Genomic DNA, 57139 nt, shown 5'->3' on the forward strand with positions numbered 1-57139 from the left:
GTATCACAAGCTGAAAAACAAGGACACCGGCTGCCCTTGTTTTTTTCAGTCAATATTGCAGATCTCCAGCGGACAATTTTCACACTCGATCTCGCATCGTAAATAGTCCCGCTTGTGCAAAATAATTTTTCCGGTTTCGTCTATCGAAATAACCCCTTGTTTGCGGAGGTCTCCCAGCATGCGGTTGACGCTCTCCCTTGCCGCCGCGCAAAACTTGGCCAAATCCTGATTTGTCAGCACAATGTTAATCAGAATCCCGTCACTTCGTTCCACCCCGTAGCTGTTTGATAAGCGGATAAGGGTGGAATAGAGCGCCCCCTTTTTGCCGTGAAGAAGCAGGTCCCTGATCTTGGACTGGATTTTTCGAAGATGGGTGCTCATCCATTTCATAAATTCAAACGTCAAAACACCGTTTTGGATCAATTCCTTCTCCAGCTTGTTTTTATTAATGACGAGCACCTCGCCATCCTCTAACACTTTCGCACTGAGCATATATCTCGGCTCATCTGTGAATAGCGTCAATTCCCCGACAATATCGTTTTTTTGGCAGATTCTAAGCGTCAGGTCTTTTCCGTCAGATGTCAGCTTGCCGATTTCAATGAGTCCTGACTGAATCAGATAAAGCTCTTTTGCATCCATTCCTTCTTGAAACAAATAAGTGTGTTTTTTCATTTTCCTTTTCGTACTGATCGATTCCAGCAATTCATGCAGTTCGCGGGAAAGAAGTTCTTTATCAGATTTTCGGACAGAGAGAATATTCATGAGCTCACCTCGAAGAAAGTCACGTTGCGTATGTATATTGTAACGTGACTTGATTTGCACTCACCCAGAAAAAACTAACAATCTTGTGAATGGATCATTATGAATTGAGGCTCTGACTGTTTCTCTCCGTATGTGTTTTCATTCTTTCCTGCCAATACATCCAGATCACAAGAACAAAGCTGGCTAACGCGACCTCTGAAAGCGCCATAAACCCGATCGCGTATTGGCCTGTTGCCTGAAATACACTTGCCAGAATCAGCGGAGGGAAAAAACCGCCCAGTCCGCCCATAGCAGACACAATACCGTTGGCAATCCCCGCTTGCTTCGAAAAATAGAAAGGCACCAGTTTAAATACCGTCCCGTTTCCAATCCCTGAGCAGACTGCCACCGTCAGCGATCCAAACGCATAAAGGCCGATCGTCGGGGAGAATGACAGCATGACCCCTGACAGCGTAAGCCCTGCGAAAACGAACATCAGAATGCGGAGCGGGCTCAGTTTATCTGCAAGAAACCCTCCCACAGGCCTGAGCAGCGTAGAGACCGCAATAAAGCCGGCCGTCCGCAGACCGGCGTCCGCAGGGCTCAGCCCAAAATGCTCAACCAAAAAATTCGGAAGATAGATGGTAAAGGCGACAAAGGCGCCGAACGTAATAAAATAAAACAGGCTCAACATCCACAGCACATGATTTCGGTAAACGGCTTTCATTTGTGTCTTTATGGAAACTTTGACTTTCTTCTCATGCCGGTCGCCGAACAAAACGTGCAGTAATGCGAAAACAGCCAGCAAAACAAGATACATCTGCACGGTTGCTTTCCATCCCGCGGCTTGAGCGATAACCGGCGCCGCAAAGGTAGTAACGGCGGTCCCGATGTTTCCGGCACCGTAAATCCCATTGACGACTCCGTGCTTTTCTTTCGGATAATATTTCGGGAGGGACGTCACTCCGATGGAGAATACCGCTCCCCCGATCCCTAAGAAAAAGCCGCCCGCGATTAAATCAAATAAAGAATCCGCGATACTGATCCAAAATACAGGAAACAAAAGCAGGATGAAGCTGATCATAAACATCAGCCGCGCCCCGTACCTGTTCGTTAAATATCCTAAAGGAATACGGAGAAGCGATCCGAGAATAACGGGAATCGCCGTCACCAATGAAATTTCGCCTTTGCTTAAATGAATATCTGATGTCATTTGAGAAATGAGCGATGAAATCAGCACCCACACCATAAACCCTGCCACTAAGCTTAATGACTGCAACGATAATTGAATATGTTGACGATTGATCATTCGGCTTGCCCCTTTCACTGATTCAATATCAGTCTTATCATACAAAAACTCAGTGTGCGGGATTGTGAATTACATCACACGCTTTATATACAAAAAAAGAACAAAGCCCGAAGACTTTGTCCTTTGATCATCATTACATTTTTTCCGGAGCCGATACGCCGATCAGCTGAAGCGCATTGTTCAGCGTAATTTGCGTCGCCTTCATTAAAGCGAGACGCGCGCGGCTCTTCTCTTTATTTTCCGGATCGATGACTTTCTCCGCATTGTAGAAGCTGTGCAGAGCGGAAGCCAGATCATAAATATAGTTTGTGACACGGTGAGGAATGCGTTTTTCCGCCGCTTCTGCCACTGCCTCAGGGAAGCCGCCGATCGTTTTCAGCAGGTCATATTCTTTTTCTGATTGAATATGGCTGAAATCAAGATCTGCCGCCGGTTTAAGTCCCTGCTCCTCCCCTTGGCGAAGCATGCTGCAAATACGTGCATGTGCGTATTGTGCATAATACACAGGGTTTTCGTTAGATGTGGATACGGCAAGATCCAAGTCAAAATCCATGTGCGTATCAGCACTGCGCATCGCGAAGAAATAACGCACGGCATCCAAGCCGACTTCTTCAATCAAGTCGCGCATCGTTACGGCTTTCCCCGTACGTTTGCTCATCTTCATTTTTTCGCCGTTTTTGTATAAATGAACGAGCTGAATGATCTCAACTTCCAATGTGCCTTTCTTGTAACCGAGCGCTTCAATTGCCGCTTTCATACGCGGAATATACCCGTGGTGATCCGCGCCCCATACATTGATGAGCTTGTCGAATCCGCGGTCAAGTTTGTCTTTATGGTATGCGATATCCGGCAGCAAATAAGTGTATGAGCCGTCTTTTTTGATCAGCACACGGTCTTTATCGTCGCCGAACGTTGTGGAGCAGAACCATGTCGCGCCGTCCTCTTCGTATACATGGCCCTTTTCGCGAAGCGCCTCAAGCGCCTGATCAATTTTTCCGTTTTCGTACAGTGACGTTTCAGAATACCATACGTCAAACGGTACGCGGAAATTTTCCAGGTCGGAGCGAAGTTTATCAAGCTCGTACTTTAAGCCGTATTCACGGAAAAACGCCTGACGTTCGCTCTCCTCTTCATGTACGAAACGGTCGCCGAAATCTTCGGCAAGCTTTTTCCCGATGGCGATAATATCCTCGCCGCGGTAGCCGTCTTCCGGCATCGGTTTCTCGAGACCGAGCGCTTCAAAATAACGGACTTCAACGGAAAGCGCCAGGTTGTTAATCTGGTTGCCCGCATCATTAATATAGTACTCGCGGCTCACATCATAGCCCGCTTTAGAAAGAACGCTGCACAGCGCGTCACCTACCGCCGCGCCGCGCGCATGGCCTAAGTGAAGATCTCCCGTCGGGTTGGCTGATACGAATTCGACCTGAATCTTTTCGCCTTGTCCGATGTTTGTCTCTCCGTAATGTTCACCCGCTTCAAGCACGGACGGAATCAGTTTTGTTAAGTAGCTGTTGTTCATGTAAAAGTTGATAAAGCCAGGTCCCGCAATATCCATCTTTTCAATGGAAGCTTTGCCTTTATCAAATGACGCCACGATCTCCTCAGCGATTTGGCGCGGCGCTTTTTTTGCGATTCTCGCCAGCTGCATCGCCATGTTTGTGGAATAATCACCGTGTGTTTTTTCTTTCGGCGTTTCTAACAGTACGCTTGGAATCTGGCTTTCGTCCGCCAGGCCCGCTTTCAGAACGGCCGCTTTGATTTCTTCCTTCAGCACGTCCTTCATTTGTTCCGCAATGTTCATGCGTGAGTTCCTCCCTCATACGTGATCGTCATATTATGTAAATGCTGCTGCCCGTCTCCGACATGCATGTCATATGCGATGCTGATTCGGCCTTTTTCTTCACCGAGATCAGATTGAATCGATTTTGTGCTTGTTTCCAGCTCAAGCTCACCAAATGACATTTTATATTTCGCAATTGTGGAAGCTCCCGTTATGAAACGCTGATTCATTTTAACAGCGCCTGACCTCATGATCAGGACTTCGCCTTCGCTCACCTTCACAATCGTTTTTACTTTGCCTAGGTCGTGTTCTTCATAATAAGATAGATACACTTTTTGTTGTTTTACATAGTAAAATCCGGTAGTACGGAATTCGATGACTTCATCATTTCCGTCATCCTCGATCACAGACTTCACATGGAGTGTTATCGGTGTCTCTTGCTTCATTTTGACACGTCCTTTTCATCATTCCACTTTGACTTGAATAGTATAATCATTCAGCTTGTAAACTTCAACTGCTTCTATCTTACCATCATTGCTCATTAGATTTGAAGATAAACCTCATAAAAAGCAGTTCCTTATGAGAAGAGAAAATCATATCACTATGTCACCCAATCCGTAAAAAACATGACAGCAGCTTTTCAGAAACTCACACAGTCTCATCGAAGCTGCTGCGACTTCCGGCAACATAGATTGTGCAGCAGAAATGCCAACGATGTCAAAGCGCTGCGTGACAGCTATAAAAACGTCCGCCAAACACACGTGATTGCTGCTGTATTATGCCAAGTCATCATATTCGGCTGCGTGTTCGAAATCGTCAAAGCCGTCCCTTTCCGCTTTCACACGCCCCTTGCCGTATCAATGGGACTCGCGGTGTTACTGATTTTGTATTTATTGTATTTTATGCGGACGTACTTGCTGCAGCTTTTCCAGCATGTCAGCCTGTTCAAAAAAGGGCATGCGGGAGCGCTGACAGGAGCCGGGGTTTGGCGGATGCTCAGTTTCACCATAAGTGAACTGCTGTTTTTAATCATCCTGGCTGCCATCCAGCAGATCGGCTCATTTATTTATAAACGATTTTTTTATCGCAGCTCTGCTTCTCTCAACCTGTGAAATAAGCTACATCGCAATCGCTGACGGACCAGTCCCAACCGGAATCACCGTCATGGCTGTATAATCACTCGTGCGGTACACGGTTACGGTATTGTCGCCGGGCTGTGCTGCATAAATGTACTGATTATCAGGTGTTACGGCGAGGTCAAAGGCGCCGGGCAGAGACACGTTTGCAATGATCCTCTGTCCAGCCGTATTAACTACGTATAAGTTATTAATGAGAAACGGTTCACTATATGGCTCTAGAAAATAAGCCCTAGTGCTATCGCGAGAAAATACAATCGTCCTCAGCGTTTCAAATAAACGGTTGAAGTCGCCTCCCCTGCTTAATGGTGACAAACTGATCTCCGTTACACCTTTCGGCAGCAGCTCACCATTCAACACATACGCAAAATTTCCAGCGTAAGGAGTGGCAATTAAACTGGGAAATTCAAATGTATCTATGATACTTTCTACCAACTGCCCAGTATTTACATCATATTTATCAACCGACCAACTGCTTCCATTAGCGGTATAGACATACTGTCCATTCGGATCAAGAGCAAAGTCTAAAGCGCCGGGTATCGGAATGACATCAATGACCGATTGAGAGGCCATGTTGATCATATATATAGAGCCGGCGGCCATCACGTACGCGAACTCATCTGTTGAATCAAATTCAACCTTTCTCGGCCCTCCTCCAACAGTGATGGTATTTATGATGGTTAATGTTTTATTATCTAGCACTGAGACAAGGTTGGTATTCCCATGGAGGACATACGTGAAAGCTTTATCGAAAGTAACGCCTAGATTAGTTGGCACGTCAGAAAAAGGGATTGTTTTTACAACAGTGTTTAAATCTGAATCAATAACCGAAACCGTGCTGTCTCCTGAATTGGCTGTAAACACATACGATTGAGGGTCTGGCGGTGGCGGTAAAACAAGTGTCCCGGCCACCGTAAGCGGACTGCCGTAGAAAGGCGGTACAATGAGAAGATCTTCCACTGTTATTTGACTGAAATCAGGACAGCGGCCAGACTGCGCTGCATAATAAACAACTTGATCAATCTCTTCAGTATGAATCACAGAAACAGACCCGTCCCCTTGTCCATATTGATTTCGTACAGGCGACACACTGACAAGAAGCGTAACGGTCCCTTTTACTCTCACGGCATATCGAACACCGATATCTTCTGCTTCCGGCCCAGTCTGGATTAAGCAAGGCTCACTGATACATAATAAATGATCAGTACTCCATGTAACCGTCGCAGCTGCTTCGGCAGAATCAATGGTGAACCCCTCGGGAATGTCAATCGGCACTTGAAACGGCGCTTCTCTGCTAATTTCCTCATCACAAAAACAGAAACAATTTTCCTGTAAAGCAGACAGATCATTCTTTTTCATGAATTCACGTCCTTTTAGAAATGTACAGCATGCAGTTGGTTAAATCACAATATCTCCCGGTGAAACCCCAAGAGATATCACAGTTTCCACAGAATAATCATCCGTGTTGTAAACAGTGATGTTCTGCTCTAAAAAATGAGCAGCATACAGAAATTCGCCATTCGGAGTAAACGCAAAGTCTCTTGCCGATTGCGGAACATTTCCTATAACGCCTGCACCATTCGGACTGACAGCATATAAATTGCCAGTGAAGCTGTCATGTAAATACACCTCTGATCCACTCGTAAACATTACATATTGGCCATCAGGCTCCAGCTCTTGGGTAATGCTGATCGTAAACGTATTTAAGTCAATAACCGTCAAATAATTGAATAAGAATTCTTGTTCTAAGACATACGCATACCGCTCCGGCCAATTTGTTTCTATGGATGATACGATAAGCTCTCGTTCAATCGTTCCTGTGACTTCACCGGTGAATAGGTCCACTTTTTGCACTAAACCAAAATCAAGAACATAGGCGAATAACCCATTGGGATCAATTGCAAAATCAAATCCTTCCACAGGAATCGACCTATCCACAGTTAACGTATCAATTCCAATCACATAAATCGCAGTATCGCCGAGAACATAAGCAAACTCATGATTTGGGATACATTTTATCGATCCAGGCGGCTGATCCAGCAGTATGGATGCTGTCACTGTTAAAGTGTCATAATCGATGACAGAAATCACATTATTGTTGAAGTGCAAAACAAACACAGCGCTTTTATCCGGAGTTATTTCAATACCTGTCGGCCGGTACGGTAGAGCAATCGTTGTCACAACAGTATGAGTGTTTGTATCAATCACAGAAACTGATTGATCATTTGGATTCGCTGTAAACGCATAAACGGGTTCCGGCTCAGGAACAAACACAATCGTGCCCGTCACCGATAAAGGACTGCCATAGAATGGCGGAACGACAATAAGGTTCTCGATCGTAATGTCACTGACATCCGGGCAATCATCGGGTTCATCAGAATAATAGACGACTTGGTCAATCTCTGCATTGCGGATGACAGAAACAGACCCGTTCCCTTGTCCATATTGATTTCGCACTGGTGAGACACTGACGAGAAGCGTAACAGTTCCCTGCAGGCGCACTGCGAATTGAACACCGATTTCATCAGGCTCTGGCCCCGTCTCAATGAAACAGCGTTCAATGACACAAGAAAGGCTGTCTGCATTCCACGTCACGTTTGCAACAGCTTCAGCCGGATCAACAACAAACCCCTCAGGCAATTCAATCGGCGCTTGAAACATCGCTTCACGGCTTGCTTCTTCCTCGCAAAAACATAAACATTCTTCTTGTGCGGCTCCTGCTTTTTCTTTAAAGGAAAGCTTGTTATTTCTCATATCTTCACTTCCTTTTCAGACATACACTGCTCACGCAGATACAACAGAATATGGGAAGGTGGATTTGTTTGCTTGTACAAATTGTGGGGATAATAGTGGATTTTTGAAATGATATCCGCAGACATGCGGTTTTAACGAAAGAAAACATTGCGGTATTTTTGCGCTATCCTTCCGAATGAAAATGATAAAATATGTCATATACATAACGTGGAAGGGAGGGATTGGGAATAGTGGCGAGTGTTTTATCATCTTCAGCGGTTGGAGAAAAAATCAACGAATGGTATATGTACATTCGAAGGTTCAGCATCCCGGACGCCGAGTACTTGCGGAGAGAAATCAAAGAAGAACTTGCAGGTCTGGAAGATGATCAGGATCTTCATCTATACTATTCTCTCATGGAATTCCGCCATAATCTGATGCTCGAATACCTCGAACCGCTGGAATCGCAGCGGATAGAAGAACAGCCGAGACTATCGGATCTGCTCGCGGATATTGATAAAAAGCAGGCCCGGCTGACCGGACGTCTTGATTATTATTTTAATTTCTTCCGGGGGATGTATGAGCTGGAATGCCGTGAATATCTTTCAGCGATTCAGTTTTTTAAGAAAGCTGAATATAAGCTTGATTTTGTCAAAGATTGTATCGAGAAAGCTGAATTTTATTTTAAGATGTCAGAGTCCTACTATTATATGAAACAGACATATTTTTCTATGGATTATGCCCGGCAGGCTTATGAAATTTATCATAAGCAGGAGGCATATAATATAAGGGTGCTTCAGTGCCATTCATTGTTCGCTACCAACTTTCTTGACTTAAAGCAATATGATGAAGCAATTCAGCATTTTAAAAAGGCTTATGCCATGGCAGAGGCAGAACAGCAGCCACAATTAATGGGCCGGACTCTATATAATATCGGACTTTGTTTTAACAGCCAAGAAAATTACAAACCAGCCATTGATTACATAAAACGGGCAATAGCTGTTTTTGAAGATGGGAACATCATCACTTCTCTCCCGCAAGCCTATTTCTTAATCACACAAATACATTATAAAATCGGAAATATGGCCATAGCCAGACAATATCATGACAAAGGGGTATCTTATGCAGAGGAGGCAGAAGATTCCCTATATATAGTCGAGTATGAATTTTTGGAATCTTTGTATGTCGGTGAGCCTGATGAAGAAGCAATCATGGAATGTTTTGACTTTCTCAGAGATAAATCGATGTATGCTGATCTTGAAGATTTTGCCTTAGATGTGGCAAAATATTATCATGAAAGAGAAAATTTCGAGAAGGCTTCCGCATATTTTTTAAAGGTGGAAGAAACAAGACAGCAGATTCAAGGAGGTGTGAAGTTGTATGAAATTGAAGTATAAATTAGCACTTACTTGCTTGGCAATAAGCACTGTTTTTGTTTCAGCCGACATCGCAAGTGCACCGAAACATCAATTTGAAGTTGCTCAGCGCGGAATGATTTAAATGATGATTACTTTTAGGCTTGCAGGTTAAACTGCAAGCCGTTTTTTATATAAACAACTAATTTGCAAAAACAAAAAGTATACCTTAAAATTCAAATGTGTAAAAAGTATTTGACACATATACATATATTATTTAAAATAAATATATATAAATTTGAAAATTTAAAATAAAAACAAAAATATTTAAGGAGGGTTTTAGTGGATAACAATATTAAAAAACTTAGAACAGCAGCTGATATTTCACAAAATGATCTGGCTAAGCTCTGCAATGTGACCAGGCAAACCATCAATGCAATTGAAAATAATAAATATGACCCGACTTTAAGTCTGGCTTTTTCGATAGCTCACGCATTAAATACGGGAATAGATAAAGTATTCAACTATAACGCCAAAAAAAAGTAAGGGAGCGGTTCTTATGAAGAAAATGGATGAGATGCAAAAACACCAATCGGGTATAGCCGCCAGAATAGCATTTAGTTTTTATACTGTCGCTTTACTGATATGGTCATTAATAGATTATTTTAAAAACGGAAATACAGGATGGCAATTTCCAATACTTTTAATAGGCTGCGCGCTCTATTTATGGATTCAAGTTTATCATAATCGAAAAACAAGGTAACAATTCCAATACACTTCCGGAGGATTATACAGCAATGTACGAATATAAGTTTATAAAAGTAGAAGTAAACCGATGGAAAGGAAAGCCTAAAGAAGACTATAAAGAAATTATTGAAAAGTATTCGCAGCAAGGATGGAAGCTGGTTCAAATATTTGCTCCTCCTATTTCAGGTTATGGGGCAGCCGATTATTTTGATATTATTCTTGAAAAAAAAGTATAAATGTTTCAGTACAAAGAAAGCCGGATCATACATATGGTCCGGCTTTCTTTGTACTAAAATAAGCCAGCAGATACCTTAACGGATTTCACCTCTTAAATATTTTTTCGGAAATCCGCAATTCAAATAGCTTCCAATATATTTTATTATTTAACTTGCTGGGGATATTGAAAAAATTGGAGGAAAAAATGAGTCTACTTTTAAAAACACAAAATAGTAAAGCGATTTTTACATTAGTAGCATCAGGAATCATTGTTCTCGCTCTTTTCAGTATAAAACATAATCATTTAAGCATGGATGTCATCGATATTTTAAACAGAGCTGGAATAATAGCTCCTAGTTGGATTGTCAGTGCTATCACTGCAACGGGTTCAGTCCTGGCTATCATTACTGTTTTAGGATCTCTTGGTGCAGGCTTGCCATTAGCCGTTTTAGAACAATTGGCTGCAGCAAGTACAGCAGCAGCTTAATATAAAACATTAAATTCAATATCCCTGGCAGTCCCTTAAACGAATGGATGAAAATACTTTGTTTAAAAAGAACGTTTTAGTCAAATTGTACATACTCTGTCTTATCTTATTTTTAATTGCTTTATTTACAGCATATTTTTATACAGATCCCGCTTCAAATGTAAATAATCTAAATCGAAATATCCGTCCGGATTTTTTTCAGATTTTCTTTAATAATATTAAAGTAGCGAGTCTGCTTGTTTTTTTAGGCCCGTTGACGCTGTCACTTGGCACGATTGCAGTTTTAATTATTAATGGATTAATTTTAGGAAATGCCATAGGAAACATCAAAGACAATTTAAACCTTTTACTGCTTGTTATACCCCATGGAATAATTGAAGTCCCGGTATTGCTTCTTGCAGCTTCTGTAGGAATGAAATTAACTTTGGATTTATTACTCCTCAAAATAAATTTAAAATTCACTTTTAAATATATTGGTATTATATTTCTCGGTTTAATGATAGCAGCTATGTTAGAAACATTTATTACACCTATCTTTATAAAAGGAGTCTCTTAGGATTATGCAAATTGAATTATCTTCATTTAAGGACCGAAACATTAATTTTTTGTCCTCATTTTTGTTTTATATTATCGGGTTAGCTTTTTATTTAAGTTCCCTATTACCTTTTATGAAAAGTTTAATTCCCAAAAACATCCCTATACAAGTTGTTGAGCAAGTAAAACATTTAGATTATATCATTGCGATAGCCGCGCTGTTACTTTTAATGTTCGGGGTGATTTTTGAAGGATTTGTATTATTTCTCATTATAAATTTTCTTGGCGCTCAAATTAAGATTAAAACCTTTTATTCCCTATTTATGTTTTCTAACATCCCGGTCGCAATTAAGTTTTTTCTTATATCATTCAAAAACATTTTCGCAGAACATCCAAACACTAGTTTATTTTTCACAAGTAATCATTTGATTTTTTCTATCTTTGATTTGTTCAATATTGCATACTTATTTCTTTTGTTTATTCTTCTGAAATGGAGAACAAATTTGAACTACCTGACAATCTCAGTTTTTATTTTTACGGCATTCCTGTATAGAATGTTTTTTTAGCATATATAAATAAACCCCCTCAATAGGGGTTTTTCTTTCATTTCGTTCACTGTATACAATTCCTTTTATATGCTTCCGAAACAATACCGACTCTAGTACTCACATTCCACTTTTTACAGAGACCGGCTATGATATATTCGACATTACGCTGCGAGTAGTTTAATGACTTAGCGATCTCTTTATTAGGTTTTTCAGCAATTATCAGTTTAATTACTGAAATTTCAATCTTTTTTAATTCCAATTCATTTTCTACTGCTGTTTTCATTCTAACTTCCTTTCTAAAGATGCATTTACTAAATAATACCCTATTATATAATTTTTATCAATAACATCAATTGTTAATGGTAAAATAATATGTTGCTTTTACTAACTTCTAAGTAGTTTATATACAATATAAAAATCCCCCGCATGTTTCAAGCGGGGGATTTTCTTTTATTTCACAAACCCAAGCAGCATTTCACGAATCATCTTGCTTGCCGTGTTTGCGGTTTGTTCTGAGTGGTCATAGACCGGCGCGACTTCTACGAGGTCAGCACCTTTTACATTGACTTCTGAGCGCGCGATTTCATGGATGGACGCGAGCAATTCTTTAGACGTGATGCCTCCTGCGTCAACCGTGCCCGTTCCCGGCGCATGAGCGGGATCAAGAACGTCGATATCGATGGTGACATAAACAGGGCGTCCCGCAAGCTGCGGCAGCACTTTTTTCAGCGGCTCAAGCACTTCAAACTTAGAAATGTGCATGCCGTTTTCTTTCGCCCATTCAAATTCTTCCTTCATTCCGGAACGGATGCCGAATGAAAATACGTTTTGCGGCCCGATGAGCTCGGCCGCTTTGCGGATCGGAGTAGAGTGGGAAAGCGGTTCGCCTTCATAATCCGTGCGCAGGTCGGTGTGCGCGTCAAAATGAATGATGGCAAGGTCCGGAAACTTCTTATAAATGGCTTTTATGACAGGCCATGATACAAGGTGCTCCCCTCCCATGCCGAGCGGGAACTTTCCTTTTTCTAAAATGCTGTCCACGTATTCTTCAATCATATCAAGGCTTCTTTGCGGATTGCCGAACGGAAGCGGAATGTCGCCGGCGTCAAAGAAATTCAAATCAGCCAAGTCACGGTCGAGATACGGGCTGTATTCTTCAAGACCGATAGACACCTCGCGGATTCTCCCCGGGCCGAAACGCGAACCCGGACGGTAGCTGACCGTCCAATCCATCGGCATGCCGTAAAGGATGGCGTCCGCCTCTTTCCAGTCGGGGCGGCTTGCGATAAATACTTTTCCTGAATATGCTTCATCAAACCTCATGATAAAACCCTCGCTTTCCTGTAAAAAAGCGCAAGATTCGCTCCTGCGCCGTACGTTTTTATTTGATTAAGTCGCTCACAAATTTCGGAAGAACAAATGCCGCTTTGTGAAGCTCTTTCGTGTAATATTTCGTGTCGATGTCAAAGAAACGGCTGTCCTCCACTTCAAGCGGATCGTACTTTTTAGAACCGATCGTAAATGTCCACAAGCCGCTTGGGTACGTCGGGATATTAGCCGTATACAGGCGGGTGATCGGGAAGATTTCTTTCACGTCACGCTGTACGTTTGTAATCAGCTCCGGTGTAAACCACGGGTTGTCCGTCTGCGCGACGAAGATGCCGTCTTCTTTTAACGCCTTGGAAATTCCGGCATAGAAGCCTTTTGAGAACAGATTGACGGCCGGTCCGACCGGTTCTGTTGAATCAACCATGATGACGTCATACTCATTCTCTGATTTCGCGATGTGCATGAAACCGTCATCGACTCTCACGTCGACGCGCGGATCATCAAGCTTGCCCGCAATGGACGGAAGGAATTTTTTAGAGTATTCAATAACCTTGCCGTCAATGTCGACAAGCGTCGCTTTTTTTACGCTTGGGTGCTTCAGAATCTCTCTGATGACACCGCCGTCTCCGCCGCCGACAACGAGGACGTTTTCCGGATTCGGGTGCGTAAATAACGGGACGTGCGCAACCATTTCATGATAGACAAATTCGTCTTTTTCAGAAGTCATGACCATTCCGTCTAAGAACAGCATGTTGCCGAATTCTTCTGTCTCCACCATTTCCAGATGCTGAAATTCCGTCTGTTCCGTATGTAATGTTTGTTTCACCTTTAATGTAATGCCGAAATTCTTCGTCTGCTTCTCCGTATACCAAAGCTCGCTCAATTGTCATCTCCCTTTCAAGGCTTATTTCATTTATTGTAAGCGTCTGTATCGCTTTTATTCCGGTTAAAATCTCATTTTCACCTAAGGAAAAAGTATAGAGGATGGAGGGGAAAAAGTAAAGAAGTGTCCGGTTTGATATGTTTAAAAAACCCCCTTTTTTCACATAATAATAGAATCATGAAAAAGGGGGTCCCCAAAAGTGGATAAAGTATCTGGAAAACAGCTCAGAATCACATTCAAAATCATCCGTGCCTGCATCTTTCTGACACTGATCGGCGGAATGCTGGCCGGCGTCTGCTTCACATCCGTTCTTCTTGCAGCGAAATGGCAGGGGGCCCCCTCCGTCCGGGTTCCTCAGTCTACGATTCTTTATGCAAATGACGGCTCAAAGCTAGGTGAGACCGATTTCGGGGAAAAGCGCTACTGGGTCCGGTTAAAAGATATCAATCCGATAGCAGTGCAGGCCGCCATAGCGGTGGAGGATCAAAACTTTTACAATCACCACGGTTTTGATTACCTGCGGATGGCCGCCGCCGCGCTGGCTGACATAAAGGCAATGGCCAAGGTTCAGGGCGCAAGCACCATCACCCAGCAATACGCGAGAAATCTCTACCTTGAGCATGATAAGACATGGAAACGAAAATGGAATGAAGCATTTTACACGATCCGCCTTGAACAGAACTATTCTAAAAACGAGATTTTAGAAGGTTATGTAAATACGATATATTACGGCCACGGCGCATATGGAATTGAAGCCGCCTCCCGCCTGTATTTCGGCAAACACGCCAAAGATCTGAACGATGCGGAAGCCGTGCTTTTGGCGGGCATACCGAAAGGCCCGTCCGGCTATTCGCCATATGTCAGCGAAAAGAAGGCCAAACAGCGCCAGGAAACCATTCTCCGACTGATGATCGGCCAAAAAATGATCTCAAAAGAAAAGGCGGAAAGGCTTAAGAAAACGCCGCTTGCCTATCAGCCGCTGAAAAACAGAACCGCGGCGAAAACGGCGCCTTATTTTTACGATGATGCGATGAAAGAACTCGAGAAAAAGCTCGGCATGACGCGCGAACAGCTGGCAACGAGCGGATTGCGTGTTTATACGACGCTTGATAAGCGCATGCAGCGGATTGCGGAAAACACTGTGGCACATACGATCCGTACCGGCTCTGACATTCAGGTCGGCTTTTCCGCGATTGATCCGGCAACAGGGCGCGTGCTTGCGCTTCTCGGCGGACGTGACTACGAAAAAAGCCCGTTTGACCGGGCGACACAGGCGAAACGGCAGCCGGCTTCCACGATCAAGCCGCTTTTGTACTACAAAGCGATTCAAAGCGGCTTTACACCGGTCACGCTGATGAAAAGCGAAGCCACAGAGTTCCAGATTGACGACAACGGAGATACTTATTCTCCAAGCAATTACAACGGCTACTACGCCAATAAACCGATTACGCTGCTTCAGGCGCTTGCGTTATCAGACAACATTTATGCCGTGAAGACCCATCTCTTTCTCGGCATGAATAAGCTCGTGTCGGCGGCAAAGGAATTCGGCATCAGCGAACATTTAAAGCCTCTTCCGTCTCTGGCGCTCGGAACTGAACCCGTGCGCCCGATTGAGATGGTTAATGCCTACGCGATGCTCGCAAACGGGGGAAAACAAATCACCCCTTCCTTTATCACAAAAGTGACGGATACCGCCGGCAACGTCTTGTATGAACAGCCGCGCGGACATCAGCAGACGCTTGATAAAAAAGCCGCTTTTGTGACGGCGAGCATGATGACGGGCATGTTTGATCAGGATTTAAACGGCTATACTTCCGTCACTGGACGCACCATTTCTGACCGGCTGACCCGAACCTATAGCGGTAAATCAGGCACGACGAGCGCAGACAGCTGGATGATCGGCTTTAATCCCGCTCTTGCCGCCGGTGTATGGACAGGCTATGACAAAAGCAGCACGATTGATTCAGTAGAGGAAAAAAGCTATGCGAAGACGATTTGGGCGGACTTTATGGAGAAGGCGCTCGAAGGAGAACCGGAAATAGCGCTTAAACCGCCGAAGGGCGTCACGGGCGTCTATATCGATCCCGCTTCCGGCTACACTTCGGGACCCGGCTGCGCCGCAAAGCATTATACGTATTTCATCGCAGGCACTGAGCCCGCGGATGTGTGCTACGGACCGGAACCTTCTAAAAAAGAAAAGGAACACGCCCCCGCCCGCAAAGAAGCTCCGCGCAAAAAATGGTGGGATAAGTGGCTCGGCAAAAAAGACTGAGCCCGGTGCATTGCGCGCCGGGCTTTAATCCGCGTCTTCCTCAAGCACCCACGGGAGCAAGAGTGAAAAGTCGAGATGGATAATAGGGTCAGGAAAACCCTTCGGTATAAAAAATGTTGTACTCGGCAATGAAAACGAAAAGCGGATATCTCCCGCCCTCTCGATATGAAAATTCGGCCAGCCTTCCCTAAGCCTGCCGACAATCGGATAGCTGCCCGCATAATGATGCAGGCCGTTTTCCTTTCCATGCTCCCCCAAATCGTGACAGACAGCCGGACGAATCCCAAACTGCGTAAACAATCTTGTTTTCTCGGCGGGAAGGAGATTCACCGCCTCGGAAAAGTTCCGGCAGCTCCCGCAATCGCAGGGATCAGGCCATGATTTTTCATATTGTTTTCTCGTTTCCTCCGCATCTGCTTCAATGACCGATGGCCCGATTTCAAAGACGGTGAACATGATGAAACCTCCGCGTAAACATGAAAAACCCCGAGTCTTGGTTCGGCTCGGGGCTTTCCATGTCCTGATTCTGTATCAACAGTTTACTCAGTACAATTGCAAAATAGTGCAAATATTTATAAAGTTCACAAAAAGTTCACAAATTATTTTTCTTCCGGAAGCAGTCCTGTTTTCAATTCATCGGATGAACGTTCCCAGAGCCCTTGGTCATGCTTCTGCAGAAATTCAGCAAGCACCTGCTTTGAGCTGGCGTCCATTTTGTCCACGATAATGCAGCGCTTCATTGATTTATCCATTAAATTCACATGCTCCGGCAATGACTTATAGCCTCTGCGGATACTTCTGTCCACGGTCATTTCACAAGCCGTCACACCCGCGTAATAAGGGCCTTCTTCTTTTCTGTCGATGGTGACCCACACGAGCCAGTACGGTTTTCCGTTCGGCACTTCATCTTTGTTCGGCAGGAATTTGATGCCTTTTTCAACGACACTGCGGGCATGCATGGCGCCGATGTCAACGAAGGCTTCCTTCTCTTCCACATCGACAAATACCGGAGAAATATTGTCAAGGCTCAGCGCCCCGGCGCCAAAACCGCCATGTCCGTCGGTCGGATCACTTTTAATAATATTAAATCCGATTGTTTTCTTCTTTTTTTCTTCCATGAAAATACCCTCCTACAAAAGCGGTTGAAATATAATGGCAAATACCTTGAGAATCCAGTCTCTCCCCTCGCTTAACAGCGGCCACACGACATAGGAGCCGACCGGTGTCACAAACAGCACGAGAAACACGATAATCCCGTAGCTCTCAAACTGAGTCATTTTGGCGCGCACCCGCGGCGGCACGAGATCCTCAATAATCCGGTAGCCGTCAAGCGGAGGAAGCGGCAGCAGGTTGAATAAACACAGCGCGAGATTCAGCTGAATCCAAATAGAGAAAAAGCGGTCAAGCCCCATGCTGAATGCAGAAAGCAGCTCCATTCCGTAAGCATGCATCAACACTAGCAAAAAGAAACCGATAAAGGCAAGAAGCAGGTTGCTTACAGGCCCGGCGACGGAAACCAGCACTCCCGCCAGCCGCGGTCTTTTAAAGGCGCGGCGGTTCACCGGCACCGGACGGGCCCAGCCGAAACCCGCGACCAAAATTAGAATCGTTCCGAAAACATCAAGATGTTTAATCGGATTGAGCGTTAATCTGCCCTGCCTCGCCGCGGTATCGTCTCCGAACCGATACGCGACATACGCGTGCGCCAGTTCATGCATCGTAAATGCCACAATCAGCGTAATCACGACATAGGGCATAAGCTCCAGCGGATAATATAAAAATCTGTCCAAATGTAAAAATCCCCTTTTTTAAAAAATGCAAGATTGTCCTTCATTCAGTATACTATAAGTGACCTCTCTTCCAAAGTGAGGAAACGATAAAGGAGGATCAGCACCATGCCGCTCGTAACCGTTAAAATGCTTGAAGGCCGCACAGATGAACAAAAACGGAATCTGGTTGAAAAAGTGACAGAAGCCGTAAAAGAAACGACAGGCGCAGCCGAAGAAAAGATCATTGTCATGATTGAAGAAATGAGAAAGGATCATTACGCCGTCGCCGGCAAACGGATCAGCGATACGGAGTAATCCTTGATAATGGCCGGCGCTGCTATGTCAGGCCGGCTTATTTCATTACTTTTTCAACGAGGCTGAAAAAGGTATTCTTTTCTTCTTCTGTCAATGCTTCGAACAGCTCGTCAATGAGCATCTGCCGGTTTTCAATCATTTGCACGGCCGCCATTTTTCCCGATTCGGAAAGCGTCATCCATACCGTGCGTCGGTCTTCGTTATTTCTCGACCTTTCCACGAAACCCTCTTTTTCTAAATGATTCAGAGCGGTTGTCGTGGCCGAAGGCGATAATGTGACTTCCTGCAATATATCTTTAATCGTGCACGTGCCGTGCCGGTAAATAATCCTGAGAATAAATCCTCTGATATTGTTTATACTCTTCGGAATTGTCGCCTCATCAAGCTTTTTCGTGCTCTTTAAATATTTCGTGAGCGCGTAATCCAGTACATTTGCTTGTAATATATCGTGCTTCATGCAGAAACTCCCCATTTCAAGATGCATCCATCATCATTGTTTGTTTTTTATTACATTTTACTGATACCTTACGGAGAAAGTCAAAATTCCGGCCGGAAAGCCCACAACTTTTATCCTGCCCTATACAGACTATTATCTCCTGCTTTTTTACCCATCCCTTTTATGCAATGCTGGTTTTATAGACATGATTCAGGTAAAATCATTAAGGGTGACTGCGTTTGACGGAAAGGATAATCTGATCGGATGCGGCAGACAATATGACTGGAAAAGAAACGGAACAGACGGGGAAACAGAACACAGGATTGTCGATTACACAGAAGATGTGACACGGGTAAAAGCCAAAGAGGCCCTCTTGGCTTTTACTTTTGGATGGAGGGATGCGTGTTGCGGAATATCCTACAAAAAAAAGACATCACCCAGCTGCTTGAACAAAGCAGAAACAGGCAGACTGCCAAAACGATGGGTGGATTTGATTTAACATTACTGGGCATCGGCGCCGTCATCGGGACGGGCGTCATGGTTCTTACAGGCATTACGGCCGCGAAAAATGCCGGGCCTTCCGTAATCTTTTCTTTTATCATTGCAGCCGTTGTCTGCAGCCTTGCAGCATTATGTTACGCCGAAATCGCTTCTGTTCTCCCGGTTTACGGAAGTGCCTATATTTACTCTTACACTACCATGGGAGAAATTGTCGGCCATTTAATGGGCTGGACGCTCTTATCCGTTTATATGGTGACGGCGTCGGCGGTGGCAAGCGGCTGGTCAAGTTATTTTAATAATCTGTTAGCCGAAATCGGCATGCCTTTGCCGGACAGTCTGCTGCACGTGCCGAGCCAGGGGGGCATCGTCAACCTTCCTGCCATCATCATTACTCTATTAATTGCCGTCGTTCTGTCACGCGGCTCTAAAGAGAGCAAAACCTTTAATAATATAATGGTTCTCGTAAAAATCGGAATTGTTTTGCTGTTTATCATCACAGGAAGCTTTTTTGTAAAGCCGGGCAATTGGCATCCTTTTATGCCTTTTGGAATCAAAGGCGTCATTACGGGGGCTTCTGCCGTCTTTTTTGCGTTTCTCGGATTTGACGCGATTTCCGCTTCGGCTGAAGAAGTCAAAAAACCGCAGCGCAACCTGCCGATCGGTATTATCGGTTCACTGGTGATCTGTACATTGGTATACGTCATCGTCTGTCTCGTCATGACGGGGATGGTTCCGTATTCACAGCTTAATGTGCCGGAAGCCATGTCTTATGTGCTGCAGTCTGTCGGACAAAACGCGGTGGCGGGCGTTATCGCTGCCGGTGCGGTGATCGGACTGATGGCCGTCGTTCTCGCCCATACCTATGCGGCGACCCGTATATCTTTTGCGATGGCACGAGACGGAATGCTGCCGAAAGTCTTTACCATTGTCGGAAAGAAATCGGGAGCGCCGATCTTTAATACGTGGCTGATCGGACTGATCAGCGCATGCATCGCGGGTTTTGTTGATCTGAAAGAGCTGTCAGATCTCTCAAACATCGGCGCGCTATTGACATTTGCCATGGTCAGTCTGTCCGTGCTGATTCTGCGCCGCACCCATAAGGATCTGCCACGGGGATTTAAAGTGCCTTTTGTACCCGTTCTGCCGATTTTGGCCATTATCTGCTGTTTGTTTTTAATGGTCAATCTGCCGCTGAAAACGTGGCTTTATTTTGCCGTCTGGCTGATCATCGGCGTGATCGTTTACTTTTTATATTCGTACAAGCACAGCAAATTGAGACAATAAACAAAACCAGGCCCGCTTTATCGCGGCCTGGTTTTTTCATCAAAAAAGACGAAAGCCATCGCCTTTAACAAATGTGTTTCAGCTCTTCTATGTAGTGAAGCGCCTCATCATATTCTTCATCCGTATATTTCTGTTTGCTTTTTATCGTAAACACTTTCTCTTTCTTTTCCTCAGCTTCAAGGCCGTCAAAATACAAAATCGTAGACACCAGCTCCAAAAACCGGGATGAGCGGCTGTTGACGCTGTCGATGTACTTCTTCATATCCGGCATCGTAAGCTCCGCATGATGTAAAAACTCGGCTCCCGTCTCCGTCAGCGAGTACCGGTATTGAAAGTAGCCGCCCTTTTTTTCCTTCACCTCATCCAGAAACCCAAGATTGCACAGCTCTTCAATTCGAAGCGTCAGTTCTTCGGAATACGGGCCGTAAAAATGAAAATCATATTTTTCGTAGAAAGGATACTGCATTTTCTTCGCGATATAAATGATTTTCTGCAGCTTTTTCCGCCCGATGATTTCTCCAGAATCCGAGAACACCTTCATCAGTTTTGCATGTTCTTTCAACAAATTCCCGACATCTCCTTTTCCTTCTTTACCAAAATCCTTCTATGTCAGTCCCAGCAGCTGCCGGATTTTTAATTTTGCTTCAGGGTTTTCTGAATCGTCACAAATGAGGTCCATCGGATAGTAGAGCTTATGGTCCGTCCGGCGTTTGCCCGAAATGGATTCGACAATGGCGGACTGCCTGGACAGCTCTTTGATCTGGCCCTTCTGCGTTAACAGGTGAATCGGCAGACGCTCCTCCTCTTCACCCGGCCGGTAAAAATCATACGGCAGATCCGATGAAGAATCGACCACTAAATAGTAATTGGGATCAATTCCCGCCTCTTTAAACAGAGCGGTCAGTTCAAAATAAGCCGACATTTCCTCATTGGGGTTAAATTCGGCATATTGAAACAGCTGGCGGTTAATGAAGCGGCGGCACAAGTCGGACAGAATCGGGTCCTCTTCTTCTTCCCAAGCCTGGAAATAATATAAAATGATGGCTTCATCAAGCTTCAGATAATCCGCAAGCGTCAGCTTCCCTTCAAAAATGGAATAAAAATGAACGGGAGCATGAGTGAATATATACCCTTCTTCATGGAGCTGCTTCGCACGGTGGAGAATTTTCGTCAAAATGACTTCAGCGCTTCTCGTCACGGGATGAAAATACACCTGCCAGTACATTTGATAGCGGCTCATAATATAGTCTTCGACGGCGTGCATGCCGCTTTGCTTAATGACGATTTGGTCCTCTCGCGGACGCATCACCCTTAAAATCCGTTCCATATCAAAATGTCCGTAGCTGACGCCCGTATAGTATGCGTCCCGCTGAAGGTAATCCATCCTGTCGGCGTCAATCTGGCTCGAAATCAAGCTGACCACCTGTTTGTTTTTGTATGTTTTGGCAATGACTTCGGCAACATCCTGCGGAAATCCCGGTCCCGCCTTTCTGAGAACCTGATTCACCTCGGTGTCGCCGAGAATGATTTCCCTCGTATAGTCTTCATGATCCAGATGAAAAACCTTTTCAAAGGAATGCGAAAACGGCCCATGTCCCAAATCGTGCAAAAGCGCGGCGCTGAGACAGAGTTCGCGTTCATTGTCATCCCATTCAGGACGCCCTTTAAAAACATCATCAACCATTCGTCTGACAATCTCATAGACGCCGAGAGAATGGTTAAAACGGCTGTGTTCCGCGCCGTGAAACGTCAAATACGTCGTACCGAGCTGTTTGATCCGGCGCAGCCGCTGAAATTCACGGGTGCCGATCAAATCCCAGATCAGCTTGTCCCGCACATGAACATAGCGGTGAACGGGATCTTTAAACACTTTTTCTTCTGATAATTTTCCGTTTGGATACGCCATCGTCATTCCCTCTTTTTTTTAGCCGTGATTCTATTATATCGGCTCTGTAATTTGAAAACATCCTTGAATTTGTCCGGCGTTTTGTTCCAGTTTTCCGTCATTGATTTTTTGAAGCAAAAAAGCCTGACCCATCGGGCGAGGCTGTCGTAAAATACACATTTACTTTTTGATCTTCTTTTTCACTTTCTCAATCAGCTCATCCTCAGTCGGCGCCGACAGCGGGCGGTTGTTTACGAAAGCAAACGATTTTTTGCGTCCGGGCCCGCAATATGACTGACATCCGACCTCCACTTTTGCATCCGGGTCAGCTTCTTTCAAACGCGGCAGCAAAGTCTTAATATTGGTGGCCTGGCAATCATCACACACTCGGAATTCATTAGCCATGATGTACGCTTCCCTTCATTCAATGTTCCTCTATGTTAAATCTTAATTTTAAAAACGAAAAAAATCACATCACATCTCATTGTACAAGGATTCATCTTATCCTGCAAGGCTCTGCGTATCTCTCATTCTTTCAGCCAATTTGTATAAATATTTTCCAATCTGGACATTCTAATACCATCAAAGATATTGGGGGTTGAGAACATTGACAAAACAAAGACAGGACGCCTGGTCGGAGGAAAACGACCTGCTGCTTGCGGAAACCGTGCTCCGGCACGTCCGGGAAGGAAGCACGCAGCTGAACGCCTTTGAAGAGGTAGGCGATAAATTAAACAGAACGTCGGCAGCGTGCGGTTTCAGATGGAATGCCGTCGTGCGCCATCAATACGAAAAAGCGCTTCAGCTTGCCAAAAAACAGCGGAAACAGCGGATGCGCGCGCTCGGAAACGGCCAGCCGGCCAAGAAGAAACTATTATATCAGCCGCCTGCACCGGATGCGGACATCATGCAGGAAACCGCAGCCGAAGAGACGGTTCAAACGGAAGCGCCAAAAGAGGATCGGCAAGCCGTCATGTCCGGCGAACATATGCCTTATGTCGATGAAAGCTTCAAGGAAGAGTTAGCTAGTTTATCACATTTGCTGGCGCCTCAGCAGCCGAGCCAAAAGGCGGAGCTCACAATGGCAGACGTCATTCAATTTCTGCAGAGCTATGAAGGCAGCGGAAAGCAAACTTCCGCCCTGCAAATGGAAAATGACCGTTTAAAACGGGAAAACCAAGAACTTCAGTCTAAAACCGAGCAGCTGGAAGCGGCCGTCGAAAAGCTTGAAAAAGATCAAAAAACCATTCAGGAAGACTACGAAACCTTGGTAAAAATTATGAACAGAGCCAGAAAACTAGTTTTATTTGAAGACGACGAACATGCCTCTCCGTCCTTTAAAATGGACCGGAACGGCAATTTAGAAAAAATGGCCGAATAACGGAAAAACCCCTTTCCTTGTCATGGAAAAAGGGGTTTTTGCCATTTGTCAATGACGAACATCCTGATCTATATTAATGTAAACATTGTTCAGGAGGCCTTCTTCCCGCAAGGGCTGCGCATCTCGGTCCCCGCCCGCACATAAGCATAAAGATTCAATTCCTCATCCCAAATGGTTCTTGGGAATTATTGATCGATTAGCTACTGTGCAATACACTGTATAGAGAATACAATTATTAGATATGATGGGAATGATAGTAAATGAGTAGCCAATTACGAAAAGGAGCGTTGGAACTTTGTGTGTTGTCCCTGCTTCTTTATGAAGATTTATATGGTTATGAATTAATCAAGATCATAAGTGAAACGTTCCCTGTATCGGAGGGTACCATCTACCCCATATTACGAAGACTCACAAAAAATAACTACCTAAAAACGTATACAGCAGCTTCCGATCAAGGCCCGTCACGCAAATATTACAAAGTAACAGAAGAAGGCGCCTTATATCATCACACATTAAAATCGGAATGGCTTGACCTGTCCGAAAAAGTGAACAGCATCATTAAGGAGGGAAAATGAATGTGTAAAGACCAATATTTAAAACATCTCCGGCGGGAAATAAAAGATCTGCCGGAACTTGAGCAAAAAGAGATACTCGCCGATATCGGCGAAATATTCCAAATGGGCGGCGCTGAAGGAAAAAGCGATGAACAAATCGCCGGCAATTTAGGAAACCCCAAAACACTTGCGCGCGCCTTAAAAGCGGATATTTTCATCAGTGATGCCGAGGAGCAGAAAACATGGCGCTCCTTTTTCAAAGCATTCGGCCTGATGCTGGGTATGGGCATGTTCAACTTCATGTTTATGCTGACACCGTTTCTTTTTGCCTCTGTTGCGGTGTTAAGTTTGATGGCAATCGGCCTGATGCTGATGACCGGATCATTCTTTCTCCTTGTAAAAGCGCCGCTTGTAACAGCCATTTTTAACGGATGTATGGTTCTTGGAGCGGGTATGGCGGTGTTTATGGCCGGATTTGATCTTTCGAAACTGATATTCCGCATCTTTTTGCGCTATTTCAAATGGAATGTCAGCGTTGTAAGGAGGGAAACCATTGAATCGAAAAATGTGGTATAGCATTGCTCTCATTTTAATCGCTGCCGGCCTGATCGGAAGCATGTTCTTCGGTTTTGACGGCTTTTACCCTAAATCATAAGGAAGGTGTGCAAATATCATGACTGAACCAGCCCTGATATTAAAAGATGTCTCTAAAACAATCAATCATACCCCTATTGTACAGTCAATTTCTTTCGATGTGAGAAAAGGCGAGATCTTCGGCCTTTTAGGGCCGAACGGCTCAGGAAAAACCACTATTTTCAGAATGATCGTACAGCTTATTAAAAAAACAGAAGGAGCCATTTCATTCAGAGGCAGACCGGACAGCGACTTTGAATATTTTATGAGACATATCGGGGTTATCATTGAAGGCCCGGATATGTATCCGAATATGACCGCTTTGCAAAACCTAAAATATTTTACTAAACTGCGCAGCACCTCGCTGCGAACGGATGACCTTATGAATACCCTTGCAAAAGTCGGACTAGAGCAGGCTGCCCGCAAAAAAGTGAAACATTTCTCATTAGGTATGAAACAGCGCTTGGGGCTCGCTTATTCTCTTCTTCACAATCCCGGATTATTAATTCTTGATGAACCGATGAACGGCCTCGATCCTAAAGGAATGAAAGAATTGCGCACCATTCTTTCCGATTTAGCGAAGCAAGGGGTTTCCATTTTATTATCAAGCCATTTATTGTCGGAAATGGAGGAGATTTGCGATAGGGTTGCCTATATTAAAAAGGGACGGATTTTAGGAATTGAAGACATGAAGAACAGACATGACCTTGGTCAGAAAAAACTGTTTACCGTCACGGTCGATCATCCGGCAAGGGCGAAAGAAATATTAGAGCAGGACGGTATTCTTCAAGTACAGCAAAAAGACAGCCGCATCATTGAATTGGAAGCGGAAGAAGATACCATCCCGTATGTCATTAAATCTTTGGCAGAGAAAGAGATTCTGATTTCCCGCGTTTCTGCAAGAACTTTATCATTGGAAGAGAAATACATGATGATTACAGATCAGGAGGACGCGGTATGAGCATATTTCATCTGGCGCAGAACGAATTCATAAAAATAACCCGAAAAAAAGGCACACTTTTATCTCTTTTTTTCCTGTTTCTCATCGTTTTGCTGGCCGGCCTTATTATGAATCATGAGTTAGATGCTTCCTCGGATAACAATTGGAAAGAACGGCTTCTCGCCGAAAAAAAACAGGAAGAAATTGATAAACCGGCTGAAACGACAGGCGTTTATTATTCTGCTGATGTTAAAAATAAAGACTATTATTTGGAGCATAACATCAACCCTTATGAATGGAACGGCTGGAGGTTTTTCGGCACGGTTACTTCAAACGGGCTTGAGATTTTCGTCAGCTTAACCGCGATTTTAACCGTCAGCGGGGTTGTTTCTAAAGAGTTTGCCCTTGGGACGATTAAGTTTATCGCTACAAGCCCGAACCGAAGATGGCGGATTTTAACATCGAAATTTCTGGCCTCCCTTCTGTTTACCGGTATGATTTACTTATTTTACTGTGTGAGCTGTTTGCTGATCGGCGGCGTGTTATTCGGTTTTTCCAATGCTTCATATCCGCTCGTCTATACTCATTTAAATGACAGTCTGTATACCATCAGTTCAATCAAAGCATCCGGAATCATTCTGCTTTTTCGTTTCATATCAATTATAAGCATTGTCACCATTGCGTTCACTTTGTCAGTATTGTGCAAAAGCCAGGCGCTCTCCCTTTGCTTATCCATTTTACTGCTGTTTGCCGGCAGTATATTGGGCGGAACTGATTTGCTTGCCCAATTTACGTGGTATAAATTTACGCTCTTTCCGCATTTAAATCTCGTTGCTTATGTAAATAAAAGTGCGGGTGATGCGATTTCAACGTTAAACATCCCCTATTCCGTGACGGTTATAGCGATCTACTTTCTTATTTGTTTATTGATTTCTTTTTCCGTCTTTCAAAAGAGAGACATTACAGCATAGACAGAGAGGCGGCGGCATAATGAGCGGACGGCAGGAAATACTGCCGGTCCAGCAATTTGCCGCTGACCGCCCCTTGGTCCATCGCTAATGGATTCAAATAACCGAAGCTCCCGCTGCTTCGCTGCTGAAAGTGTAGAAATTCCCGCCCTTCCCGTATAAAAAGCGCCTCATCGAATTGGAGAAATTTCATAATGGCAGTGTATTTTGCAACGGCGTCAATGTGATACTTTCTGCACTCGGCTAACATTAAACCTGAAAAAGCAAAGTCTGATGTTTTGTACCATTCCGTGAGAAAAGGCTGCAATTCATTCATTTGCAAATAAGTGACGGCATAAAGGGCATCCGCCTGTTCTTCCTGCATGCCGCCCGGTGCCATGAGCAAATCGGCCTCACGTTTCATCCCGGTTTCTAAGAACACGATCAGTTCTTCCGGAGTCACCGCCCCAAAATAAGCCCCTAACACCATGAGGATCATAGAGGAGGGCTCTGATTTCAGTTCCTCTTGTAAACCGCGGGCCATTTGTTCAAGTCCGTTATGAAAAAAGATGCTTTTTGCGGCATCCATCCTGCGGTACACATGATACGCATACGCGAACAGGATCGGATGGCATTCGTGTGTTTTTTCTCCGAAATAACGGTCTAGGAATAGAATAACTTCTTCTGTATCCTTCCTGCTTTCAACATGATGACATGCCGCTAAACCGCAAAACAGGTGCATGAGATCATCTGCTTCCATTTCTTCCGGCTGCAGCTGAATGTTCTTCCAAAAACCCAGCAGCCATTCTTCTGTTTTTTTTATATTAAAATGTTCCTTGACTATCTGCATGTTCCACACTCCAGATTCAGAATCTCAATCGCCGGCAGAAGAGCCGGCGCACAATGAATGGATGGATTCTCGTTATTTATTTGATGAAGAGCCGCTTGACAGCCATAAAAAAATGGATCGATACACGATTGGATAAATAACATATTGCACAGCTGTTTCATTTTTCGGCTGCCGAGACAAAACACAAGCCATTTTTGAATGGACACTTTCAAGCCGGGATGAAGCAGATGCTCTCCCTCATTCAAATGAAGAAGACAGTACTCGACAAACTCCAGCTCGTTTTCAGCTGTTCTTTTCCATGCGTCATGGAGCAAAGGCTGAAACATCGAATTCTTGTAAAAGCGCACTTTTTCATGGTCAGTTGACATTCCCAGCTCGCTCAGCAAACCGACGAATTCGGCGTATTTAAAATAAGGCCATTCTTTTTTTATAAGATAGCCGTTTTGCAATCCGTGACGTATGACCTGATCATCCGAATCCATTCCCTGCTTCTTTTTATAAGCTTTTGCCGTTAAATAGATATGAATCAACTCATTGACAATGGCCGTGTTACAGTGAAACAGATCTTCCCAGCATGACTTATCAACGAAAGCGGAGGCAATCCTTTCAGTATGTTCTTTTACAGCGGAAGAATGGCTCGTCTTCCTGTAGTACTTGCAGAAGCCGGCAAACAGCTGAATGCTCTTTTGATCCGGAAGCGATTGTTCAGCAAAAGATAATAAAAATTGGTCTGTCTCTTCAGCTAATCTATTCAAGTTAATCGTTCCTTTCTGCTCTAAGACAGGCATGCGCGGCACCAGCGGCGACAAGTGTTGTATGATAGCAATGTTTGAACACATCTTCTCTTCGCTGTTCACCTGTCAAACCGGGTTTATGTTGATAGGTGATGCTCGGGACATTCCCCTCTTTCATTCGGCCCTGATAGATTTTATTCCAGGCTGCTTCATAGAGCGGTTTATGGTTGTCCTTATCCATGTTGATATGTAAAAAAGAGCTGCACATCAATAATTCACTGGTAATATCTAAATTCTCAAGACAGATATAGATCCCGAGAAATTTCAGGACCTTTTCTTTTAACGACGGCAGATGATACTCTTTATCCGTAAGCGAAGAACATCCCATGTCTGTTATATAAAAAATCGTATGAGTGATGCTGTACGCATCATGATCCGTCATATATGTATTTGGGATATCCTGACCAGCTGCTGTGTAGTGATATAAGTCAGAAAAATCCGTTATTTCCGAGGTTACGCCTGCTCTTTGCAGACTGTACTTCAGATCCATTTTCCGAAAGGGAACTTTAGCAAGGCTGCAATCAAAACGCGCTGCCGTGAATTTTTCCAGCTCCCATATCACCGAAGCCCGTGACGGATGATCAGTCAAGGTAAGAAATTCACCCGCAATAGCCAATCCGGCGAGACCGTCCGGATCAAAATGAATAAATTCTTCAAGCTGATCATTACGGAGCCTTTCTGTAATAAACTCCGTTAAAACAGCAACTTCCTTATCATCTGCCTGATTTCTGATCAGGTAATTGGTAAGAAAAATGAGTTCTATAAATGTTTTAAGGCGCCACCTGAAATCATTTGCTACTTTATGATTCATATCGAAATAATGGATATTTTTAACAATCCATGACAGTGCTCCCCGCTTAATTTCTGTTATATACTCTTGTGTCAAACTCTCACCGCCTCGTCTCAGATGTGTAGGCTCCAAACAGTGATTATCCTACTTTTGAGCGGCTAAATCAGAGAAATTCAAATTCGGGTTTTGATTGTCTTCTTGGCTCGGCACTACAAGCACCCAGCCGCTCCAAGCGAAAGAATTGCCTGATTGTTCCGCATCTCCGGCTAACAAATGTGTCGGGATCGTGATTCTTTTTTCTTCTTTTATTTTTTTAAAGTTCATATCTCCATCTCCTTTAGTTTATAGAATTATTTGGAACCTACATAAATATATTAATCAAATAAGGTATATAATGTAAACTAGTTTTGATATAACGATTCTTTTTCACTATAACTAAATAGTATATAATTACCAAAAAAAAAAAAAGCCCGGACTTAGTCCAAGCTTTCCTGCGTGCCGAACACCTTCTCATTCCGTTCCAGCATTCGGGTCAGATTTTTTTCAAATACCATTTCCTCTTCCGGCGATAATCCGGCTGCATACAGGCGTCCGCTGAGTTCCTTCAGTTCAGTCAAAAGCGCCAGCATTAAGTCTTGCACGGTAATGTCCGTTCGCAGCAATTCGCTTAATGAAGCCATCGTTTCGGGCCGGATATCGGGATATACGCCTTTTGTATCGTTGCTTTTGTCTTTTAAAGCGGCTTGATAGAAACGTCTGATCAGATCGGCGCGTTCGCTTCCGCTTTTATCGGCGCAGAGGTAAATCTGAACCGCGGTTCCGCCCCGCAGGCGTCTTTGTGAAATTCCCGCGAATTTTCGGCCGCCGATGCTGAGATCATAGCTGCCCGGACAGTACGATCCTTTAATTTCATATGCTTCAATTTCGGCATGGTGCGGACGCAGCATCCGCCGCACCAGCTCTGTCATCGCCTCGTAGCCTCTGTCGATGTCGATGCCTTTTTTCTCGTCTTCAAAAATAAGCGAGATATTCAATACGCCTTCGTCCAGTACGACGGCGAGGCCTCCGGAATTGCGGACAATGACACGGTAGCCTTCGTCCTCCAGCAATTTCACGCCGTCCTCTAAAAACGGCAGGCGCGTGTCCTGAATGCCGAGCACGATCGTCCGGTGGTGCACCCAAGAGCGTGCTGTCGCAGGCGATTCCCCTTTGCCTACGGAGGCGCACAGCGTATCATCCATTGCGAATGACTGCTTCGCATCAAAATAAGGGCCGAGGCTGGATTGGTCAATGATTCTCCAGCTCGGCTGCATCAGTAAATCAATCGGTTGCTTTCCCATCTATATTAAATCCCTTTCGTCATAGGCTTTCCATGCATTTATTATATCACTCCGCTTGTGATGATTGAAATTGGCTTTTCAAAAGAGCGATGAAGATTTCTTTGTTTTTTGTGTTCTCCATAATGGAAGATTGGATGATAGACAGTTTCCGTTTTAAGGAGAATCCTTTTATCTCAAGCACGGAAATGCTGCCGTGAAGCAGATCCTTTTGCAGCACGCTTTTTGACAGAACGGAAAGACCCATTCCGCTGATCACGGCTTCTTTGACGCCCTGGTTGCTGCTGATCGTCATCATGGATTTCGGCCGCAGTCCGTTTGATTGAAGAACGTGGTCTAAATATTCCCTCGTTCCCGAACCCTTCTCCCTCGTCACCCATGCTTGATTTTGCAATTCGGCAGCCGGGATGTTTTTTCTGCCGGCGAGCGGGTGTCCGTTCGGTGCGGCAATGCACAATTCATCCTCCATAAACGGCTGAATGTCCAGCTCGTTTTTCCCCGTATGCCCTTCAATTAATCCGATATCGGCTTGAAGCATCCGAACCGCTTCGCTGACCTCCTCCGTGTTTCCGATCATGACGTCCAGGTTCAGCTCGGGATACTCGTTATGAAGCTTTGCGAGAAGCGGCGGCAGAATATATTCGCCGATGGTAAAGCTCGCGGCGATTTTGAGCTTCCCTTTGACATAATGATGATGGGCGTAAATTTCGGATTTCGCCTGTTCGTACAAAAAGACCATCTGCTTGGCGCGCTGATAGAGAATGTCCCCCGTCGGCGTAGTCGTAAAGTGCTTCGGAGAGCGGTTCAGCAAAGCGGTTTGAAATTCTTTCTCCAGGTTTTTAATGTGAAGACTGACGCTCGGCTGAGAAATCATCAGCTTCTGCGCCGCCTTTGTAAAGTTTTTTTCTTCCACGACGGCAATGAATGTTTTCAGTTCCCCATAATACAAAAAGCATCGCCCCTAATTATTATTTTTCCTAATCGTTTAGATCATATAAATATATTTTACTAATGATTAAGACCGCAGTAAAGTGGACTTATCAAGATAATGGGAAGTGACTGAGATGAAGATGGTAAAAGGTGTTTCAGTTACCGCAGGAATTGCGTTTGCGGCTTTCTATGTCAGCCGCCTGCCGTTTTTTCATATGTTCGGAATGCTTGTCCTTGCAATGCTGATCGGCATGCTCTGGCGCGCCGTATTCGGACAGCGGGCGGCATTAGAGCCGGGGATCGCGTTCTCAGGCAAATACTTGCTGAAAGCAGGCATCATCCTGCTTGGCATGAGACTGAATCTGGCGGATATCTATCATGCGGGCTGGCACGTATTTGCAATTGCCGTCTGCTGTATGATGTTTGCGGGTGCCGTTGTATACGGACTGTCCCGGCTGTTCCGTATAGATCAGACACTCAGCACGCTGACAGCCTGCGGCACAGCGATCTGCGGGGCGGCTGCCATTGCCGCGATCGCGCCGCAGATCAGATCAAATGAAAATGCAGCCGCCATCAGCGCGGCCGCCGTTTCGTTATTAGGAACCGTTTTTACTGTTGTATATTCTCTTGCTTATCATGGATTGGGCTTTTCTCCTGCGGCTTACGGAGCCTTTTGCGGGGCAACGCTTCACGAGGTGGCGCATGCGGCGGCGGCCGGCAGCGCCGGAGGAAAAGCAGCCGTCGAGATGGCGGTGATCGTCAAACTGACCCGGGTCGCGCTGCTCGTCCCGGCCGCATTCATGCTCGGAATGCGGGCTCGCCGCAGCGGAAAGTCAAAGACGGCTTCTGCCGCTTCGCTCCCCATCCCTTGGTTTATCTTCGGATTTCTCGGAATGAGCGCCATCCATACATCAGGCGTTATTTCAGCCTCGTTTTCCGCGTTTCTTGTTCAAGTGTCTTATGTTTTAATCGGCATGGCGATGGCGGGTCTCGGTTTGAAAGTCCATATATCGGCGTTTCGTCATAACGGCTGGCGGGCGCTCGCAGCAGGCTTGATCGGTTCTCTCTGTTTGTCCCTGTTCGGCTGGGCCGCAGTGACGTTTTTTCTATAAAAAAAAGCCGGCCCTCGTAAAGGCCGGCTTTTGCGGATTACAGCGCTTGAGCAGCCGTAATTAACGCAAGATTGTAGACGTCTTCCGCATTACATCCTCTGGAAAGATCGTTTACAGGCATATTTAATCCTTGCAGAATCGGTCCGACCGCTTCAAAGCCGCCTAAGCGCTGAGCGATTTTGTAACCGATGTTTCCTGCTTCAAGGCTTGGGAATACAAATACATTCGCGTCTCCTTTAATGTCGGAGTCCGGCGCTTTTTTCTCCGCGACAGACGGCACAAATGCAGCGTCGAATTGGAATTCGCCGTCAAGCGTAAGCTCAGGCGCTTTTTCCTTCGCAATTTTCACGGCTTCAGCCACTTTGTCCGTCTCGTCTGATTTCGCCGATCCTTTTGTAGAGAAGCTGAGCATGGCAACGCGCGGGTCAATGTCAAACATTTGAGCCGTATTGGCGCTTTCAATGGCGATTTCGGCAAGGTCCTGGCTGTCAGGAGCAATGTTGATCGCGCAATCAGCGAACACATACTGCTCGTCACCGCGGGCCATGATGAAGACGCCTGATGTTTTTTTCACGCCTTCTTTTGTTTTGATGATTTGCAGTGCAGGGCGCACCGTATCAGCAGTAGAATGTGCAGCTCCGCTGACAAGTCCGTCTGCGAGACCTTTGTACACAAGCATCGTGCCGAAATAGTTTTCGTCCAGCAAAGCTTTGCGGGCCTGTTCTTCCGTCGCTTTGCCTTTGCGGCGTTCTACGAAAGCCTGAACGAGTTCTTCCATGCCTTCATATGTATGCGGGTCAAAAATGTCCACGCCGTCAAGCGTAAGATTTAATTCTTTCGCTTTTGCTTGAATGTCTTCTTTATTGCCGACTACGATCGGCTTTAATACCTTGTTGCCCGCCAAGTTGTTGACCGCAACCAGGATACGTTCGTCCAACCCTTCAGGAAATACGATTTTCACATCTTTTCCTGCGACTTTTTCTTGTACTTTTGTAAATAAATCTGCCACGATATACCCTCCTCTATGTTGACAAAAAACGCTTACTTTTACAGCATACTCTTCTTCCAGCTAAATTCAAATAACCAACTTCTATTATAGCGCTTTCAAAAAGAAATCTTATTTTTCTAACTAATTTAATTGACCGTTTGTTCACGGCATAGTTTCTGACACAAGGCTTCGGATTATTCAAGGTTTCTCCACAGCCGAAACGGTTAAACTGTGATATAGTGAAGGCATCAATGTAATGAAAAGATATAGGAGTGAAGATACATGAGTGAGCAGCAAAAAACGAACGAAGCCGCCCAAACGCTTGACGGCTGGTACGCGCTTCACGATTTCCGCACAATGGACTGGGCGTCATGGAAGATGTTATCCAGCGATGAGCGCCTGTCGATTATTCACGAATTTACGGGACTGCTTGAAAAATGGGGCGTCGCCCAAAAAGAAGGCAAAGGCTCGCAAACCATCTACAGCATCGTCGGACAGAAAGCTGATTTTATGCTGATGATTCTTCGCCCGACAATGGAAGAGCTGAACGAAATCGAGCTTGAATTTAACAAATCAAAGCTTGCTGAATTCACAATCCCGGCTTATTCTTACGTGTCCGTGGTTGAACTGAGCAACTACCTCGCAAGCGGAGAAGGCGATCCGTATGAAAATCCGCATGTCCGCGCCCGCCTGTATCCTGAGCTGCCCGAAGCGAAATACGTCTGCTTCTATCCGATGGATAAAAGAAGAAGCGGCAATGACAACTGGTACATGCTTTCTATGGATGAACGCAGAAACCTGATGAGAAGCCACGGCTTGATCGGACGGAGCTATGCCGGCAAAGTCAAACAGATTATCACGGGATCTGTCGGTTTTGACGATTACGAATGGGGCGTCACGCTCTTCAGCGATGATGTGCTTCAGTTCAAAAAACTTGTTTACGAAATGCGCTTTGATGAAGTCAGCGCGCGCTACGGCGAATTTGGTTCATTTTTTGTCGGAAACCGCTTGTCTCTCGACACGCTTCCGAAGTTTTTGCACGTGTAACACCCACCCGCCTGTCCGGCGGGTTTTTCCTTTGTCAGAATTTAAATAAAATTTGCTATTTTTATCATTTTTTTTTACGATGTAAAGGAGATTCCATTTTGGTAAAGGGGTGCAGACAGTTGTCAAAACGAACCGCGTTTATTATGGGAGCCAGTCAGGGGATCGGCAAAGCGATCGCTCTGAAACTGGCGGACAATGGCTTTCATACCGTCATTAATTCACGAGTTCCCGAAAATATCGAATCGGTAAAAGAAGAGATCCTCGCCAAACATCCGGATGCGGGCGTCACCGTTCTGGCCGGGGATATGTCGGACCAGAAGACAAGAGCCGGCATTTTTGAAGAGATCAGATCACAATGCGGACGGCTTGATGTATTGATCAACAACATTCCGGGCGGCTCGCCGGATACCTTTGAAAACTGCGATATAGAGGATATGACAAATACCTTTACGAATAAAACGATCGCCTATATCGACTCTATGAAAACGGCCGCAGCAATCATGAAACAGCACGAATTCGGCAGAATCATTAATATCGTCGGAAACCTATGGAAAGAACCCGGCGCCAATATGTTTACCAACAGCATGATGAACGCCGCTTTAATTAATGCCAGCAAAAACATCGCCATTCAGCTTGCGCCTTTTCACATTACTGTCAACTGTCTGAATCCCGGGTTTATCGCCACAGACCGTTATCACCAATTCGTGAAGAATGTCATGAAGCAAAACGGCATTTCTAAAGCGGAAGCGGAAGAACGGATTGCCTCAGGCGTCCCGATGAAGCGTGTCGGAACTGCGGAAGAAACCGCGGCGCTGGCTGCCTTTCTTGCCTCTGAAGAAGCCTCCTATATTACCGGACAGCAAGTGTCAGCCGACGGCGGCAGCATGAAAAGCATATAATAAAAACATCCCGCTCTCAGCGGGATGTTTCTTGTAATGAAGGAAAGGACAAACCGAGCTTTTGAATCCGCAGCACGAATTCCCTTAAATCACCCTGTTTTGCCACCATTGATATTCTGACATAACGCTTTCCGCCGCTGCCGAAAATCTCGCCGGGCGTCACGACAACATGGGCATGCTCCAGCAAATAGTCCGAAAACTGGTGTGAAGACTCGAATTCATTCGGAATTTCAGCCCATACATAAAAAGTCCCTTTCGGTTTTTCAATGCTCCAGCCTAATTCCTTTTCACATAACCCCGTGAAAAAGTCAATCCGTTCTTTATATGTGCGCTTCAGACGCTCCGTATGCTCAGGATTTCCTGACAGCGCCGCCGCTGCCGCCTGCTGAAGACCGCCGAACATGCCGACGAAGACGTGATCCTGAAACTCATTGACCGCCTGAATGATTTTCTCATTCCCCACGGCAAATGCCATTCTCCAGCCTGCCATATTGAAGGTTTTCGAAAATGAATAAAGCTCCGCGCCGACCGTTTTCGCTTCTTTCGCCTGAAGAAAGCTGGCCGGATTCTGATCAAATTCGAACGCGCCGTATGCAAAATCGTGAATAAGGTGGATGTCATGTTTTTTTGCAAACGCTGCCGCTTTTTCATAAAACGCCTGATCCGCAGTCGCGCCCGTCGGGTTATTCGGGTAATTCAAAAACATCAGCTTGGCTTTTTTCAGGACGGCGGGATCAATCCGCTCAAAATCCGGCAAATAGCCGTTTTCCGGATGAAGCGGCATCTCATGCAGCTCCGCTCTGGCCATTGTAATGCCCGATAAATACTCAGGGTAGCCGGGGTTCGGGACTAAGGCGATATCGCCGGGATTCAGCAGGCATTGCGTCAAAACGTACAAACCAGCTTTCCCTCCGCCGAACAGCGCGACTTCTGTCTCCGGATTGACCGATACCCCGTACTCTCTCTCATAAAATTCCGCGATGGCTTCTTTCAGAAACGGATAGCCTCTGAACGGGCCGTATCCGTGATACGAAGGATTCAGCGCAGCCTCCCGCAATGTTTCAACGATATGCGGCGGTGTGGGGAGATCGGGATTCCCCTGCCCGAGATTAATGATCTGGGCTCCCGTTTTCTCCAACTCTTTTACCTTTTGAAAAACGAGCGAAAATTCCTGTTTCGGAAGTGTCTTGATGACGTCGGACGGTATGATTTCCATCTGAAAGGCTCCTTATAAATGAATTTGCTCTGATTCGTTATTCCGTTCTGAAAAGGATTTATTGACCAGTTTTGTATGCAGAAACAGCCCGCTGACCAAAAGGACGATAAACGCCATGATGACTGCCGCGTCTACAATGTTGATCAGCATGGAACCGACGGCGATGCACAATCCGATGGAGGCCTCCGCCACCGAAAAAATCCGGCCCTGAATCTGGTTCGCCGCGTTCTCCTGAACTTTGACCTTCGCCAGCACCTCACCGTATTCCATTGCGATAAAGAAAAGAATGGCGGCAATGACTGACACGGCGAAAATCGGGGTAAACAAAAACAGCGCAAGCGAGACGATCGATAACACTGTAAAATACATCAGCCCTTTATTGTTGTTAAAGCCCCATTTGCTGACAAGAGCGGCACCGATAAAGCCGCCGAAGCCGATACAGAACGTCAGGATGAAATTGCCGATTTCCCCGTCGCCTAAAAAGCGGCTGACAATCGGGAAATAGCTGTAGACGACACCCCACAAAAGCGCCATCGTAATCATCGTGAACATGGCATTTAACACAAAAGCATTTGTTTTGATTTCCTTCAGGCCTTCTTTAAACGACTGAAAAGCTTCTCTCACGTTTTCTGACTGAATCGGCACGTATTGAAGCTTAATGCGGCTGATGAAAAACGCGGAGACAAGATAGGTCACCCCGTTAAAGGCGACGGCAAGCTCCACAGAACCGCCTAACAGAAAAAGTCCGCCGGCTGCAGCGCCGACAATAATCGAAATCGTCGTGGCTTTTGCAAACAAAGTGTTGATATTTTTAATATCCGCTTCTAAAGACGACATGACCGCGAGACGTGCCGGGTTAAAAAACACGCCGCTTCCGTAAGAAACAAACAGCAGCGCCAGAAAAAGCAGCGGATATTCGCCTTTCGGGAGAAATGTCAGCCCCAAAAAGATGACGCCTCTGATCACATCCGTCCACAGCATGATTTTCACCCTGTCGAGCCGGTCCACGAGCACGCCTAAAAACGGCTGAAACACCATCGGAATACTGCGGACCGCGATGACGCCGGACGTCACCCAGTAGTCGTGATAGTATGTAGACAAAATGAGCAGAGCCGGGAGAACGCAATAGTCTCCCATAAACGAAAGCGCCTGCCCGAAAAGCAAATACTTAGAGTTCGGTTTCAGCTGTTTCATACCGGTAACGCATACTTTGCAGTCAGCTTCGCCTGCTGCTGAATTTGTTTGATTGATTCGGCCACGTCACCCGAATTGCTTCCTTTCAGCTCGAACGCCGCAATGCTGTTGAACGCTTCGAACAGCCGCAGATCCACGGATGTACCCGCCTCGGCCGCCGAGAAAGAAACGATTTCGGTGTCTCCCTTTAAGACGCCGTCGGGAATGTCAATGCTTTCAATGACGAAATCGACAGCCGTCTCAGGCAGCTGGCCGTTTTCTTTGAAATGCTGAGGATACAAGTGGCAGTCGGCGACATAGCATGGCTCCTGCTCCAATAATCCTTTCGGCAGATCGGCTTCTTTTCCGAAACAGAGAACATCCAATAACAGCTGCGCCATATCGACGCCGAAGACCTTTTTAATATTCGGAATCATGTTCCAGCCCGCAAATCGTGCCGCTGATTCAATCAGTCCGGCTTCCCGGTTTTTCATTAATTTAATCTCTGTATGTGTTGCGCAGTTTTCGAGGCCGAGTCCTTCATTCGCCTTTTTGGCTGCTTCGACGATTTTCCGCTTCGCGTCATCATCCAGGATGGACGGCGTAATATGCGATGTCTCCGTGAATCCGATTTGCGGTGTTTTATCATGAATTGCGACAGGGAAGTATTCTCCGTCGGCCATGATGCCTTCTATGCTGATATAGTCGGAATAACCGCTTGTTTCGTACCAGTCGTCATACTCGCCCTGCAAAAATTCTTCCGCGATAAACGGCGCTTCAAACGTGACCGCTTTCGGTACGTTGATCGACTTCAGGTATTCATTGACTCTGTTAAATTCGGCTTCTGCCGTTTCCATCTCTTTGATAAGCGTCACGCCGATGGAGCTCGCCAGATATGTAGGCTTCAGAATGAGCGGCGTTCCGATTTCCTGAAGCGCGGCGCGGAAATCTTCCAGCGTCGTCACCCGTTTGTTTTTGATGGACTTGACGCCGGCCCGGTTGAAGGCGGCTCTCATTTTGTTTTTATCTCTGGCATTTTCAGCGGCCTGTACGCCCGCTCCCCGCAGGCCGAGACGTTCACACGCTTTTGCCATCGGAGCGATAAACAGTTCATTGTTGGTCGTAATGGCGTCAACCGCGAACATGCCGGCCACCTTGACGATTTCTTCGACTACTTCTTCCTCAGGTTTGTCATGATCTTCATGAGCCCAGTAAATCGAATCGGGATGCTCAAAATCAGCCAGACTCTTAAAATAGTCTTTATCTTTTATGACCGCGACCGAGTATTTTTCAATTAATGCCGCATGAGAGGCTGTAATTGAAAAAGGTCTCGGAATAAAGCTGACGAGGTTGTATTTTTCGGCTGCGCTTTTGTAAAACATATGCGGCGGGCATCCCCCAAGGTCAGCGATAACCAATACTGTTTTTCTCTCCATATGTAAACACTCCTTCTCTATTGTGCGGTGTATCCACCGTCTGCGGTGATCGCGCTTCCGGTCATATAGCTTGATAAATCCGAAGCGAGAAACAGCATGACGTTCGCTATTTCTTCAGGCTTGCCGAGTCTCAGCAGCGGATTGACTTTCGCTTTTTCTTTTTTGATTTCTTCAAGCGTGCCTTCGTTGTTTTCAAGGAACGACTTTTCATTCAAAGGTGTGTCAATGATTCCCGGGCACACGCAATTGACGCGGATGTTGTGTTTGGCGTAATCGACAGCCATCGAACGCGTCAGCTGCAATACGCCGCCTTTAGATGCGTTATATGCGGGAATGTCGGGCCATGCAACGACTCCTCCGACGGAGCACGTGTTAATGATGTTGCCCTTGCCGCTTTTGAGCATATACTTGAGCGCGTGCTTGCTCATAAGAAACATGCCCGTCAGATTGACGTTGAGCACCTTGTTCCAATCGCTCAGCTCCATCTCATGAATCGGCGCGACAATTTCGATGCCGGCGTTATTGATTAACACGTCCAATCCGCCGAACTTGTCCGCCGCTGACCGGATGGCGTTTTGACATGCCGGCTCATCTGTAATATCCGTCTGCACAAAATGCAGCCTGTCATTGTTTTCTTTCCTGATCATCGCTTCTCCCTGCGCCTCATCAATATCCGCGACGACCACATTCGCCTGCTGATTCAGAAACGCCTGAACCGCGGCATAACCGATGCCTGATGCGCCCCCTGTGATGAGGACGGTTTTATCCGTCAGGTTCATGACTCTTTCGCCTCTAATTTTTTCGCTTTTGCTCTGTTATAGCGCGGAGGGAAAAAGATATTGACTGATTTTGAATCTTTTTCAAATCTGTTGATGGCGCCGTGATCTTCTCTCGGATCGCAGAAATAAGCTGTGCCGAATGTCATATCCACTTTGCAGCCTTCAATGGTCATATCATAGCCGCCGCCGATGCAGATGCCGATCTGTTCATTGCGGTGTTTATGGAACGGCATTTCTCCCCCGTTGCCCGGAATGTTGGCAAGCATGATTTCCACCCAGTCTTCCACGAAGAACGTGACTTCCATACCGGGCAATAAGTCTCTCGTTTTAAAAATATTCAAAAAATAATCTTCAGGGCTTGTGTAGGTTTCACCGGCTTTCAGGCGTTTAATATCAATGGCGATCACTTCTTGATCCGTCTCATTTCTTGCGCCGTGAGGCACATTAGGAGGCGCGATATAGGCTGATTCCAGCGCTGTCATCTTTCTTGTGACATCTCCGACAGTCATGGACAGCTCGCCGGAAACGACAAGGCCGATTTGGACTTCCTTATGCTGATGCGGTTCCACGTTTGTATGCGGCGGAACGTAAGAAAGCAGAACTTCCGTATCTCCTCTGACGGACGAATATTGTCTTACTCCGTTATCCCATTCTATTAATTTAGGCGTCGGGAAATAAAGTTCCTGCAAATCTTGTTCAGTTTTCATCATGAATCTCTCCTTTTCCGAATAATGACCAGCTCATGGGAATGCTTTTAAATGTTTTGACAAAGTGAAGGCCGTACTTTTGTCTGGCCAGCTCATTTGTCAGCGCGATGTCGGACAAACCGTCCTTCACTCTTTTCGCGGCTGCGCTCGTTGAGTTCACCAGATCAAACGTGACATCTTTACGGGTAAAATACTTAATCAAATTGATAGGAGACGGGTGGGATACGATGACAGTCTGATCAAGCATGTCATCCGTATATTCAAAACCGGGCCGGACAGCCAGGCCGTACATCGGGGTGTCGCACCTGAAAATTTGCAGAAGCTGCAGATCCGGTCTCATGTAGAAGTGCTTAATGCCGTCATACGCGTGAGGCACAATTGTGTATTCCAGCGGACTTTGAAGCGTTTTTTCAATGCACGATTCAAATGTATCATGCAGTGATAATTTGCTGTTCACCCCTTGGAGAAGGGTAAAATTGGTGATGAAGTTTTTTGCTGCGTACTCACTGCTTGTCCCTTCAGGACCGAGCGTGTTGATCGTAATCAGTTTAGATATTGAATAAGCCTTGCTTTTTGTTTGAATGCTATTATCCAATATAATCATGAGCACCAACCAATCTGTTAAATTTTAAGTAAATATTATCCATAGACGTTCAAGCTGTCAATATTATTTGAAAATATTGATAATTATTCCTATATATTAGAAAACACCTTAAGATATAAGGTGTTAAAAATTAACATTTATAAAATTATAGAAACTTTATTTTACCGATACAATGTTTGGTCGGCCTGATGCTCATATTTCCCATACCTTCTGTATGCGAAAACGCTGAGGACAAAACCGATGAGGGTGACGGCCGCACAGATAAATCCGACAGCTGCATATCCGTATCCGACATAGACCGGACCCATGACAGCAGAACCCAAGGTAACGGCCAAATTGGACGCCAGGCTGTAAAATGCCATGATTTTGCCCCGGCGGCTCTGTGAGCAATCACTTAAAATGGTGCTGAGCAAGGTCACCGTCAGGCTTTGCATCAATCCCCAGACGAATAACCCGATAACCAAAAACGGCATTGATGACGGCGCATAGGCGAGACAGGAAAGCCATATGCTGATCACGGCCAATGCCGCGATCAAAGAGCGTATTTTCCCCGCCTTATCTGCGATTTTTCCGGTGAACACGCTCATGGAAAAACCGATTCCGTACACCATGATCAGCAGCCCTGAAGCTGTATTCCCCCCCGGCAGCACGCGGTGAAGATAGGTGCCGAGAAAGGAATACATGCCGTAAAAACCGATCATGTTGCAAAAAGTGATCGTGAGGTATACAGGGACACGGGGCACCTTCAGCGCATCCCGGAAAGTGCCTGCCTGCCGTCCGTTTTCCTCTTCTGTTTTATCCCCATCCGCCGTGCTGCGGCGCGCCTCAATGAAAATGAGCGAAGCAACGAGGACAGACATGAGGGCGAAAATCCAAAACGTCCACCGCCAATTTAAAACGCCGCCGATAAAAGAGCCGATCGGAACACCGAAAATCAAAGCGAGCGACCAGCTTGACACGATCAGACCCATCACCTTGCCGCGGTACGCATAAGGCACACGGTCGCCGACCACCGCATATGCTGTCGGCACAAACGCACCCGCCGCAAGCCCGGAAAGCGCCCTGCCCAGAAAGAAGAAAAAGAGATTGTGCGCCAGCGCGCAGATCACCGTGCCGGCCGTAAATATAAGGAGCCCCGCCAGCAGGCTGAGTTCCCGGGAATATTTATCTCCCAGCGGAACGAGAAGCGGCGCGCCGATAAAAATCATCAATCCGTAAATACTGATGGAAAGCGCCAGCACACTGACATCCGAGCTGAAAGCCCGCGCTAAATCCGGAAGCAGCGGAGAAATCACCAGCTCTTCAGAACCGGCGGCAAATACGCCTAATGTCAAAGCAAGCGCGAGACAGATCGGAAATCGGCGTTTCGTTTCGATGTGATCGGTTTGTTTGCTGTTCATGCTCTTTGAACACCTCTTCCGTAAAACTTTTCTACCTTTTGTTGTTTTATAGTTTAGCATCCTTATATTTCATTTTACATTTCACATGAAAACTAATTCCAATTTTTTATTTACATTCAGATTTTAAATAAAATATTTAGTTTGTATTCAATAAATGATATAAAATACGCCGTCCGGTTATGCTATAGTGATAGAATCATTTGTTAAGGAGGGGGTCATGGAATGAATAACGCTGATTCAAAGGCCGCCCGCGCAGGCCTCGGCATGGTACTGATTCTCGGAACGCTCGCTTCATTCGGGCCGCTTTCGCTCGATATGTATCTGCCCGCTTTGCCTGAAGTGGCGGCCGATCTTCATACGACAGCGTCACTTGCACAGCTGAGCCTGACGTTTTGTCTTTTGGGGCTGGCGGTCGGGCAGATCGTTGTCGGGCCGCTCAGTGATATGATCGGGCGCCGGAAGCCGCTCATTCTGTCATTGCTGCTTTATACGCTGTCTTCTTTATTATGCGCCTTCAGCCCTTCTGTTTCGTTTTTAATTGTCATGAGGTTTATTCAAGGATTCACCGGGGCGGCCGGAATCGTCATCGCACGGGCGTCCGCACGCGATATGTATTCCGGAAAAGAATTGACGGCTTTTTTCTCATTACTGATGCTCGTCAATGGGGCGGCACCGATTTTAGCGCCGATTACAGGGGGATTTATCCTTCAGTTCGCCGGCTGGAAAATCGTATTTGTCGTGCTGGCGGTGATCGGCTGTATCATTTCTGCCGCCGTGCTTACGGCGTTGCCTGAATCACTCCCGCCGGAAAAGCGGACAAGCGGCGGACTCCGGGAGACGCTGATGACGTTTCGCGGCCTGCTTGGCGACCGGATGTTTATGGGATTTGCGCTCAGCCAGGCATTTGTGATGACCGGCATGTTCGCATATATTGCCGGATCGCCGTTTGTACTGCAAAACATCTACGGCGTATCGGCGCAAATGTTCAGCCTGCTGTTCGCCGTAAACGGTGCGGGAATCATATGCGCCACCCAAATCACCGGACGGATGGCCAAAACACATGATGAACGGAAGCTGTTTGTCTCCGGACTGTTGATCGCCGTCATCGGAAGCATCGCTTTGCTTTTATCACTTGCGTTTGGTTCAGGCCTGACGGCGGTCTGCATTTCTTTATTCATCATTGTTTCTTCTGTCGGGATCGTCACGACGACGGGGTTTTCTCTGGCTATGCAGAAACAGGAGAAAGGCGCGGGAAGCGCTGCAGCTCTTCTCGGACTCCTGCCCTTTATCGGCGGTGCGGCTGCCGCTCCCCTGGTCGGTATTGCCGGAGAAGAAAATGCCTGGCCGATGGCCGTCAGCATTTTCGGTTTTCAGTTCTGTGCCGTTCTATCCTATGTCCTGTCGGCCAAACGAAAAACAAAGTAAAGCCCGCCGCTTTTTGCGGAGGGCTTTTTTTCTTATCCGGCAGCGCCTTTTTCCGAAGAAGCCGGCTCACGCTTCAGGCGTTTTTTGATACCGAAGTGATAATACGCGTAACAGATGATCATCAGCGGGACGCCGCAGTACAGACCGATACGCTGGTCGGGGATAAAGATGAGACTGATTAAGATAAGACCGTAAACCGAAAATCCGAGAATCGGCACGATCGGATAAAGAGGCGTTTTAAATGCCAGGTCTTTCAGATTTCCTCCTTCAGCGAGAAAGCGTCTTCGGAAAACGAATTGTGAAGCGCAGATTGACATCCACGCGACGACGGTAATCATACCGGAGATGGAAATGAGCCACACATACACCGTTTCAGCCGCGAATACACTTGTCAGCAGGGATAAACCGGAGATGGCGATGGTGATGGAAAGAGCTTTCAGAGGCACGTCTTTTTTCGTCAGTTTCGTTAAGGAAGCGGGGCCCATCTTAGTTTTTGATAGGGACCACATCATTCTGGACGAAGCGTACAGCCCGGAATTCGCCACCGACAGCATGGCGGTCAGAATGACAAAGTTCATGATATCAGCCGCATAGGGAACGCCGATTTTATCCAGCACAGCCACAAACGGGCTTTCGATGACGCCTGCCGTTTGGTACGGCAAAATGGACACGAGAACAAACATCGCCAGCACGAAGAAAAACAGCGTCCGCCATATGACGTTTCGAATTGAGCGGGGAAGCGTCTTTTCCGGATTTTCGCTTTCTCCCGAGGCGATTCCGACCAGCTCGGTGCCCTGGAATGAAAAATTCACCATGACAAGGGTAAACAGCACGGCTTGGGCACCGTTCGGGAAAAGCCCTTTGTCCGTCGTAAAGTTTGACAGATACGGAGCCGTCTGCCCGCCGTTAAAACCGACAAAGCCGAATACCGCAGCGCAGCCGAGAATAATAAACAATACAATGGCCATGACCTTAATGCTGGAAAACCAAAATTCCATTTCCGCAAAACTCCGCGCAGACAGCGCGTTAATGGAAAAAATGACGACGCCGAATACAAGGCACCACACCCAAATCGGAACGGCCGGAAACCACCGCTGCATTAAAATCCCCGCCGACGTCAGTTCAAGCCCCACTGTATTGGCCCAGCTGAATGCGTACATCCATCCGATCGTAAAACCCGTCGACGGCCCGAGAAACTTTGCGGCATACGCTTGAAATGATCCTGCGACCGGCATGGCGACCGCGAGCTCCCCCAAACAAAGCATCACCAGATACATTAAAAATCCGCCGATCACATAAGCCAATATCGCGCCGATCGGTCCCGCTTCACTGATCGTAAAACCGGAGCCCAGAAAAAGCCCCGTCCCGATCACGCCGCCGAGGGCGATCATAAACAAATGCCGGCCCTTCATCGTGCGCTGCAATTCAGTTTGATTGGTATCTCCCTGCATATACATCCTCCTTATTCCGTTATGTCAGCCATTTGTGCGTATGTCTAATCGGTAGCTGTGCAAAAGGTGCATTGTCGTCTGCTGAATGAGCTCCGGCAGCACATGGAATGTGTACGGCTTGTACACGCGTTCCGTCCATTTATGGCCGTCCTTTCCGTATACCCCTATATTGACCGACGGAATATTCAATTCCCTGATTTCTTTAAAAGGAATCGTCCCGATGACATCCCAGCCCGGAAAATTATCGGTAAAGGCGGAGACCTCCTCGTCTGTTTCATGCAGCGATAAAAAGCTTCCGTCCGCTAAATAAGGGAAAAACTTTTTAAAGACGAATGTTTCTCCGGTTGATGCCGCTGTTTTATCGACCGCTTCTTGAATGACATGCTGCAAAAGCCGGTCCCGTGAGCTCTCTTCTTTCAGATAATTGTGCGGAAGGTAAGGCGGCGCATAGAAAATAATGACCTTGGCTCCCTGCTCAGGATCGAGTTTTTGCAGTTCCTCGACGGCTTTAAAGCATCTCATCCGCAGTTCAAGATGTTCATATGTTTTAAATGCCTGCTCGATACACTGTGCAGGGTCTATCCCGCGGCTTCTAAGCCTTTTCAGGTAATCTTCCAGACTGTACACTTGAACGTTCCATGACATCTCTTTTTTCGGCAGGCTCGTTCTCTCACAGTATTCGTCGTAATAATCAGATAATTTTCGTTCTGTCTCTTTGCAGGCTTCGTCAGCCACGGCGGTCAGCTGATCCATGACTTCTTTGGCGGTTTTCTCGTAAATAAAATAATTAAAATAGACATAGCTGCTGACGGCGGTCTGCACGTTATACGCTTCCTTGTTGTCACGCTGGTACAGGCAGGTCGGCGGAAGCACAAGCTCCCCTTCAATGTTTTCCGCCATATGAATATTGTTGTGAATTCTTCTGGTGATTTCTGATGCGATCAAATTCGGATCGATGCCGGACAGCGTATCACCGACATGCACCTCCCGCCCGTAAATCGCAAAGCAAGGCAAAAGCTTCCCTGCCGCGCCCGTGTAGATGTACCTTGTCGTGTCACCCTCATACAGCGGCGTGATAAAATCGTTATTAATCGCTGCTAAATAACGAAGCTGCTTTTCTTGTTTCAGCCGTTTTAATTCAGAAATGCTGGTTAAAATGCCGGAATGCTGGCTTTCTTCATCCGGATTTGCCATGAACAGAATATGGCCCGGCAGCTGATCGCGCCGTTCAGAAAAGTGAAGCAGATTGGCGAGATGAACGGCAATACCGCTCTGCATATCAACCGAACCCCTTCCGAACATCCACTCGCCTGAGCGGGCGTCCCGCTGCACATCCCGATCAAATTCATAGTTTGAGAAATATTCCGCGAGACGGTCGGAATCAAAAGCGATATCTTTTAAAGGGCCGAAATCCTCGATGCCGACCGTATCAAGATGAGCGTGATAAATGACCGTATTCAGGCTTTCGCCGTTTCCCTCAATAAATGCGAAAATATTTTTGCGGCCGTAAGGGTCCTCAGGAATCGCCTGCTCCCACACATGTGACGGATTCTCCTGAAAGTAGGGAAAGCTCTTGATCATATCTTTGATATAGTCGGCTTTTTTTCCTTCTCCCAATGTGCCGTTGATGCTGTTTAACGCCACCAGTGATTTCGTAATGGCTTCTATTTTCTCCTCCGGAAGCATTTTGCTGAGCTGCTGATACATGTTCCATCCTCCTTACCCTCATATAGAGAAAATAGCGCGACTCTCTTTTTCATCGCGCTATTTCCGAAAGATTAATAGGCTTCAGACGTTGTTTTTGCCTGCATATGAAGAATCAGATAGTCAGGTCCTCCGGCTTTTGAATCGGTTCCTGACATATTGAAGCCGCCGAACGGCTGGTATCCGACAATCGCTCCCGTACATCCGCGGTTGAAGTATAGATTCCCGACGTGAAAATCTTCGCGGGCGCGTTCAATGTGCGCGCGGGTTTTCGATAACAGAGCGCCCGTCAGTCCGTAATCGGTATTATTGGCAATCTCAAGCATATGGTCGAAATCACGGGCTTTTGAGATCGCGACGACCGGCCCGAAAATTTCCTCCTGCATCAGGCGGGCGTTTTCATCAACATCCGCAAAAATGGTCGGCTGAATAAAGTATCCTTTTGAATCATCACCTTCGCCTCCCGTCAGGAGTTTTCCTTCTGTTTTGCCGATTTCGATATAACTCATGACTTTATTATAAGATGCTTCGTGGATGACCGGCCCCATGTATGTATCAAAATCTTCCGGACTTCCGACGGTGAGTGATTTTGTTAAAGCGACGGCTTTTTCAACAACTTCATCATAGACGTCCTGATGGATGACCGCACGGGAACCGGCTGAACATTTTTGGCCTGAGAATCCGAAGGCGGAATACACGATTGAGGAAGCGGCAAGATCAAGATCAGCATCTCTGTCTACAAGCACCGTATCTTTCCCTCCCATTTCGGCAATGACCCGTTTCAGCCACTTTTGGCCCGGCTGTACTTTTGCGGCGCGTTCATAAATACGGCATCCAACCGCGCGGGAACCTGTAAACGACACAAATCTCGTCTTCGGATGCTCAACCAGATAGTCGCCGATTTCTCCTCCGTCGCCCGGTATGAATTGGAGCACGCCGTCCGGCAGGCCCGCTTCTTTCATCACTTCAACGAATTTCGCCGCCACGACAGGCGCCGCATCCGCCGGTTTCAGCAGTATCGTGTTGCCTGTTACGATGGCTGCCGCCGCCGTTCCCGCCATAATCGCAAGCGGGAAGTTGAATGGAGAGATGACGATCCCCACCCCAAGCGGCTCATAGTGATACTGATTATATTCTCCGTCACGGCTCTTTACAGGGGAACCGTCTTTCAGTTTCAGCATCTGACGGGCGTAATACTCTAAAAAGTCGATCGCTTCCGCCGTATCCGCATCCGCTTCCTTCCACGGTTTTCCGGCTTCTTTCACTAGATACGCGGAGAATTCGTGCTTTCTTCTGCGGATGATCGCCGCCGCTTTAAACAGCACATTCGCGCGGTGTTCCGGCCGTACTTTTTTCCATGTTTGAAATGCCTGCAGCGCAGCCTGCATGGCCTTTTCCGCAAGTTCTTTTCCGGCGGCCGATACAGAACCGATCACTTCTTTTTTATCTGCCGGATTGACGGAAATGATCTTTTTATCCGTTTCAATCGCTTCACCGTTGATGATAAGCGGATAATGCTTGCCGAGCTGTGAATTCACATAAGCCAGCGCTTCCTGAAACGATTGTTTATTTGTCTCTTCCTGAAAATTTGTAAATGGTTCGTGTGCGTATGAAACTGTCATTAGAATTCCTCCCCGTATTTTGTAATGTGTGCTCACGCTTTATAAAGATGCAAGAAGCATACCAGCATAGCAATTTGTGATAAAAATAAGAAAATCTTTGCCGAAAGCGGACGAAGCTTGTCCGAATCTGTCAGCTGCAATCTGAAAACGCAAAGAAATTTTGCGATCTGCTATATAACTGATGCAAAATCTCTTTGCGGATAACACTTATACCCAGCCGCGGAACCGGGCCGCTTCAGCCGATTTTCTGATGCCCGTCATATAGGCGGCCAAACGCATATCGACTTTGTGGGTATGCGCTGTCTGATAAATGGATTCAAACGAATTCACCATGACGCTGCGCAGTTTTCCGGCGACTTCCTCCTCAGACCAGTAAAAGCCTTGATTATTTTGCACCCATTCAAAATAAGACACCGTCACGCCGCCGGCGCTTGCCAAAATATCCGGCACGAGAAGCACGCCTCTTTCATTCAGAATTTTCGTGGCATCTATCGTTGTCGGGCCGTTTGCCGCCTCCACAATGATTGAGGCTTTAATGTGATGGGCGTTTTCAGCCGTAATCTGATTGGAGATTGCGGCGGGCACGAGAATATCACAGTCCTTTTCCAGCAGCTCCCTGTTCGTTATGACATCCGAGAAGAGATTCGTCACCGTGCCGAAGCTGTCCCGCTTATCCAGCAGGTAATCAATATCAAGGCCGTCAGGGTCATACAAAGCGCCGTGGGCGTCTGAGATGCCGATCACCTTGGCGCCGGCGTCATGCATAAATTTAGCGAGAAAGCTCCCCGCATTTCCGAACCCCTGAATGATGATCCGCGCATTTTCCAATGGAATCCCTTTTTTCTTAACGGCTTCCTCAATACAAATCGTGACGCCTTGCGCGGTCGCCGTCTCCCGCCCCTGTGAACCGCCGAGAACGATCGGTTTGCCCGTAATGAATCCTGGTGAATCAAATTCTCTCAGGCGGCTGTATTCGTCCATCATCCATGCCATAATCTGCGAGTTGGTATATACGTCGGGAGCCGGAATATCCTTTGTCGGACCGACGATCTGGCTGATCGCACGCACATATCCGCGGCTCAGCCGTTCCAGCTCTCCGAATGACATCGTCCGCGGATCACAGATGATGCCGCCTTTTCCGCCCCCGTAAGGAAGATTTGTGATGCCGCATTTTAAAGTCATCCAGATGGAAAGCGCCTTAACCTCTTCTTCACTGACTTCCGGATGAAACCGCACGCCCCCTTTTGTCGGGCCGACTGCGTCATTATGCTGTGAGCGGTAGCCCGTGAAAACCTGTACTGAGCCATTGTCCATTTTGACAGGGATGCGGACGGTTAAAAGCCGCATCGGCTCTTTCATCAATTCATACATATTGTCAGGGTACCCCAGTTTTCGCAGGGCCTCTTTTATGATCGATTGTGTTGACAAGAACAAATTAAGAACTTCTTTTTCTTCATCTTTCTGATTGCTTTTAGAAAGCGGGTTGGCTGACATGTTTTATCACCTCATCGTATTTTACGTGTAAGCTTCAATTACCGGCAGAACAAAATGTAAGCGCTTTTACACCAAAACCCATCAATCCCTTTCACATTGTCGTTACGCCCCTTTTTATATGCAAGATTCATGCCAGGTTTTTGCTTATAAAAAAAAGAGACTGTTGTCAGCCTCTCAGATTAAAGAGAAAGGGGATTTGAAGACGTATACAGAAGAAACCTTACTGCTTTTATTAAAATTTAATACGTCTTAAACGTACAGAAAACGTTGTTTCTTTGAAGGGGACACTATTTAGAGATATACCTCCTCCCATTTGCTCTACTAATCTCTTAGTAATCGTCAGCCCCAATCCGCTTCCCTGATAATTGGTATTTCTCGAGTCCTCCAATGTGTACATTCGTTCAAAGACACGGTCTTTATGCATTTCATTTATTCCTTTTCCTTTATCTGATATTTCTACAAAAACATCATTATCAGTTATTCTGATCTTTAAACCCACCATCTTACCATCGGAACCATATTGAATTGCATTCGTAATTAAATTATTCAGAACCCTCTCAATTGCATCTTCATCTCCGCTAACAAAGACAGAATCATCGGGTATATCAATCACTACTTCAAATTCTTTGCTAATTAAAATTTCGTAGTAATCCAAAATTATTTTTCGGCTGACTTCACATATGTCAATTCGTGAAGAATTTAATTTTTTATCTCCTGACTCTAATTTTACAAGTTCAAAAAAACGGTTTATTAACGCTAATACCTCGACCGTTTTTAAATTAACTGTTTTTAGTAAACTCATAACCTTTTCCGAAGTCAGACTTTTATCGTTATTTATAATTTCAATATAACCTAGTATAACTGTTAAAGGCGTCTTTAAATCGTGTGAAATATTTGATAACATTTTTCGCATGGACAGTTCAATACTATTGCAGTTCCCTTTGATCTTTTGATTATGGTCTAAAAGACGGTTTATTTGAATTAACAAGGATTTTATATATTTATCTTCCGTGTTAAGCAATAATCTTTCGCCTGTCTCTTCATTAACAACTTTTCGAAGTTTATTTCTTATATATTTAATCTCAGTCCTTAGATTTAATCGGCTTCGGAAAAGAAATATATTTACTGCTGCAGAGCATATGAATAAAATAACCAACATATAAAACAATTTAAAAATCTCCCAACTTATAACCGATTCCCCACAAAGTTTTTATGTACATTGGATGAGATGGATCGTCCTCAATTTTCTCTCTAAGCCGTCTAATATGAACATTAATTACATTCTCATCTCCATGATACTCATCTTCCCATACGGATTTATAAAGTTGAGACTTAGTATATACTTGTGAAGGATTAGAAATAAAGAGTTTTAAAATATTAAATTCTTTTGCCGTGAGATTAATCTTTTCATTGAATTTTTTAACAGAAAAGCCATGCAGGTCAACACTTAAATCACCTATTTTAATGATTTTTTCTTCCTTTGAAGACAGGGAGCTCTTATAGTGTCTTTCTCTTCTAATGGTTGCTTTAATTCTGGCTATTACCTCCAGCATAGAAAAAGGTTTAGAAATATAATCATCAGCCCCGAGGCCGAGACCAAGTGCCTTATCTACATCTTCATCTTTTGCAGACATGATAAGAACGGGAACCATACTTTTGGAACGAATCATTCTTAAACATTCCATCCCATCTATCTTCGGAAGCATTAAATCCAACAATATAACCTCAAACTTTTGGGTGTTCAATATGTCTAAAGCTTCTTCACCATTAAAAGCTGCTGTTACTTCAAACCCTTCTTTCGTTAAGCTTTCGCTTACCATATCGCTTATGAATTGGTCGTCTTCTACAATTAATATTTTGTAACCCAAGCTTTCCGCTCCTTAAATATAAAACTGATATTCTTAATTCACTGTTTATTTCAATCATTATACAGATAATTAATCTCATTATAATTATTTTTTATACAAAAGGAGATAAATATTCCAAAACATTTTAAATACAAACAAACAAGACAACCATTCTTCAATAGCGGGAATTGTTGTCTTGTGTTTTTCTCTTTTTATCTCACCTTTATCGAACCATCTTCACTAGATAGACTTACTTTATTACTTCCCGCGCCAATTTCACCTTTTTTCAGTTTTACGCCATCATGGCTCTTATTAAGCCCATCTAGATCAAACGTTACATCAGAATTACTCTGAGCAAAAACAGCAAGTGAAGTTGGCGCTTTTTTATAAGATACACCTATATCTCCTGATTTCGTATTTACTGATAAAGATTTTCCCTCTGTTATGTCCTTGATTGAAACCGTCCCATCTTTAGAGGTAATCTTTACATTGGAACTATCTATTTCCTTCATCTCGGTATCGCCGCTTGCTGATGTTATATTTAATTCCTCAAAAGAACTATTTTCCATACTTAACGATCCATCCCTGGATGCAAATTTTCCATTATCAGCCGAAACATTATTGATTTTTTCCTCACCGGAATGATTTTCAACGACAATATTTTCAGCTGAAATTTCACTTAAATGTATAGTCCCATCTTTATTGGTTATTTCAATATTGTTCATACCTGACTCGGGAACATTAATATAGATTGTGCCGCCCTGCTTCCCAAAAGTAAATCCATCCAAAAAGCCGCCATTCTTTTGTTCTTTTTGAGTAACGACCAAACCCCTCCCATTTTCTTGAAATGTAACTGGAGCCTTATCTTTCTTCTTCCCCTCAGCAGATATTGTTGCCTTATTTGAATTACTCTTTTTAAACTTCACATCCCATGAGTCAGTATATACTTTTAAAGTATCAATTTTTTCAACATTGTAGGACACGTTCTTTTTAAAGTTTTTTGTATCTGTCTTATAAAGGCTTAAAACAATTCCGCCGATTACGATTAACACTGCACAAGATGCTATAATTTTCTTCATTGTAGAATTTCTCCTTTTATCTACAATAAATCTTTCTGATCCACCTTACGGTAAGAAAGATAACCCACTAAAAAACCAAATAAACAAAGTATAATTGGAATGATAATAAATTGGCTTAAACTGACTGTTTCTCCTCCGTCGGAAACTGTTGCATTGATAAGGACCCCGATTATGACAGCCCAAGTGATTGTAGCAGAAGTTGATTTTTTTCTCATGCCGAAAAATAAAGGAATCAGACTCACTCCTCCCATCATAAAAGCGGTGAGAAGAGTCGATGGCATAGCGGAAATAACTTCACTCATTTCAACAGGCTTCTCGAATAAATATAAGTGCGGACTCACGAAGAGAATTAACAAGTTAATAACAAACGTAGCAATAACAATACTTACAAAGCAGAATAGGAAGACAATAGATAGTTTAGCTTGCATTAATTTTTTTCTTTGTAAAGGATAAGTAAACAGCAATTGTATTGTTTTATTTTTATATTCATCAATAACTAAACGGGATAAAATCACAGCAGAAAAACTAATAAACACAATTCTAATTAAAATATTAGTTAGAGATATAAAATCTGCATAATCACGAAACATAAGTTCATTTTCATTTTTAGATTCCCATCCCATAAAAGCCGCTAAGGCAAAGATGATGAATATCCAAAGTGCCACCCATTTAAAATACTGTGATAAGTGATGTTTTTTGTACTCTAATTTCATAAGTTTTAACATGCTAATAGCCTCCAGCAGAAGAATTTAAGACAATGCAAATAGGTGCATAACACAGACGGGCAATCTATCTAATGTGTATTCCCTCCCCATTCATAGAATTTAAGAAGTATTCTTCTAAAGAACTGTGTTTTTTATTTATACTTTCTATACCAATGTCATTCAGAATAAGTGCTTTAGAGATTTCTTGTTGTGTAACTGCTGTTTCATAGATACGAATTAATTGTTGATCAATCATTTTAAAATTTCTTATCCCCAGATTTTGCTCTAAAATATATAACGCTTTTTTTATATTTTGGACTTTTACCTCTATATACTCCGTTTGTTTTCCGTTTATACTCTTCATAGAAACTTCTTTTATTAACTTGCCATTCTGTATGATACCAACAGTATCTGACATTTGTTCCATTTCGGCTAAAATGTGACTGGAGACTAATAATGTAATTCCATATTCTCTGCAAAGTAATTTAAAGAGATCCCTCAACTCTTTTATACCTATTGGATCCAGGCCATTAATCGGCTCGTCTAAAATGAGAAGTTCTGGTCTTGTAGAAATAGCTCTGGCTATTCCTAACCTTTGTTTCATTCCTAAAGAAAACTCTTTCACTTTTTTATTATCAATATTATGTAACTTTACAAGCTCGATAGCGTGGTCAATGGATTTTTTATCGTAATAGCCCATATATTCACAATGGAAATCTAAATTTTCTTTAGCAGTGAGGTTGTCATAAAAAATGGGGTATTCAATAATGGTGCCCATTCTTTTTAAAACTTCAAATGACGTATCTGTTAATTTCTCACCGAAAATTTCTATTTCACCACTTGTAGGCTTGATTAAATTTGTAATCATTTTCATAATGGTTGTTTTACCTGCACCATTGGGACCCAAGAATCCATAAATCTCCCCTTTTTTCACGTGCATATTAACCCCGGAAACAACTTCTTTTCCTTTAAATGTTTTTGTAAGCTGACTCGTTTTTAAGATGTATGTCATTCGCTTTCCCCTTTCCATATATACTCCTACTATATAAAGGAAAGTTCTCTTTTCTCTTAAGCAAATATTACTTTTTTCTTAAGATTTTTCTAATTAAATCCTATCCCCATTCTATAAATCATTTTTTGTTTTTTTAGGATGCATGATGTCCGTAGGAGAAGAAAGGGAGGATCTCTTAAATTTCAGGTCCCTAACTGACCGCCATCTTCCAAGACATTTTTGATGAAATTGCTCTTCAGGCCAGCAATCATGATATAGTGGGCGGTCGTATCTTATTCACTGGCTCCACTCATATCAAAGTCAATAAAAACACAAAAACGAAGACATCCGCTGTCTTCGTCTTGTGCGCTATCGGTGAGCCGTCTGCCAGTCAAATCCGATGGTGTCATCATTCCACGGGATTCTTTTTTCGTCAGGCTGATCCGGATTGTAGGACATTGTCGTGAAATAAATAATGGTCAGCGGGGTTTCGCCCAGCACTCTGTACCCGTGTGCGACGCCTTTGGGAATGAGAAGGAGCATCGGATTGTCTTCTCCCATGTAGTAGACATCCGTTTCTCCCTTGGTTGCCGACTCTTCGCGAAGGTCATGCAGCACGACCTGGGCGTGGCCCGTCGGAAAAAACCATAGGTCATCCTGTTTCTCATGATAGTGAAATGCTTTAATGACGCCGGGATAGCTTTTGGACCAGGAAGCCTGCCCGAAACGCTCTAAGAGATGTTCATCGTCACGGACGAGTTCTGAGAAAAAACCCCGGTCATCGCTGTGTTTGATCAGCTTTTTGATTTTTACGCCTTCGATCACTTGCACTGTCCCTCCCTTTGTAAATAATCATGCAGCGCTTCCCGCCAATGCCTCATCCCGAGCCCCTGCCGTTCAATCGACTCAAGACTCAACACCGAGTAAGCGGGGCGCGGCGTCTCATTTCCGTATTCCTCCGTCGTGACGGGCAGCACGGCGGCGGTTCTGCCGCTTTCTTCATAAATAGCCTTGGCAAATTCATACCAGCTGCACACTCCGCTGTTTGCGGCATGGTATAAGCCCGGCGGCCTGTCAAACAGACCGATCACCGTTTCGGCTAAATCTTTTGTGTACGTCGGCGCTCCGACTTGATCGTTAACGACACGCACCTGATCATGTGTATCCGCAAGTTTCAGCATCGTATTGACAAAGTTGTGCCCGCCGCTGCCGTACACCCACGATGTTCTGATAATGGTGTGGTTTTTCCCCGTTAACCGGATCAGTTCTTCGCCGAGTTTTTTGCTTTTTCCATAAATCGTGCCCGGATCTGCGGGATCATCGGTCTGGTATGGCCGTGTTCCTTTGCCGCTGAAGACGTAATCGGTGCTGATGTGAATGAATTTCGCGCCGGTGTTTTCAGCCTCAAGCGCGGCATAATAAGCGCCGATTCCGTTTATTAAATACGCTTTGTCGAGCTCCGTTTCACATTTGTCAACGGAGGTGTATGCCGCCGTATTGACGACGATATCCGGCTTGTAATGGCTGAACGAGTGCCGCACCGAACGCTGGTCGGATATGTTCATCATCGCTTTTGTCAAGGCGATCACTTCATACCCTTCCCGCTTCAGCTGACGGCATAACTCCCGCCCCAGCTGGCCGGCCGCTCCGGTTACTAATACCTTCGTCAATCGGATCCCCTTCTTTCCGATTAGTCTTGGCTGTCTGTATACCAGCGAATGGTTCTTCTCATTCCTTCTTCAAATGTGACGTCCTGCCGCCAGCCCAGCTCATTTTTCAGCTTTGAGGCATTGATGGCGTAACGGCGGTCATGCCCTTTTCTGTCTTCGACATGAGCAAACCGTTCCTCGACACCGAGCTCCTTCATGATAAATGACGCAAGCTCTTTATTCGTCCGTTCATTTCCTCCGCCGATATTGTAAATGTCACCGAGTGTTCCTTTTTCCAGCACGAGCTTAATGGCGCGGCAATGATCTTCGGCAAACAGCCAGTCTCTGATCTGCATCCCGTCGCCGTACAGCGGAATCGGCGTGCCGTTTACG

At 45.2% G+C, this 57139-nt stretch carries 62 protein-coding genes and 1 pseudogene (2 of these 63 cut by a window edge); 21 read left to right on the plus strand and 42 right to left on the minus strand.

Annotated elements, in window-relative coordinates; all coding sequences use genetic code 11:
* A protein-coding gene (locus tag NYE28_RS19385; protein ID WP_160223330.1) for a YwiC-like family protein crosses the window boundary here: on the plus strand, window positions 1-14 show its 3' end. The gene continues 706 nt to the left of window position 1, outside the view; only the last 14 of its 720 coding nucleotides appear in the window; the start codon falls outside the window, past its left edge; it ends in the stop codon at window positions 12-14.
* Window positions 15-45: 31 nt separating this feature from the next.
* Here NYE28_RS19385 and NYE28_RS19390 read toward each other — a convergent pair whose 3' ends face one another.
* The 4 genes from NYE28_RS19390 to NYE28_RS19405 form a co-directional block, all read right to left on the minus strand.
* The gene (locus tag NYE28_RS19390; RefSeq protein ID WP_007407631.1) at window positions 46-762 is read right to left on the minus strand and encodes a Crp/Fnr family transcriptional regulator; all 717 of its coding nucleotides are present in this window, start codon (window positions 760-762) and stop codon (window positions 46-48) included.
* Between the two features lie 97 nt (window positions 763-859).
* On the minus strand, window positions 860-2050 hold the full coding sequence (gene narK, locus NYE28_RS19395; protein WP_007407632.1) for a nitrate transporter NarK: 1191 nt from the start codon (window positions 2048-2050) through the stop codon (window positions 860-862).
* 133 nt (window positions 2051-2183) lie between these two features.
* Window positions 2184-3854, minus strand: coding sequence for an arginine--tRNA ligase (argS, locus tag NYE28_RS19400; protein WP_342490221.1), 1671 nt, complete (start codon window positions 3852-3854; stop codon window positions 2184-2186).
* On the minus strand, window positions 3851-4279 hold the full coding sequence (locus NYE28_RS19405) for a DUF1934 domain-containing protein (protein ID WP_007407634.1): 429 nt from the start codon (window positions 4277-4279) through the stop codon (window positions 3851-3853). Before NYE28_RS19405 ends, argS begins: the two co-directional genes overlap by 4 nt.
* 153 nt (window positions 4280-4432) lie before the next feature.
* Here NYE28_RS19405 and NYE28_RS19410 point away from each other — a divergent pair.
* A pseudogene (locus NYE28_RS19410) lies at window positions 4433-4945 on the plus strand (bacteriocin biosynthesis protein AlbG); the annotation flags it as partial.
* Window positions 4946-4951: 6 nt separating this feature from the next.
* Here the strand turns inward: NYE28_RS19410 and NYE28_RS19415 are convergent.
* Window positions 4952-6328 carry a YncE family protein gene (locus tag NYE28_RS19415; RefSeq protein WP_326146219.1) on the minus strand — a complete coding sequence of 459 codons (1377 nt, stop codon included), beginning with the start codon at window positions 6326-6328 and terminating at the stop codon, window positions 4952-4954.
* 39 nt (window positions 6329-6367) lie between these two features.
* Window positions 6368-7723, minus strand: coding sequence for a YncE family protein (locus tag NYE28_RS19420; protein WP_015240776.1), 1356 nt, complete (start codon window positions 7721-7723; stop codon window positions 6368-6370).
* 230 nt (window positions 7724-7953) lie between these two features.
* Here NYE28_RS19420 and NYE28_RS19425 point away from each other — a divergent pair, with 230 nt between their 5' ends.
* The 7 genes from NYE28_RS19425 to NYE28_RS19455 all read left to right on the plus strand — a co-directional run bounded on the left by NYE28_RS19425 (window position 7954) and on the right by NYE28_RS19455 (window position 11063).
* Entirely contained in the window at window positions 7954-9099 is a 1146-nt protein-coding gene (locus NYE28_RS19425) for a tetratricopeptide repeat protein (RefSeq protein WP_015240777.1), read from the plus strand.
* Window positions 9083-9202, plus strand: a complete 120-nt coding sequence (locus tag NYE28_RS19430; protein WP_015240778.1) for a PhrC/PhrF family phosphatase-inhibitory pheromone — start codon at window positions 9083-9085, stop codon at window positions 9200-9202. The genes NYE28_RS19425 and NYE28_RS19430 overlap by 17 nt, the downstream gene beginning before the upstream one ends.
* Before the next feature lie 197 nt (window positions 9203-9399).
* The gene (locus NYE28_RS19435) at window positions 9400-9603 is read left to right on the plus strand and encodes a helix-turn-helix transcriptional regulator (protein ID WP_007407640.1); all 204 of its coding nucleotides are present in this window, start codon (window positions 9400-9402) and stop codon (window positions 9601-9603) included.
* A 13-nt stretch (window positions 9604-9616) separates the two neighbouring features.
* Window positions 9617-9820 (plus strand): hypothetical protein, encoded by a 204-nt coding sequence (locus NYE28_RS19440; protein WP_007407641.1) that lies wholly within the window; start codon window positions 9617-9619, stop codon window positions 9818-9820.
* A gap of 34 nt (window positions 9821-9854) precedes the next feature.
* Window positions 9855-10040 carry a DUF4177 domain-containing protein gene (locus NYE28_RS19445; RefSeq protein ID WP_007407642.1) on the plus strand — a complete coding sequence of 62 codons (186 nt, stop codon included), beginning with the start codon at window positions 9855-9857 and terminating at the stop codon, window positions 10038-10040.
* 185 nt (window positions 10041-10225) lie between these two features.
* Window positions 10226-10507 carry a hypothetical protein gene (locus NYE28_RS19450; protein ID WP_007407643.1) on the plus strand — a complete coding sequence of 94 codons (282 nt, stop codon included), beginning with the start codon at window positions 10226-10228 and terminating at the stop codon, window positions 10505-10507.
* Window positions 10508-10550: 43 nt separating this feature from the next.
* Window positions 10551-11063: a stage II sporulation protein M gene (locus NYE28_RS19455; protein WP_031304384.1), complete on the plus strand. Its 513-nt coding sequence runs from the start codon at window positions 10551-10553 to the stop codon at window positions 11061-11063.
* Between the two features lie 590 nt (window positions 11064-11653).
* Here NYE28_RS19455 and NYE28_RS19460 read toward each other — a convergent pair.
* The 3 genes from NYE28_RS19460 to speE form a co-directional block, all read right to left on the minus strand.
* The gene (locus NYE28_RS19460) at window positions 11654-11872 is read right to left on the minus strand and encodes a LuxR C-terminal-related transcriptional regulator (protein ID WP_003151056.1); all 219 of its coding nucleotides are present in this window, start codon (window positions 11870-11872) and stop codon (window positions 11654-11656) included.
* 167 nt (window positions 11873-12039) lie between these two features.
* Window positions 12040-12912, minus strand: coding sequence for an agmatinase (speB, locus tag NYE28_RS19465; protein WP_342490222.1), 873 nt, complete (start codon window positions 12910-12912; stop codon window positions 12040-12042).
* Window positions 12913-12970: 58 nt separating this feature from the next.
* Window positions 12971-13801 carry a spermidine synthase gene (gene speE, locus NYE28_RS19470; protein ID WP_003151052.1) on the minus strand — a complete coding sequence of 277 codons (831 nt, stop codon included), beginning with the start codon at window positions 13799-13801 and terminating at the stop codon, window positions 12971-12973.
* Between the two features lie 199 nt (window positions 13802-14000).
* Here speE and NYE28_RS19475 point away from each other — a divergent pair, with 199 nt between their 5' ends.
* Entirely contained in the window at window positions 14001-16073 is a 2073-nt protein-coding gene (locus tag NYE28_RS19475; protein ID WP_326145182.1) for a transglycosylase domain-containing protein, read from the plus strand.
* 24 nt (window positions 16074-16097) lie between these two features.
* On the opposite strand, the gene NYE28_RS19480 is transcribed toward NYE28_RS19475, so the two are convergent.
* The 3 genes from NYE28_RS19480 to NYE28_RS19490 form a co-directional block, all read right to left on the minus strand.
* Window positions 16098-16529, minus strand: a complete 432-nt coding sequence (locus NYE28_RS19480) for a hypothetical protein (protein WP_342490223.1) — start codon at window positions 16527-16529, stop codon at window positions 16098-16100.
* Window positions 16530-16672: 143 nt separating this feature from the next.
* Window positions 16673-17191 (minus strand): YwhD family protein, encoded by a 519-nt coding sequence (locus tag NYE28_RS19485; protein WP_007407649.1) that lies wholly within the window; start codon window positions 17189-17191, stop codon window positions 16673-16675.
* A gap of 12 nt (window positions 17192-17203) precedes the next feature.
* The gene (locus tag NYE28_RS19490) at window positions 17204-17863 is read right to left on the minus strand and encodes a site-2 protease family protein (RefSeq protein WP_003151043.1); all 660 of its coding nucleotides are present in this window, start codon (window positions 17861-17863) and stop codon (window positions 17204-17206) included.
* A gap of 105 nt (window positions 17864-17968) precedes the next feature.
* Between NYE28_RS19490 and NYE28_RS19495 the strand changes: the two genes are divergently transcribed.
* Window positions 17969-18157, plus strand: coding sequence for a 2-hydroxymuconate tautomerase (locus NYE28_RS19495; RefSeq protein WP_003151042.1), 189 nt, complete (start codon window positions 17969-17971; stop codon window positions 18155-18157).
* Window positions 18158-18194: 37 nt separating this feature from the next.
* On the opposite strand, the gene NYE28_RS19500 is transcribed toward NYE28_RS19495, so the two are convergent.
* Complete coding sequence (locus NYE28_RS19500) at window positions 18195-18614, minus strand: MarR family transcriptional regulator (protein WP_337681138.1); 420 nt, start codon at window positions 18612-18614, stop codon at window positions 18195-18197.
* Window positions 18615-18998: 384 nt separating this feature from the next.
* Between NYE28_RS19500 and NYE28_RS19505 the strand changes: the two genes are divergently transcribed.
* Window positions 18999-20378, plus strand: coding sequence for an amino acid permease (locus tag NYE28_RS19505; RefSeq protein WP_032865071.1), 1380 nt, complete (start codon window positions 18999-19001; stop codon window positions 20376-20378).
* Between the two features lie 64 nt (window positions 20379-20442).
* On the opposite strand, the gene NYE28_RS19510 is transcribed toward NYE28_RS19505, so the two are convergent.
* The 3 genes from NYE28_RS19510 to NYE28_RS19520 all read right to left on the minus strand — a co-directional run bounded on the left by NYE28_RS19510 (window position 20443) and on the right by NYE28_RS19520 (window position 22668).
* Window positions 20443-20943: a YwgA family protein gene (locus tag NYE28_RS19510; RefSeq protein ID WP_007407653.1), complete on the minus strand. Its 501-nt coding sequence runs from the start codon at window positions 20941-20943 to the stop codon at window positions 20443-20445.
* A gap of 39 nt (window positions 20944-20982) precedes the next feature.
* Window positions 20983-22284, minus strand: coding sequence for an HD domain-containing protein (locus NYE28_RS19515; RefSeq protein ID WP_007407654.1), 1302 nt, complete (start codon window positions 22282-22284; stop codon window positions 20983-20985).
* A gap of 159 nt (window positions 22285-22443) precedes the next feature.
* The gene (locus NYE28_RS19520; protein WP_003151034.1) at window positions 22444-22668 is read right to left on the minus strand and encodes a DUF1450 domain-containing protein; all 225 of its coding nucleotides are present in this window, start codon (window positions 22666-22668) and stop codon (window positions 22444-22446) included.
* Between the two features lie 202 nt (window positions 22669-22870).
* Here NYE28_RS19520 and NYE28_RS19525 point away from each other — a divergent pair, with 202 nt between their 5' ends.
* The 5 genes from NYE28_RS19525 to NYE28_RS19545 all read left to right on the plus strand — a co-directional run bounded on the left by NYE28_RS19525 (window position 22871) and on the right by NYE28_RS19545 (window position 26742).
* Window positions 22871-23644: an RsfA family transcriptional regulator gene (locus NYE28_RS19525; RefSeq protein ID WP_012118695.1), complete on the plus strand. Its 774-nt coding sequence runs from the start codon at window positions 22871-22873 to the stop codon at window positions 23642-23644.
* 260 nt (window positions 23645-23904) lie between these two features.
* Window positions 23905-24219: a PadR family transcriptional regulator gene (locus NYE28_RS19530; RefSeq protein WP_015418447.1), complete on the plus strand. Its 315-nt coding sequence runs from the start codon at window positions 23905-23907 to the stop codon at window positions 24217-24219.
* On the plus strand, window positions 24220-24774 hold the full coding sequence (locus NYE28_RS19535) for a DUF1700 domain-containing protein (protein WP_053573954.1): 555 nt from the start codon (window positions 24220-24222) through the stop codon (window positions 24772-24774).
* 97 nt (window positions 24775-24871) lie between these two features.
* Window positions 24872-25792, plus strand: a complete 921-nt coding sequence (locus NYE28_RS19540; protein ID WP_020957981.1) for an ATP-binding cassette domain-containing protein — start codon at window positions 24872-24874, stop codon at window positions 25790-25792.
* Complete coding sequence (locus tag NYE28_RS19545; protein ID WP_216061949.1) at window positions 25789-26742, plus strand: ABC transporter permease; 954 nt, start codon at window positions 25789-25791, stop codon at window positions 26740-26742. The genes NYE28_RS19540 and NYE28_RS19545 overlap by 4 nt, the downstream gene beginning before the upstream one ends.
* Here NYE28_RS19545 and NYE28_RS19550 read toward each other — a convergent pair.
* The 6 genes from NYE28_RS19550 to NYE28_RS19575 all read right to left on the minus strand — a co-directional run bounded on the left by NYE28_RS19550 (window position 26732) and on the right by NYE28_RS19575 (window position 31438).
* Window positions 26732-27568, minus strand: coding sequence for a hypothetical protein (locus NYE28_RS19550; RefSeq protein WP_342490224.1), 837 nt, complete (start codon window positions 27566-27568; stop codon window positions 26732-26734). The genes NYE28_RS19545 and NYE28_RS19550 overlap by 11 nt on opposite strands.
* The gene (locus NYE28_RS19555) at window positions 27559-28356 is read right to left on the minus strand and encodes a hypothetical protein (RefSeq protein ID WP_025285431.1); all 798 of its coding nucleotides are present in this window, start codon (window positions 28354-28356) and stop codon (window positions 27559-27561) included. The genes NYE28_RS19550 and NYE28_RS19555 overlap by 10 nt, the downstream gene beginning before the upstream one ends.
* Complete coding sequence (locus NYE28_RS19560; RefSeq protein ID WP_085341587.1) at window positions 28325-29248, minus strand: hypothetical protein; 924 nt, start codon at window positions 29246-29248, stop codon at window positions 28325-28327. Before NYE28_RS19560 ends, NYE28_RS19555 begins: the two co-directional genes overlap by 32 nt.
* A gap of 48 nt (window positions 29249-29296) precedes the next feature.
* The gene (locus tag NYE28_RS19565; RefSeq protein ID WP_003151018.1) at window positions 29297-29476 is read right to left on the minus strand and encodes a hypothetical protein; all 180 of its coding nucleotides are present in this window, start codon (window positions 29474-29476) and stop codon (window positions 29297-29299) included.
* Between the two features lie 152 nt (window positions 29477-29628).
* Window positions 29629-30492: a biotin/lipoate A/B protein ligase family protein gene (locus NYE28_RS19570; RefSeq protein ID WP_012118702.1), complete on the minus strand. Its 864-nt coding sequence runs from the start codon at window positions 30490-30492 to the stop codon at window positions 29629-29631.
* 46 nt (window positions 30493-30538) lie between these two features.
* Window positions 30539-31438 (minus strand): LysR family transcriptional regulator, encoded by a 900-nt coding sequence (locus NYE28_RS19575; protein WP_007407666.1) that lies wholly within the window; start codon window positions 31436-31438, stop codon window positions 30539-30541.
* Between the two features lie 115 nt (window positions 31439-31553).
* On the opposite strand from NYE28_RS19575, the gene NYE28_RS19580 reads away from it, so the two are divergent.
* Window positions 31554-32531, plus strand: coding sequence for a putative sulfate exporter family transporter (locus NYE28_RS19580; RefSeq protein ID WP_253612741.1), 978 nt, complete (start codon window positions 31554-31556; stop codon window positions 32529-32531).
* Between the two features lie 37 nt (window positions 32532-32568).
* Here NYE28_RS19580 and pta read toward each other — a convergent pair whose 3' ends face one another.
* Entirely contained in the window at window positions 32569-33540 is a 972-nt protein-coding gene (gene pta, locus NYE28_RS19585; protein ID WP_003151012.1) for a phosphate acetyltransferase, read from the minus strand.
* 261 nt (window positions 33541-33801) lie between these two features.
* Here pta and hemQ point away from each other — a divergent pair, with 261 nt between their 5' ends.
* A complete protein-coding gene (gene hemQ / locus NYE28_RS19590) occupies window positions 33802-34566 on the plus strand; it encodes a hydrogen peroxide-dependent heme synthase (RefSeq protein WP_052827970.1) in 765 nt (254 codons plus the stop codon).
* 119 nt (window positions 34567-34685) lie between these two features.
* Window positions 34686-35465: an SDR family oxidoreductase gene (locus tag NYE28_RS19595; protein ID WP_007407669.1), complete on the plus strand. Its 780-nt coding sequence runs from the start codon at window positions 34686-34688 to the stop codon at window positions 35463-35465.
* A 16-nt stretch (window positions 35466-35481) separates the two neighbouring features.
* Here the strand turns inward: NYE28_RS19595 and NYE28_RS19600 are convergent, their stop codons facing one another.
* From NYE28_RS19600 to NYE28_RS19630, 7 genes are all read right to left on the minus strand, one after another.
* Window positions 35482-36681: a pyridoxal phosphate-dependent aminotransferase gene (locus NYE28_RS19600; protein WP_025285436.1), complete on the minus strand. Its 1200-nt coding sequence runs from the start codon at window positions 36679-36681 to the stop codon at window positions 35482-35484.
* Window positions 36682-36693: 12 nt separating this feature from the next.
* Window positions 36694-37875: an MFS transporter gene (locus NYE28_RS19605; protein WP_007407671.1), complete on the minus strand. Its 1182-nt coding sequence runs from the start codon at window positions 37873-37875 to the stop codon at window positions 36694-36696.
* Window positions 37872-39290 carry an ATP-grasp domain-containing protein gene (locus NYE28_RS19610; RefSeq protein WP_342490225.1) on the minus strand — a complete coding sequence of 473 codons (1419 nt, stop codon included), beginning with the start codon at window positions 39288-39290 and terminating at the stop codon, window positions 37872-37874. The genes NYE28_RS19605 and NYE28_RS19610 overlap by 4 nt, the downstream gene beginning before the upstream one ends.
* 17 nt (window positions 39291-39307) lie before the next feature.
* Window positions 39308-40069 (minus strand): dihydroanticapsin 7-dehydrogenase, encoded by a 762-nt coding sequence (gene bacC / locus NYE28_RS19615; RefSeq protein WP_007407673.1) that lies wholly within the window; start codon window positions 40067-40069, stop codon window positions 39308-39310.
* Entirely contained in the window at window positions 40066-40776 is a 711-nt protein-coding gene (locus NYE28_RS19620; RefSeq protein WP_003151000.1) for a cupin domain-containing protein, read from the minus strand. Before NYE28_RS19620 ends, bacC begins: the two co-directional genes overlap by 4 nt.
* Window positions 40766-41380: a bacilysin biosynthesis protein BacA gene (locus NYE28_RS19625; RefSeq protein ID WP_015418458.1), complete on the minus strand. Its 615-nt coding sequence runs from the start codon at window positions 41378-41380 to the stop codon at window positions 40766-40768. The genes NYE28_RS19620 and NYE28_RS19625 overlap by 11 nt, the downstream gene beginning before the upstream one ends.
* Window positions 41381-41541: 161 nt before the next feature.
* Window positions 41542-42780: an MFS transporter gene (locus tag NYE28_RS19630; protein WP_332275119.1), complete on the minus strand. Its 1239-nt coding sequence runs from the start codon at window positions 42778-42780 to the stop codon at window positions 41542-41544.
* Between the two features lie 222 nt (window positions 42781-43002).
* Here NYE28_RS19630 and NYE28_RS19635 point away from each other — a divergent pair, with 222 nt between their 5' ends.
* Window positions 43003-44205: a multidrug effflux MFS transporter gene (locus NYE28_RS19635; protein WP_015240794.1), complete on the plus strand. Its 1203-nt coding sequence runs from the start codon at window positions 43003-43005 to the stop codon at window positions 44203-44205.
* Window positions 44206-44237: 32 nt separating this feature from the next.
* Here NYE28_RS19635 and NYE28_RS19640 read toward each other — a convergent pair whose 3' ends face one another.
* The 12 genes from NYE28_RS19640 to rfbB all read right to left on the minus strand — a co-directional run.
* Window positions 44238-45656, minus strand: coding sequence for an amino acid permease (locus NYE28_RS19640; RefSeq protein WP_342490226.1), 1419 nt, complete (start codon window positions 45654-45656; stop codon window positions 44238-44240).
* A gap of 24 nt (window positions 45657-45680) precedes the next feature.
* Entirely contained in the window at window positions 45681-47363 is a 1683-nt protein-coding gene (locus NYE28_RS19645) for a M20/M25/M40 family metallo-hydrolase (protein ID WP_160242395.1), read from the minus strand.
* A gap of 71 nt (window positions 47364-47434) precedes the next feature.
* Entirely contained in the window at window positions 47435-48982 is a 1548-nt protein-coding gene (pruA, locus tag NYE28_RS19650) for an L-glutamate gamma-semialdehyde dehydrogenase (protein WP_003150992.1), read from the minus strand.
* A 207-nt stretch (window positions 48983-49189) separates the two neighbouring features.
* Complete coding sequence (locus tag NYE28_RS19655; RefSeq protein ID WP_003150991.1) at window positions 49190-50476, minus strand: Glu/Leu/Phe/Val dehydrogenase; 1287 nt, start codon at window positions 50474-50476, stop codon at window positions 49190-49192.
* A gap of 232 nt (window positions 50477-50708) precedes the next feature.
* Window positions 50709-51644 carry a sensor histidine kinase gene (locus NYE28_RS19660; protein WP_025285443.1) on the minus strand — a complete coding sequence of 312 codons (936 nt, stop codon included), beginning with the start codon at window positions 51642-51644 and terminating at the stop codon, window positions 50709-50711.
* 1 nt (window position 51645) lies between these two features.
* Window positions 51646-52344, minus strand: a complete 699-nt coding sequence (locus NYE28_RS19665; RefSeq protein ID WP_012118715.1) for a response regulator transcription factor — start codon at window positions 52342-52344, stop codon at window positions 51646-51648.
* Between the two features lie 191 nt (window positions 52345-52535).
* Window positions 52536-53402 (minus strand): DUF4097 family beta strand repeat-containing protein, encoded by an 867-nt coding sequence (locus NYE28_RS19670; RefSeq protein WP_094031373.1) that lies wholly within the window; start codon window positions 53400-53402, stop codon window positions 52536-52538.
* Window positions 53403-53422: 20 nt separating this feature from the next.
* A complete protein-coding gene (locus NYE28_RS19675) occupies window positions 53423-54127 on the minus strand; it encodes an ABC transporter permease (protein WP_025285445.1) in 705 nt (234 codons plus the stop codon).
* 64 nt (window positions 54128-54191) lie between these two features.
* Window positions 54192-55118 carry an ABC transporter ATP-binding protein gene (locus NYE28_RS19680; RefSeq protein WP_025285446.1) on the minus strand — a complete coding sequence of 309 codons (927 nt, stop codon included), beginning with the start codon at window positions 55116-55118 and terminating at the stop codon, window positions 54192-54194.
* Window positions 55119-55466: 348 nt separating this feature from the next.
* Entirely contained in the window at window positions 55467-55922 is a 456-nt protein-coding gene (locus NYE28_RS19685) for a dTDP-4-dehydrorhamnose 3,5-epimerase family protein (protein ID WP_003150986.1), read from the minus strand.
* Entirely contained in the window at window positions 55919-56767 is an 849-nt protein-coding gene (gene rfbD, locus NYE28_RS19690) for a dTDP-4-dehydrorhamnose reductase (protein WP_160242397.1), read from the minus strand. Before rfbD ends, NYE28_RS19685 begins: the two co-directional genes overlap by 4 nt.
* A gap of 20 nt (window positions 56768-56787) precedes the next feature.
* Window positions 56788-57139, minus strand: partial view of a dTDP-glucose 4,6-dehydratase gene (rfbB, locus tag NYE28_RS19695; protein WP_160242398.1) — the 3' portion only. The gene runs 596 nt beyond the window's last position; the window shows 352 of its 948 coding nt (coding positions 597-948); its start codon lies beyond the right edge, outside the window — the gene reads right to left on this strand; its stop codon occupies window positions 56788-56790.

Source organism: Bacillus sp. FSL R5-0443 (assembly GCF_038608285.1).
Lineage (GTDB): Bacteria > Bacillota > Bacilli > Bacillales > Bacillaceae > Bacillus > Bacillus velezensis.

What these genes read in the sequence shown, in the direction of transcription:
- NYE28_RS19450 (WP_007407643.1), top strand. Translation starts at nt 10,226, where the DNA reads ATGAGTCTACTTTTAAAAACACAAAATAGTAAAGCGATTTTTACATTA.
- speB (WP_342490222.1), bottom strand. Translation starts at nt 12,912, where the DNA reads ATGAGGTTTGATGAAGCATATTCAGGAAAAGTATTTATCGCAAGCCGC.
- NYE28_RS19610 (WP_342490225.1), bottom strand. Translation starts at nt 39,290, where the DNA reads ATGGAGAGAAAAACAGTATTGGTTATCGCTGACCTTGGGGGATGCCCG.
- pruA (WP_003150992.1), bottom strand. Translation starts at nt 48,982, where the DNA reads ATGACAGTTTCATACGCACACGAACCATTTACAAATTTTCAGGAAGAG.
- NYE28_RS19545 (WP_216061949.1), top strand. Translation starts at nt 25,789, where the DNA reads ATGAGCATATTTCATCTGGCGCAGAACGAATTCATAAAAATAACCCGA.
- NYE28_RS19420 (WP_015240776.1), bottom strand. Translation starts at nt 7,723, where the DNA reads ATGAGAAATAACAAGCTTTCCTTTAAAGAAAAAGCAGGAGCCGCACAA.
- NYE28_RS19530 (WP_015418447.1), top strand. Translation starts at nt 23,905, where the DNA reads ATGAGTAGCCAATTACGAAAAGGAGCGTTGGAACTTTGTGTGTTGTCC.
- NYE28_RS19520 (WP_003151034.1), bottom strand. Translation starts at nt 22,668, where the DNA reads ATGGCTAATGAATTCCGAGTGTGTGATGATTGCCAGGCCACCAATATT.
- NYE28_RS19460 (WP_003151056.1), bottom strand. Translation starts at nt 11,872, where the DNA reads ATGAAAACAGCAGTAGAAAATGAATTGGAATTAAAAAAGATTGAAATT.
- NYE28_RS19600 (WP_025285436.1), bottom strand. Translation starts at nt 36,681, where the DNA reads ATGGAAATCATACCGTCCGACGTCATCAAGACACTTCCGAAACAGGAA.
- NYE28_RS19550 (WP_342490224.1), bottom strand. Translation starts at nt 27,568, where the DNA reads ATGCAGATAGTCAAGGAACATTTTAATATAAAAAAAACAGAAGAATGG.
- bacC (WP_007407673.1), bottom strand. Translation starts at nt 40,069, where the DNA reads ATGAACCTGACGGATAAAACCGTCCTCATCACAGGGGGCGCATCAGGC.
- NYE28_RS19515 (WP_007407654.1), bottom strand. Translation starts at nt 22,284, where the DNA reads ATGGCGTATCCAAACGGAAAATTATCAGAAGAAAAAGTGTTTAAAGAT.
- NYE28_RS19630 (WP_332275119.1), bottom strand. Translation starts at nt 42,780, where the DNA reads ATGAACAGCAAACAAACCGATCACATCGAAACGAAACGCCGATTTCCG.
- NYE28_RS19480 (WP_342490223.1), bottom strand. Translation starts at nt 16,529, where the DNA reads ATGTTCACCGTCTTTGAAATCGGGCCATCGGTCATTGAAGCAGATGCG.
- NYE28_RS19415 (WP_326146219.1), bottom strand. Translation starts at nt 6,328, where the DNA reads ATGAAAAAGAATGATCTGTCTGCTTTACAGGAAAATTGTTTCTGTTTT.
- NYE28_RS19445 (WP_007407642.1), top strand. Translation starts at nt 9,855, where the DNA reads ATGTACGAATATAAGTTTATAAAAGTAGAAGTAAACCGATGGAAAGGA.
- NYE28_RS19555 (WP_025285431.1), bottom strand. Translation starts at nt 28,356, where the DNA reads ATGCCTGTCTTAGAGCAGAAAGGAACGATTAACTTGAATAGATTAGCT.
- NYE28_RS19675 (WP_025285445.1), bottom strand. Translation starts at nt 54,127, where the DNA reads ATGTTAAAACTTATGAAATTAGAGTACAAAAAACATCACTTATCACAG.
- NYE28_RS19680 (WP_025285446.1), bottom strand. Translation starts at nt 55,118, where the DNA reads ATGACATACATCTTAAAAACGAGTCAGCTTACAAAAACATTTAAAGGA.
- NYE28_RS19405 (WP_007407634.1), bottom strand. Translation starts at nt 4,279, where the DNA reads ATGAAGCAAGAGACACCGATAACACTCCATGTGAAGTCTGTGATCGAG.
- NYE28_RS19605 (WP_007407671.1), bottom strand. Translation starts at nt 37,875, where the DNA reads ATGAAACAGCTGAAACCGAACTCTAAGTATTTGCTTTTCGGGCAGGCG.
- NYE28_RS19655 (WP_003150991.1), bottom strand. Translation starts at nt 50,476, where the DNA reads ATGTCAGCCAACCCGCTTTCTAAAAGCAATCAGAAAGATGAAGAAAAA.
- NYE28_RS19645 (WP_160242395.1), bottom strand. Translation starts at nt 47,363, where the DNA reads ATGTATCAGCAGCTCAGCAAAATGCTTCCGGAGGAGAAAATAGAAGCC.
- NYE28_RS19495 (WP_003151042.1), top strand. Translation starts at nt 17,969, where the DNA reads ATGCCGCTCGTAACCGTTAAAATGCTTGAAGGCCGCACAGATGAACAA.
- NYE28_RS19440 (WP_007407641.1), top strand. Translation starts at nt 9,617, where the DNA reads ATGAAGAAAATGGATGAGATGCAAAAACACCAATCGGGTATAGCCGCC.
- NYE28_RS19485 (WP_007407649.1), bottom strand. Translation starts at nt 17,191, where the DNA reads ATGGAAGAAAAAAAGAAGAAAACAATCGGATTTAATATTATTAAAAGT.
- NYE28_RS19535 (WP_053573954.1), top strand. Translation starts at nt 24,220, where the DNA reads ATGTGTAAAGACCAATATTTAAAACATCTCCGGCGGGAAATAAAAGAT.
- NYE28_RS19580 (WP_253612741.1), top strand. Translation starts at nt 31,554, where the DNA reads ATGAAGATGGTAAAAGGTGTTTCAGTTACCGCAGGAATTGCGTTTGCG.
- NYE28_RS19640 (WP_342490226.1), bottom strand. Translation starts at nt 45,656, where the DNA reads ATGCAGGGAGATACCAATCAAACTGAATTGCAGCGCACGATGAAGGGC.
- argS (WP_342490221.1), bottom strand. Translation starts at nt 3,854, where the DNA reads ATGAACATTGCGGAACAAATGAAGGACGTGCTGAAGGAAGAAATCAAA.
- NYE28_RS19390 (WP_007407631.1), bottom strand. Translation starts at nt 762, where the DNA reads ATGAATATTCTCTCTGTCCGAAAATCTGATAAAGAACTTCTTTCCCGC.
- NYE28_RS19670 (WP_094031373.1), bottom strand. Translation starts at nt 53,402, where the DNA reads ATGAAGAAAATTATAGCATCTTGTGCAGTGTTAATCGTAATCGGCGGA.
- NYE28_RS19565 (WP_003151018.1), bottom strand. Translation starts at nt 29,476, where the DNA reads ATGAACTTTAAAAAAATAAAAGAAGAAAAAAGAATCACGATCCCGACA.
- NYE28_RS19540 (WP_020957981.1), top strand. Translation starts at nt 24,872, where the DNA reads ATGACTGAACCAGCCCTGATATTAAAAGATGTCTCTAAAACAATCAAT.
- NYE28_RS19635 (WP_015240794.1), top strand. Translation starts at nt 43,003, where the DNA reads ATGAATAACGCTGATTCAAAGGCCGCCCGCGCAGGCCTCGGCATGGTA.
- NYE28_RS19430 (WP_015240778.1), top strand. Translation starts at nt 9,083, where the DNA reads ATGAAATTGAAGTATAAATTAGCACTTACTTGCTTGGCAATAAGCACT.
- narK (WP_007407632.1), bottom strand. Translation starts at nt 2,050, where the DNA reads ATGATCAATCGTCAACATATTCAATTATCGTTGCAGTCATTAAGCTTA.
- NYE28_RS19620 (WP_003151000.1), bottom strand. Translation starts at nt 40,776, where the DNA reads ATGAAAACTGAACAAGATTTGCAGGAACTTTATTTCCCGACGCCTAAA.
- hemQ (WP_052827970.1), top strand. Translation starts at nt 33,802, where the DNA reads ATGAGTGAGCAGCAAAAAACGAACGAAGCCGCCCAAACGCTTGACGGC.
- NYE28_RS19455 (WP_031304384.1), top strand. Translation starts at nt 10,551, where the DNA reads ATGGATGAAAATACTTTGTTTAAAAAGAACGTTTTAGTCAAATTGTAC.
- NYE28_RS19625 (WP_015418458.1), bottom strand. Translation starts at nt 41,380, where the DNA reads ATGATTATATTGGATAATAGCATTCAAACAAAAAGCAAGGCTTATTCA.
- NYE28_RS19500 (WP_337681138.1), bottom strand. Translation starts at nt 18,614, where the DNA reads ATGAAGCACGATATATTACAAGCAAATGTACTGGATTACGCGCTCACG.
- NYE28_RS19570 (WP_012118702.1), bottom strand. Translation starts at nt 30,492, where the DNA reads ATGGGAAAGCAACCGATTGATTTACTGATGCAGCCGAGCTGGAGAATC.